We start from the raw sequence: 57,671 nt of genomic DNA, 5'->3' as shown, positions 1-57,671 counted from the left end.
TTGACCAGTTTCACCATCGATGTTGCACTTCTTGATGGTGTGGCTGTTGCCGGTGCATTGATGCAAAAGCAATATGCTCCTGCAGGCTCAATGATGTTTTTACTGTCAATTTCAGATGCTCTTGAAGACTACACAGTACAGAAAGCAAAAAGCACCTTAAAAGACAGTTTGGCTTTGAACATTGATTCTGTATGGGTAGTGGGAGATGATGGTGAGGAAAGGCAATGTCCTGCTATTGAAATAGATAAGGGAGATAAAATCAAAGTCCATATGGGAGATATAATTCCTGTTGATGGAAAGGTGATTGATGGTGAAGGAATGGTTAATGAAGCCTCAATGACAGGTGAGCCGTTGGCCGTTCATAAAAAACCAGGAAAAACAGTTCATGCAGGTACTGTCATTGAAGAGGGAAACATTGTTGTTGAAGTTTATTCAATGAATAAGGAAACAAGATTAAATAAGATTATAGATTTAATTGAAAATTCCGAAGAGCTGAAAGCCGAAACTCAAAGCAAGGCGGAAAAGCTGGCGGATTCAATTGTTCCATACAGTTTCCTTGCAACTGCTTTAACTTATCTTTTCACTGGAAATGCTTCAAAGGCATTGTCCGTATTGATGGTTGATTTCTCATGTGCAATCAAACTCACAACTCCGTTATCCATTATTTCTGCAATGCGTGAAGCATCAGATAATAGGATGATGGTTAAGGGCGGAAAATTCTTGGAAAATTATGCAAATGCTGACACAATCGTATTCGACAAGACAGGAACATTAACCAATGCGACTCCAAAGGTTGTTAAGGTTGTTCCAATGTCTAGAAGATACAAACGTGATGAAATCTTGAGAATTGCGGCCTGCATTGAAGAACACTTTGCTCATAGCATTGCTACAGCTATTGTAAAACAAGCTGAAGAAGAGGGTCTCAAACATGAAGAAGACCACAGTGAAGTTGAATATATTGTAGCTCATGGTATTGTAACTGAGTATGAGAATAAACGTGCAGTGATTGGTTCAAAACACTTCTTGTTTGATGACGAAAAAGTTAAAATAACCAAGACACAAGAGAAAAAACTCAAAAAAGAAGAAAAAGAGCACTCAGTTGTTTATTTGGCTATTGATGGAAAACTTGAAGGAATAATATGTATTGATGATCCTGTGCGTGAAGAGGCAAAGTATGTCATTGAAGAACTTAAGCAGTTAGGCATTGAACATGTCATAATGCTTACGGGGGACAGTGAAAGCGGTGCTAAATCAAGTGCAAAAGCATTGGGTATCAGTGAGTATAAATCACAGGTTCTTCCTGAAGATAAATCTAGAATCATTGAAGAGCTGAAAGAAGAAGGCAGAACTGTAATTATGGTCGGGGATGGAATAAATGATTCACCAGCTCTGGCTACTGCAGACGTGTCTGTTTCTATGAAACATTCATCGGATATTGCTCGTGAAGTAGCAGACGTTTCATTGCTATCAGATGATTTGCATGACCTTGTAACGCTTAGAAAATTAAGTGAAGCAATGTTGGATAAAATCAATAACAATTACCAAAATATCGTTGCAGTAAATGGGTCTTTACTTGTTTTAGGTGTTTTAGGTGTTATTCCACCATCAACATCTTCAATGATTCATAATTTGTCCACAATGATATTTGGTGCAATGAGTACTAAATCTGTTCTAAAAGATGAAGACTATACTGAAGCTATAGAAGTTGAAGCTATTGAGGTAGCTTAAACTTCACTTTATTTTTTTTTTAAAGTTTTTATATGATGATAACCTATTTATTAATGTATAAAAATTTTTATTAAGTGATTAAATGTTTGATAATTATAAGAATAAATTCATTCCATTAATTTTACCAATTCTGATAATCTTATTTTGGTATTTTATAACTGATGGTATAGAGTTATTTTCTTCATATATATTGCCAAGTCCTGTTGATGTGGTAAACTCAGCATTGGTGGTAATTCAAAATGGAAAGCTTCTTACAAACACAATAGATACATTATTTAAAGTATTTTCAGGTTTGATTCTAGCGTCTGTAGTCGCTATCCCTTTAGGAATTTTACTTGGATGGTATAAGACTCTGGAAGATTTATGTACTTTTGTAATCAGTGTTTTAAGACCGATTCCACCGGTTGCATGGATTCCATTTTCAATTTTATGGTTTGGAATAGGAACAGTTCCTGCGGTATTCATCATATTCATGGGATGCGTGTTCCCTATTTTGGTATATACTATTGATGGTGTGAAGAGAACCGATAAGGTTTTAGTAGAATCTGCCCAGACTTTAGGCGCTAATGATTGGAACGTCTTAAAACGTGTAGTGGTACCGTCTACATTTCCATATATAGTTTCCGGTTTAAAAGTAGGTATTGGAATTGCTTTGATGTGTACAATTTCAGCAGAGATGATCGGCTCAAGCAGCGGTTTAGGTTATATGATTTTAACTGCAACAAACCTCTTTGATACAGGTACCACAGTTGTAGGTATGCTTGTAATAGGTTTAATAGGTCTTGCTTTTGACTTTGTATTTACAAAAGCTCAAGACAGGATATTTTGGTAGGTGTGTTAAATGTCAATAGAAATTAAAAATATTAATAAATCCTTTGTAAGTAAAAAAACAGAAAAGCTATCTGTTTTGGAGGATATTAATTTAACTATTAATGATGGGGAACTGATTTGTCTTTTAGGCCCATCCGGCTGCGGTAAAACAACACTTCTACGTTTAATAGCTGGCCTGGAACATCCTACCTCCGGTGAAATAATTGCTAATGGTGAGGTTGTTAAAAAACCATCAGGAGACAGGGCAGTGATTTTCCAACAATATTCACTATTCCCTTGGTTAACTGTTTTGCAGAATGTAACTTTTGGTTTGGAAATGACAAAACAAGGATCAAAGGAAGAAAATGTTGCTGCCGCTGAGAGATATCTTACAAGTGTTGGTTTAATAGAGTTTAAGGATAGCTATCCTCATGAACTTTCAGGTGGTATGAAGCAAAGGGTTGCAATTATCAGATCCTTGTTAAACCATTCACCAATTTTGCTCATGGATGAGCCGTTTTCTGCAGTGGATATGCAAAATAGACACAAGCTTCAAGAACAGCTGATTGGAGTTTGGAAAAGATTTGAAAATACGATTGTTTTTGTAACTCACGATGTTGATGAAGCGGTCTTTTTGGCTGATAAGATTGTAATTCTTGATAGAAATCCTGGCAGAATTGCCGAAATTATTGAAGTTGGTATAGAAAGACCAAGAAAAAGGGAATCAAAAGAATTTATAGCTCTTCAGGATTCCATTGTCAGCAAATTAGATATGGGCCAATAGTTACAGTTTAGCTATTAATGTCCCATAATTTCCATTTTTTATGCTTTCATAGACATAATCAAGTGATTTTAAGATAGAATCTTCTAAAGTATTTCCCTTTGCAAGATAAGCTACAATTGCTGCAGATAAATTGCAACCGGTTCCATGTAAATTATCAGTCTTTATCAATTCTTGTTTTTTGATTTTAACATTACCCTCAATATTGATGGTATTTATTCCATCTAGGTGTCCGCCGGTAATGATATTGTTGCAGACAATTTTTTTGGATGCTTTGATTGCATCTTCAGCGGTTTTAATTTCAAAATCAGTTAATCTTTCAGCTTCTGTAATATTTGGTGTTGTTAAAATTGCTTTTGGGAGCAGATATTTATTTAAGGATTCAGCCAGATCATGTTTTGTCAAATCTCCACCGGATGTTGCCACCATAACTGGATCAACAACCGCTTTTAGATTATATTCCTTAATCTTTTTTGAAATTAGTTTAATTATTTCAGGAGAATATAACATTCCTGTTTTTATAAACTCCACTTCATAGGCATCCAAAACAGAATCTATCTGCTCGGATATGTATTCTTCATCAATAGGCAATGTTGAAAAGAATTTATAAGGATTTTGGGCAGTCAGTGCAGTAACAATTCCGGTTCCATAAACGCCAATTGCCTGGAATGTCTTTATATCGGTTAAAACGCCTGCACCTGCTGACGGGTCAACACCTGCAATGCTCATGACAATCATTTAATCAGCTCTTGTAACTTTCAGTCTTTCAGACCCTCTGAAAGGTTCAACGTTAACTTTAAGTTCCTTTAAGTATTTTCTGGTATGGGTTTTTTCACCATGTATCATTATTTCGCCCAAATCTTGAGCGGTATTAACATCCAATGCCATGAAAAATGAATCATGAACCTGCGGATTTAATTTTTTCCTTTCAGCGGCTTTTACATGCTCCTTATAGCTGAAACCTTCAAATCGGGTATGAATTGCCAAGGGCTTCATTATTATCAAATTAGTTCCGCCACCTTTTGATGGCACAATGATGAAATCCAGGCTTTTTGATGCATCAATAAGCATTTTCAAATTGGTTTTTCCAATCAAAGGAATGTCTGATGGAACAATGATGACTTTTTTTGCCTTTCCTTTGCAATATTTCATGGCCTGTTTCAATGCCTTATTCAAATTGGAATTGTCATCTTCAAGAATGGTATTCAAGTTTAGGCTTTCCGCATAGCTCAATACGTCTTCATCTCTGCTTATGATGAAAATTTTATCCACATGTTTTTTCAAAGTGTCGGTTACATCCTGAAGCATTACTTTTAATAGTTTTTCTCTTTCCTCTTCTGATAAGAATGGAGATAGACGAGTTTTTGCATTTTTAAACTTTGAAACTGGAATTATTGCATATATTTCATCCATTTAAATCACTTAGTAAGTTTTAGCTATCAGGGCAATGTATTTGGCATCTCTTCCGCTGCCTATGCATTTTCCTTCGGATACCTCTTCCTGAATACCTAGGATATCATAACCTGTTTTTTCTTCAATCTCTTTTCCGACTGCTTCGTCTCCGCACCATAGGAATTTAACCACATTTCCAGCTTCAACAAGTTCTGGAATTTCATCAAGGCTTTCTGTGAATTTGACATGTTCTTTCTGGAAGTCCCATGCGCAATCGCGGAGATTTTCTGCAGTTTTGTTTAATAGTTCAACAACATTGTCTGCAAGTGCATCATCAAGGGACAATTCTATTTTCTCTCCTTCATCTCTTCTCATAGCTATTGTAATATTGTTTTCCAAATCTCTTGGGCCAAGCTCGAGTTTAACTGGAGTTCCTTTCAATTCCCAGTCATAGAATTTCTTGCCTGGTCTGATGTCTCTATCGTCAATGTTAACTCTCAAACTTTTTGCCTCTAATTGTGATTTAATTTCATCACATTTGGCTAGAACTTCCTCTTTTCCTTTTTTAAATAGAATTGGGATGATTGTAACTTGGTTAGGGGATACTTTAGGTGGAAGGCGTAATCCTTTCTCCTCTCCATGCACGGAAATAACAGAGGCGATAACCCTGTCTGATACTCCTGCACAGGTTTGATAGACAAATTTGTGCTGACCATCTTTGTCTTCAAATTTAATGTCAAAGGTTTTTGCGAATGTTTGGCCTAAATTGTGTATTGTACCAACTTGCAGGGTTTTGCCGTTAGGCATGATTACATCAAAAGCCATGGTGTAGTCGGCACCCGGGAACTTGTCCCATTCAGGCCTTTTTGAAATTAGATAAGGGATTCCCAAATCATCAAAGAATTCCTTATAAATAGCAATAAAATCCTGAATCTGTTCATCAGATTCCTCTTTAGTTGCATGGGCAGTATGAGCTTCCTTGAATGTGGTAATTTCACGAACACGGATTAGGGGTCTGGTGTGTTTTGTTTCATATCTGAAAGTGTTTACTATCTGATAATATTTTATTGGAAGGTCGATGTGTGATCTAATCCATAAAGCATACATAGGATACATTGCGGTTTCGCTTGTTGGTCGTAATGCCAGCTGTTCATTTAATTCAGTCTGACCGCCTTTTGTAATCCAGTATACCTCATCTTCAAACCCTTTTACATGAATTCCTTCTTTTGCAAGTTCAGTTTCAGGAATAAGCATTGGAAACAATACTTCTTCATGGTCCTTATCCAATAATTTTTTTATTATTTCCATTGTGTATTTTCTTATTTGAAAACCGTATGGCATCCAAATAGCCATTCCCTTAATAGGATATCTTGAATCAGTAATGTTTGCTTCTTCTAAAATATCATGAAACCATTCGTCAAAATTTTCCACCATATCACCTAAAATAATTTTTATAATATTAAATTATCTGTTTTTAATCAGTATTAAATCTATTCGATATCTTTTTTAGCATATTATTTATATTAAAAAATTTAAATTTATTATTGGTGATAACTTGTTAGAAGAATTTTTACCTTTTGTAGGATTAATTATTTTTGGAAACATTGAAAACCTTATTTTAGCTTCACAGGGTGTTGTTCAAGGTGTGGATGCTAAAGTTTTAGGTGGATTGAGTATTATTGCAGTTATTATATGGCTATTTATTGGGACCGTTGCAACAGAGATAGCTATACAATATGCAAATTACATCACATTTATTGGCGGCCTTGCTATTGTAATATTGGGTATTATAGCTATTCGTGATGCTGTAAGACATATTAGGTCAACTAAAGGAAGTGAATAAGATGATTGATTTAAAACCGTATGTTCCATTTACAGGATTAATTATTTTTGGAAACATTGAAAACCTTATTTTAGCTTCACAGGGTGCCGTTGCACATGTAGACCCATATATTTTAGGCGGATTGAGTATTATTGCAGTTATTATATGGTTATTGATTGGTAATTTCGGAACAAAAATTGCCATTAAGTATGCGGATTATATTGAAATATTCGGTGGTGTGGCAATAATTGTTTTAGGTGTTCAATCCATGCTTGAAGCGATGGGTTTATAGTTTTTTAGATATTGGGAATAATTTCTCATTATCATCTATTTTTTTTAATAAAAATTTTTAAGAAAGTTATTTATAATTATCCCTAACATATATATTAATGTATAATTTAATTTTAGGAGATATTATGAGTAATAGGAAAATACAAATGCCGCGTGAAGTTTACATTGATCCGGGCATTATTAAGGATACTGGTGAAATCTGCAAATCTTTACATTTAGATAATAAGATTTTAATTGTTACTGGTTCTCATACATATGATGTAGGTGCAGTTCCAGCAATAGAAAGCCTTGAAAGAGATAATATTGAATATGATGTAATTAAAGTTGACAATGCATCACAAGAGTCAATTTCTGAAGTTGAAGAATTGATCACACCGGATACTACAGTTTTAGGTATTGGTGGCGGGAAAGTTATTGATGTGGCTAAATTATCTTCATTTAATCAAGGCGTATATTTTGTATCCATGCCGACTACCGCTTCTCATGACGGTATTGTATCTCCTATGGCATCAATAAAAAATCCTAATACTTCCATATCAGTTAATGCACACTCTCCGATTGCAGTCATTGCGGATTCTGAAATTCTCGCACAGTCCCCATTCAGATTGTTGGCTGCAGGTTGTGCAGATTTAATTGCCAATTTCACAGCCATTAAGGATTGGGAATTAGCACACAGATTAAAAAATGAATCATTTAGTGAGTCAGCAGCGGCATTATCAATAATGTCAGCTCATTTGATTACTGATAATATTGCCAACATTAAACCTAATCTCGAGCCTAGTGCACGCATAGTCATGAAATCCTTGTTCAGTGGAGGGATGGCTATCAGTATTGCAGGATCATCCAGACCTGCCAGCGGATCTGAACATTTATTCTCTCATGCATTGGATAAGATTCTTGAAAAGTCAGCTTTGCATGGTGAACAATGCGGTATTGGAACAATAATGATGATGTATCTCCATGGAGGAGATTGGAAAGCTATTAGAAATGCACTTAAAGCGGTTCAAGCTCCAACTACTGCAAAGGAATTGAATATTGCCGAGGAGGATATTATCGAAGCGCTGATGATGGCCCATGAAATCAGGCCTGAAAGATATACAATTCTAGGAGATAATGGAATTTCAAAAGAGGCGGCATATGAGCTTGCCCATAGGACAGAGGTGATTTAATGATTACATTAATAGGAAAGGATTTGGCTAAAAAAGGTCAGGAATTCGTTTTTTTAGGTCCTGCTGAAGATTGTGAAAGCTGCAGGTTTAAATCATCTTGTGTTGGAAACTTGGAAATAAACAGGAAATATGTCGTTGTTGATATTAAGGATAACGAACAGAAATGCCCAATCCACTCAGGAGGAGTAGTTATTCCTGTTGAAATTGACAGGGCAAAAATTGATATTTTAACCGATTCAAAAAGTATTTTTGAAGGTTCAACTTTTACATATACTCCTTTAGACTGTGATGAAAAATGCGATTTTCATGATTTCTGCTTCCCTGAGGGGCTTTTGGAAAATGATAAATGCATTGTTTTAGAGAATAATGGAAAACATAAAGAGGAATGTAAAAAAGGTTATAAGCTTAATAAACTTACTTTAGGATTTGTGATATAATGAAAAATGCCAGTAGCAATGATTCTAGTAAAAAAAATGCAGGTTATAAAGCCGCTGAATATGTAAAAGATGGAATGGTTTTAGGGCTTGGTACAGGTTCTACTACTCATTATTTCATTGAAAAAGTAGGTATGAGAATCCGTGATGAGGGAATTAATGTTTTAGGTATTCCAACTTCATTCCAGTCATTATTGATTGCAAAAAAATGGAATATTCCAATCACTACTTTGGAAGAACATGACATTGACCTGTCTGTTGATGGGGCAGATGAAGTGGACCCTCAGTTCAATTTGATTAAAGGGGGAGGAGCTGCCCACACTAAAGAAAAAATTGTCGATTACGCCGCAAAAGAGTTTATAGTAATTGTCGATGAATCAAAATGTGTTGATTCACTCGGAACATTCCCAGTGCCTGTTGAAGTTTTGCCTGATGCATCAAGAGTGGTCATTCAAGCACTAGAGGATATGGGTGCCGAGTGTGAAATAAGGATGGCTCAAAGAAAGGACGGGCCGGTCATCACTGATAACGGCAACTTTGTCATTGATGCCAAATTTGATGAAATTGAATCCCCTGCACATTTGGAAATTGATTTAAATTCAATTCCGGGCGTAGTTGAAAATGGAATATTTTCACAGATGGTTGATAGGGTCATTGTAGGAACTGAAGATGGCACTAAAGAATTGTAGGTGATAGGATGCCTATTCCAAATGGTATGTTTCCTTTTTATGACTTAAAAGATATTGGTTATAAGATAGCTATTTTATTCGGTGTTTTAATAGTTATCTATGGCGTATTGTGGTTACTTGCAGAATTGGGTGTTATTCCAGCCATATTCTTTGCAATATTTCCACAAATAGTTTTGATTTTAGTCGGTATATTCATTATTTATACCGCAGTAAGCAGAAAAAATGCTTACTAAACTTATTTTTTTTAAAAATAGAACCTGTAAAATTTTAATTATTGGATATCAAAAAAAATAAAAAAAGTTAAAGGAGAGATGAATCCCCTTTAGATTTTAACAATATTTATGCTTATATTTGATCCAGCGTATTTGCTGTTTCCACCATAGGAGCTAGCAACAGAGTGCACATCCGGACTTAAGTCTGCAGTTGAATATTTAACTTGACCTGAAGCGTCTGTTTTATAACTAACTTTTGCACCATCTACATTAAATACGACTGTAGCGCCTTTAATGGCCGCGCCGGTTGCAGCGTTTGTTAAAGTACTTACTACTTCATCGTTTTCTTTATCATAGACAGTGGAAATAATTGTTGTTGTTTTATTTACTACTGCACTTATTTTTCCAGTTGATTTGAGATATTTGCTGTTTCCACCATATGAGAATGCGGCAGTAAAGCTGTTTGGATCCACATCACCGAGTGAAAGTCTAGCTTGACCATCTTTGTCTGTTTTTACAGTAGTTTTTACACCATTTAAAGTAAATACAACATTAGCACTTTTAATGGCTGCTCCTGTTGCAGCGTTAGTTACTGTAACAACCATCTCATTGGTTTCTGTGTCATAAATTCCTGAAGCAATTGTTGTTGCTTTAGTTATAGTGACTTGTACGGTTGTGGTTGTTGCTTCATATTTGCTGTTTCCTTCGTATACGATTGTTGCTTCGTATGTGTCTGGAGTTAATCCGTTGAGGAATAGTGCTGCTTTACCTTCTTTGTCTGTTTTTACAGTTGTTTTTACATCGTTTAAGTAAATACGTACATTAGCACTTGTAATTGCTTTACCGGTTGCATTGTTGGTTAGTGTAGCAACTAATTCGCCGTCACTGTTATATTCAACAATAATGTCTTCAGCGGAAATAACTGTTGTTGCTTTTTCTATAGTGACTTGTACGGTTGTGGTTGCTGCTTTATATTTGCTGTTTCCTTCGTATACGATTGTTGCTTTGTATGTGTCTGGAGTTAATCCGTTGAGGGATAGTGCTGCTTTACCTTCTTTGTCTGTTTTTACAGTTGTTTTTGCATCATTTACATAGAAACGTAAGTTAGCACCTTTAATGGCTACGCCATTTTCTTTGTTGGTTAATGTAGCAATTAATTCGCCGGCACTGTTATATTCAACAGCAATGTCTTCAGCAGTAATTTCGGTTTTTGTTTTGATTGTTTCAACAACTGAGATAAATGCGGTTGCACTGGTTTCTCCATAATTGTCACTGCCCGCATAAGTAATTGTTGCAACGTATTCGCCTAAATCTAAGTCTAAAGGAATACTTACACTACCTTCGTCATCTGTTTTGACAACGGTGGAATTAAGAGTATCAATATCTACAGTAACTTCGGTATTTTCTAGCTTTTTACCATTTTGGTCAATTAATGTGAAGTCAAGTTGGCCGGTATGAGGTAAAGTGTCCACATCGTCAACATCGATGGTAACAAGTTCTTTATCAGAGTAAGTTCTCATTACATCATCTGCTGTTTGATACATACTTTCTGCTCTAGCGAGGTATGTTACAAATGTAGGTGGGAATGGTAAGAAGTTTAAATTGTATGAATTTTCACCAACGGTTACGTTGTAGTATCCTCCGCCCATCAATATACCGATTCTGCTTCCGGAAATTGAGTTGTTAAATATTTTTTCATTTCCAGATCCGTAAGCTGTAATTCCACTTATTTTTGAATTTAAAACAGTGTTGTTGTAGACAGTGTGTCCTTTTGAGTGCATTAAGTAGATACCTTCTTTTGCACCGGAAATGGTGTTAAATGCAATTGTAACATTTGGTCCGGTTCCGTGTCTGGTGTCAATACCGTGGTTTACGGCATCGGTAATGTTATTTTCTACAATAATTGCATTAGGAGAACCGAAGTTCATAATACCGGTTGTATATATGTCATGGACATTGTTTCTGCTAATAATGCTATTTGAAGAGTATTGTCCGAAAATACCCCAGGATGCACCAGTAACGTCACATCCGGTGATTACTAAATTTTTATTCTCGGATGCATAAATTCCAGATGTCTTATATTCGTCAGTGTTTGCGCCTACTTTTGTGGTGTCATATCCAGGATATTGAGCTTGGATGTTTAATCCGGTAACAACAGCTCCAGTAGTGTTAATGACGTATAATACTGAACGGTATGCAATTGCATAACCTCCACTTGTTGTGGATGCTCTGACTTTTTCTGGTACATTATTTAAGTCAATATTGTCAAATCCTATTAATGTTGCATTATTACCGAATATTTTAATGTTTTTATCGGTATAAATTGAAATATTGGTATAAACTGCATTTTTATAAAAGATAATGCTGTCTCCATCTTCCATTGCTTCAAGCATAGTTTGGATTTGATCATTGGTATACTCTTCAGGAACGGTAAATTGAGTTCCTGTTTTTTTCATTATTGTGTTGTAGTCGATAGAAATGTCTGCAGGTGCTTCAATTTCGGTGTATGCTATATAATTAGGACTGTTTGAGGTACTGTCACTGAAAGTACCCATTATATCTTCCGCATTTTGATAGTCGCTTTTTGCTTCAGCGACATAGTATACGAATGTAGGTGGGAATGGTAGGTTATCTAAGCTGAATTGGTTTTCTCCGATAGTAATGTTTGTGTATCCTCCACCTAATAATACTCCTATTCTTGATTTTTGCATTTTGTTGTCTCTGATATCAATATTGGATGAACCGTAACAGCTTATGGAACTGATTGTACAGTTGATTAATGTGTTATTGTATGCGCTGTGTCCTTTTGAGTGCATTAAGTAGATACCTTCTTTGGAACCGATTACTGTATTGTTGATAACTTGAACGTTAGGTCCGGTTCCGTGTCTTACATCAATACCATGGTTTGCAGCATTAATAAATGTATTTTTTTCAATAATGGTTCTAGCTGAACCAAAATTCAGCAAGCCGGTAACGGCCTGATTTTGAATGGTATTTTCTGAAATAATTCCATCATTACAATATTGTAGGTATAATCCCCAGGATGATCCGTCAAGGGTATTGTTTTCAAAGATTAAACTGTTGGATTTTGTCGCATAAACCAATGCGTTGGAGTATGTGGCTGAGCTGTTTTCTCCTCCAACAACAGTCAATCCGTGGATAACGACATTATTTGCATTCACAACATATAATGTTGCGAGGTTACCTATTGCATATCCACCGCTTGAAGTAGGATTCCAGATAATTGAAGGGGTGTTGTTTTTGGAAGGATTGTCATATCCTATTAATGTCGCACCGTTTCCGTTTATTGTAATGCTTTTGTTGACATAAATACAAATGTCTTTATATTCTCCTGTTTCGAAAGTTAATGTATCTCCATCGCTTAAACCATTGATTATTGATTGGATAGCATCACTATCTGAGCCAATAGGAACGGTTTGTTCTGAAGAGGATGTACTTTCGTTGGTTTCACTTATTGTTGCTATATCATCAGCTTCTTGTAATGAATTGGCATATGCTGTATCTTCTGCAGATACTGAGCTTACACTTAAAATTACAATAAATAGTAGTAATATAGCCATTATTAAGCCCTTTTTATTCATTTTTTTCCCTCTTTATTCATTTTTCATTGCTTTGTTAAAATGTAAAAAATAATCGATAAGCAATATAGTTTATATTGTATTTTTTATTCTATTTAAATTAAAATGTTTTAATTTCTTGATATAACATTGTTATTAATATTATAATGGAATATAAAGTAATTTGCATTGTTATTTTTTCAAAATAGTAATAAACTTTATATATAAACTATCACTAAATATAAACTTATAATCAATATGAATATATTTGGTCATATCGTTACTTTTTTAAAGGTAATTAACTCTTAATTGTTGTCGATTTTTTTATCGATAATAAAAATTTTCATATTTGATGGTACAATCAATTTGTAATTGTATTGAACTAAATTAATAAAGTATAGTCGTGGTAAATAATATGAATAAAAAAATAGCTGTTTTATTCACATGTTTAATTAGTTTATTCCTAATGTCCGCAGTAAGTGCAACAGATGCTGTGCATGAGGACAGCACAATTGCTTCGGACAATACTGTTTATCAAATCACTTCCGATTTGTCAAATGATGATATCCAGTATATGTTTGATAATGCAATGGATGGAGATACCTTTGAGTTTACAAGTAAGGATTATCAGGATATATCTTTGGTTGTTGATAAAACGCTGAATATCGTTTCAAAAAAGAATTCTGTTGTCCATGCATCCAATCAACTTTCTGATAAAGCAAAAAATTTAGGGATAACTAGCACATTCGGATTTTACTTTACTCCAAAAAGCAGTGGAAGTGTATTGTCAGGAATTACAATTATCTCTTCTGGTTGTGATTACGGCATTGTTGTTGATTCATCAGATAATACCACAATAGAAGATAATGTTATTGCCGGTGGAAAAAATTGTGTTTTAGTTAAAAATTCAAATGCAGTTAATGTTTTAGGAAATAACGTTTCAAATGCGGAGATTAATGGAATTCAACTTCAAAATGTTAAAAATTCTTTAATTTCAAATAATACTGCGTCATATAATGTAAGGTCTGGAATTGAAACTTCCAACATATATTATTGTAATATAACAAATAACACAGTTCATCACAATGCCTTTAATGGAATTTCCTTGTTTGATGTTTCCACAGGGAATATGATCAAACATAATTCAGCTTATGAAAATCCAAACGGCATCTACATTGATTCCCAATCAACTTATGATGTTATCAATGCAAATTCATTCACATATAACAGAATTGACACCAGTTATGAATTGGGCGCTTTTGAAAGTGGAAACGGATTATTGTTCGGTCCGGACTTTAAAACTTCAAAAAAGAATAGTCCTTCTAGATTGGAAGTACAATATAACGTTCTAGCTCATAATGAGGGTTATCAGGCTAAAAATAATCCGGAGCTTCCTGAATTTAAATTAGGAGATAACTGGTTTGATTCAACTGATGATGAAAATACTTTCGTATGTCCAATGCTTTTTGCCGGAATCATGAAGATGGGAACAATATCTGTTAAAAATGGTATCGGCCTTCAAATGTATGATACTAATGGCAATGAAGTTAAAGAATTTGGAACTTTCGATACAAAAGTATCAGTTAATGGAAATCAATATACCGCAAAATTCGTTAATGGTAAAGCTATTATAGATGCTAATTTGGATCCGGATACTGAATATGAGGTTGAGGTGATGGTCGGTGGAACTCCAGTTAAGTATGCCTATAAAACTGCTGCCGGAGAAAAAGATGATAACCAGGATTCCCAAACAACTGACACAACTGAAGGAGAAAACGGTGCATCAGGATCTACCAATCCGGAAATTCAAATCAATTCAACTGATGATGTATCTCAAAGTAAAGGCAATTCAAACCCTGTAAATGGAACTTCCGATAGCGCACACTTTTCCACAAATGATAATTCAAATGCATTTGGAACAAATGCATCTGGAAGTTATCAGGATTCATCCGATATGGGTGAAGATGCTCAGACAAATGGAAATGTGAATGCAGGAGATTCAAACAGTGGTGAAGTATCTGAAGAAGGAAAATCCTATGAAGTAATACCTGAATCCAAAAAGTCCAATAAGGTTACTGATACTTCAGGACTTGTCGTTTTGAGTATAGTTGCTCTATTGGGTTGTCTGATTTTTGGGTATAAACGTAGAATTAAATTCGATTAAAATTTCTCTTTTTCTTTTTTTTTATTTATACATGTTTTAACAAATATGGTATCAATGACAGTCAAATCTTATTCTTTTAAAATTGATACTAATAAAAACTTTGAAATCATTGATATAACCTCTAAAATTAATGAGCTAATTGATATTGATGAAGGGATAATCTCCATTTTTTCAAGACATTCAACTTCAGCAATTGTCGTAAATGAAAATGAGTCTGGTTTATTGAGTGATTTGGAGTTAATTCTTAATGATTTGGTTTCAGATAAATTCAGCTATCAGCATGACAGAATTGACGATAATGCAAAGTCACATCTGAAATCATTTTTACTTTCTTCAAGTGAATGTCTGCCAATAAAAAATTCAAAACTTGATTTGGGCACTTGGCAATCCATTTTTTTCATAGAATTAGATGGGCCAAGACATCAAAGAACAATAACTTTGACAATGGTTGGTGAATAATTGCAAAGATGGACAATAATTTTAATAGGAATAATAATTCTATTATTAATTCTTATATTTGTTTTTAATAATTATGGTTCTCCACCTGCAGTGGACAATTACACTCAAATTGAAATACAGATGAGAAAATTGTGGTATTGAAAAAGAATCTATTTGTTGATAAATTCAATTTCAAATGCAATAACAGGATACTCTAAAGTGAAATTAGTTATGACTTCAGGTGATACTTCACCGAAGAATCCTTTAATTGTACCCTTTTGAGCCTCACCGACAACATCAGCAACTCTTCCTTCAATGAATGTCTTGTTTTCACTGTCGGAAATTTCCATAGTGTAGCCTAAATTGCCTAAGACACTTGTTACAACAGATTTGATTTCAGTAAAGTTTGCTGTTGAATGGCAAATCAAAGCGGCTAATTTTTTAGATGACCTTGTTTTATTTTCCTTTTCATCATCTATGTATAGGATGTCCCCGATTTCAAATATCTTTTGAGGCAAGTCTTCATGCTTGTTGTCTTCTAAAAATTCCATTAAACTGTTAATCAAACTGGTTCTAATCATTGTTCTGTCGATTGTTATAGGTCTTGCAACCTGGACATGGTCTTCTTCAGGTTGGTTCATCTTTTCATAATGCGCCTCTTCATTTGTAAGCATTAGGCTCATTACCTCTTGAAAACCCATGCCGACCATCACTTCACGGATAGTACTTTCTGCCTTAAACCAGTTGTTTTCATAAGCTACAGTATTTATGTCCGGCAATTTTGCTTCAACTGAGTTGATGTGGTATTGCACTGCAATATTTTCAACGACATCAACTTCGTGTAGAATGTCAACTCTGTAAGATGGAATAATTGCTTTGACTTCATTGTCATTGATGATTTCAGCGTCAAAACGTGCTTTTAGAAGCAATTCTTTAATATCTTCTGCAGTAAGGTCTGTTCCACCAATCAATTCATTTGCAGTATCGACGTGAACACTTTGCTCTTGAGGAGTTAAGTCAGGACTTACTATTGTTTTATCCGCATATCTTACTTCCATGCTTTTGATTTGACCGCCAACTTCTGCAAAGGATGAGCATATGATATTCAATGCCTGATTGACTGCCCTTTCATCAGTTCCAGTCACATCAACGATAATGTTTTTGGTGTCCTCCTTGATTTTGGTTAACTCGCCGTTGATGATTGGCGGCATTGAAAGAACATTGTCTTCACAATCAAGGATTAAAGGATATTTGTCAAACTCTTCAATCAAATGAGCATAGGCTTTACCTTTGTCATGTTCGGTCAGGATTTCATGTGGAGTCATTGGAGTATCTTTTTCAAGTGCAACAAAGGCATTCGCATCTTTTTCGGTTGCAATGTATTTAAATGGAGCTTTAACAACATCTGCATTGTGAATACCTATAGCTACCTTTTTCCTGTCTCTTCCGATTACCCAGTGAAGGTTTTCCTGGAAATCCATGATGTACTTGAGTTTGTCTCCGGTAAAATCTACATCATCGATTTTAGCAAATCCTATGTAAGGTCTGATTTTAGCGACATCAGCGTCCACTTCAACATATTCTCCGGAATCTTCAACTTTATAATCAGGAAGACCAGTCTCTTGACCAATAAATCCTTTAAAAGATCTGGCTACGCCTTCAACAGATAAGTTGTCCGGACGGTTTGGGAAGAATTCAACTTTAATTTCTTCGTCATCAAAGTCTTCAATATCACTGGACATCATAGGTAAAGTGTCTATTAATTCGTCTTTTTCCATATCTATTCCTAAATCTTTTAAATCTTGATACTTAAATGTAATAACTGGCATTTAATAACTCCAATAAACTATTTTTAAAATCCAAATATTATAATGAAGAATAGAGATTCAACAACAAAGTGAAGCGCTCTATGTTCTAGTTCTCCCATATTTCGTATGAGTACGGTATGGGTTATATCGATTACAAAATGAATAAGGGCCGCTAGAATTCCGATAATTGGATTTAAGAACACTATTGATATGACTACAAGATGAAATCCGGCTTCCATTATTTCATGTGCCAACCAGGTCTGCCAGGTTGTTTTTGTGGTTTGCTGAATTAGCCCTCCTAAAACGACGTAAAAATTATTTAAAACTTTCCACATAAGTGTTGTGTGCAATACATCGCTGATAGCCAATACAATAGCAACATAAAACCATAATAAGTGCATTTTAAACAGTCCTTTTATTTTTTTAATTTATAATATTATTATTTATTAATTTTTGTATATAATATAATTATCTATTATTTGATTTGATTAAGTTAATATTTTTAAATAATAAAATACATATTTAATAATATTATTTTTACTTAATTATTTTAGGAGAAAATATATGTCAAACGAAGAGATTCCTAAAGACTATGATTTCAAAAAAGAAAAAGAATGGGAGAAGAAATGGGAAGATGAAAACATCTACAAATACATTGGTGATGGTTCTCGTCCTAGATATGTTATTGACACTCCCCCACCATACCCAACAGGAGCAATTCACTTAGGACATGTCCTGAATTGGGTTTATATTGATATGAATGCAAGATATAGGAGACAAAAGGGATTTGACGTTTTATTCCCTCAGGGATGGGACTGCCATGGTCTTCCAACTGAAGTAAAAGTTGAAGAAACTCACAACATCAATAAAAATGATGTTTCAAGAGCTCAATTTAGACAATATTGTATTGATTTGACCACTAAAAACATTGCAAGCATGAAAGCAGACATGAAGGCAATGGGTTATTCACAGGATTGGACACGTGAGTTTGTAACTATGAATCCCGAATACATGAAAAGAACTCAATATTCCTTTTTAAAAATGTATGAAGACGGGTTAATCTATCAAGGGATTCACCCAGTAAACTGGTGTCCTCGTTGTCAGACAGCTATTGCATTTGCAGAAGTTGAATATTCAGACAATACCACATTTTTAAATTATGTTAATTTCCCGCCTGCAGTTGAAGATTCATATGCAGACATTGCTTCATCACAAGAATCCGGTAAACAGGCTGACCCTAAGGATGAAGGTATTTTAATTGCAACCACCCGTCCGGAATTAATGTCTGCATGTGTAGCGGTTGTAATACATCCGGAAGACGAAAGGTACACTCACCTTTTAGGCAAATATGTGGAAGTGCCTTTATCTCACCAAAAAGTAAAAATTATTGCCGATGAAGAAGTAGACCCTGAATTCGGTACTGGTGCAGTAATGATTTGTACATTTGGGGATAAGACTGACGTAAGCTGGGTACAAAAATATGACCTGGAAATCATTAATGCAATCGATGAAACAGGTACATTAACCAGTGCTGCCGGAAGATATGAAGGAATGGACTTGCAAAGCTGTAAAAAACAAACAATTGAGGATTTGGATAGCGAAGGCTACTTGTTAAAGCAGGAACAAGTTGACCAAAATGTAGGTCAATGCTGGAGATGCAAAACCCCTATTGAAATTCTTGTTAAAAAACAATGGTTTGTGGCTGTAAGGGATTTAATAGAAAAAACCAAAACTGCAGCAGATGAAATGAAATGGGTGCCTGAGCATATGAAATCCCGTATGGTGAACTGGGCAGATTCCATGGAATGGGACTGGTGTATTTCAAGACAAAGAATATTTGCAACACCAATTCCGGTATGGTATTGTAAGGACTGTGGAAAAGTTATTTTGCCTGATGCAGAAGACTTGCCTATTGATCCAACTGTGGACACTCCAAAACATGCATGTGAATGCGGATGTGAAGAGTTTATTCCGGAAGAAGACGTTTTGGATACATGGATGGATTCCTCAATCTCACCATTATCCATTGCAGGATGGCCTGATGAAGATTATGTAAACCATTTCCCATCAAACATCCGTCCGCAAGGACATGACATCATCCGTACATGGGCGTTTTACACTACTTTAAGATGTTTGGCTTTAACCGGTCAAAAACCATTCGACGATATTGTAATCAACGGTATGGTATTCGGTGAAGACGGAAACAAAATGAGTAAATCAAGGCCAGAATTCGTAGTAGGGCCCGAAGAGGTCATTGAACAGTACGGCGCTGACTCCTTGAGAACATGGGCTGCCAACAGTGTTCCTGGCTCTGATGTAATATTTGACTGGAAGGATATTAAACATGGATACAGGTTCCTCAGAAAATTCTGGAATGCATTCAGATTCATTAGCATGCAAATCTTTGATGAAGAAGTTTCATATGAAGATGTTAAGGATAATTTAGGACCTCTTGATTTATGGATTTTATCCAAATTGAATAATTTGAATAAAACTGTTGATGAAGCATTTGCAGATTATAACTTTGCAGAAACCATAACATCCATTGAAAGGTTCTTCTGGCATGATTTCTGTGATGAATACATTGAAGCCGTAAAATACAGGCTATACACTGATGTAAGTGACGAGTCAAGAAGAGCTGCAAAATACACTTTAAGAACTGTAGTTGAAACTTCACTAAAATTATTGGCTCCAATTGCCCCATTCTTTACAGAAGAGGTTTACCAATACTTTGGTGATGAATCAATTCACAACACCTTATGGCCTGAAGTTTATGATGAATTGATAAGTGAAGAGATGGAAAACAAGGGTGAAACTACCGTCGAGCTGATTGATGAGGTCAGAAGATTCAAGTCCGCCTCCAAAATCCCATTAAATGCGGAGCTTGCTGAAGTGAATGTGTACACTTCTGATGATTCTCTTGTTGAAGTATTCAATGATTTTGACGATGACATTAAAGGAACATTAAAAATCAATGATTTGGCAATCAGTTCCGGAAAACCTGAAGTTCATGAGAAAATCATCGAAGTTGAACCGGACATGTCTCAAATCGGACCTAAGTTCAAAGGGGATGCAGGCAAAATCATCGGTTATCTAAAATCAACTGATATTGATGAAATCGGTGCGGTTTTAGAAGAAAACCATGAATTGACAATTGGTGAAATTGTAGTTCCTGAAGACATGTTGAACATCAAAAAAGAGATTGTCGGAGCATCCGGTAAAAAAGTGGATATCCTACAATCTGAAAACTTAGACATGATTGTGGAAGTAATTAGATAATTACTTCTCTAAATTTCTTTTTTTTATAAATTATTAAATATCATTTTCTATTTCTTTAATTACTTTTGCTGGAACTCCGACTGCAAGAGAATTATCCGGGATATCCTTGTTTACAACTGCCCCTGCACCGATTACAACATTATTTCCAATTGTAACTCCAGGAAGAACTGTCACATTTCCCCCTAACCAGACATCATCGCCAATGTGTATTTCGCTTGCTTGAGCTAAATGGTCGCGACGTCCTTTTGGGCTTAAAGGATGGCCAACGGTTGTTATTAAAGTATTTGGGCCAATCATTACATTGTCCCCAATATAGACTTCTTTAATATCCAGAATAGTTAAATTAAAGTTTCCAGTAAAATTATTCCCAATGAAAATGTTTTTACCGTTATCAAAACAGAACCGTTTGGCAATCCAAACCTTTTCACCCACAGAACCCAATATATCGGTTAAAACTTCATGTTGTTTTTCTAAATCGTCTTCATCAAGTGAATTGAATATATTGGCATTTTCGATTGCCTTTAATTTCATTAAGGATATTTCTTCATCATCGTAGCAGTATTCAAGTCCGGCCTTCATCTTTTCAATTTCTTTCATAGTTAAATATATTATTAATTTTAGTTAAAAATAATAGTGATAAAATGATTCTTAAGGTTAAAAATATTTCAGAAATAGGTGGAGTTGTTAAAGCGCCGCCTTCCAAAAGTTATTCTCACAGAGCAATAATTTTGGCTTCTTTAGCTAAGGGCACTTCAAAGCTATATGACATGTTATACTCTGAAGATACTTTGGCTTCAATAAGGGTTTGTAAGGCTTTGGGAGCGCAAATAAATAAAACTGATGAATATTTGGAGGTTGTTGGTACTGGAGGAAAATTGCATAATTCTCAAAATGCTCCAATTGATCTTGCCAATTCTGGAACTACCTTAAGGTTAATGACATCAGTTTCGGCCATAAGCGATAATGAGGTTATTTTAACCGGTGATGAATCGTTAAAAACAAGGCCTATGGGATTGTTGATGGCTGCATTACATTCTTTAGGGGTTACAACAGAATCCTTAAATGACAATGAAAAAGCACCAATATTGATTAAACCGGGTTATCTTGGTGGTGAAACTAACATTTATGGTAATGTTAGCTCACAATTCATTTCATCAATTTTAATATCTTCACCATTATCTAAACATGGTGTTACATTGTACGTATTGCCTGAATTTAAATCAAGGCCATATGTCAACATGACATTGGATATAATGAGAAAATTTGGTGTTAAAACGTTAAAAGGATATTATTTAAAGCATGATAATTGTGATAAGCAACATCAAAGCTGCAGAATTGATGAGTTTAAAGTTATGAAACAGGAGTATATTTCATGTGATTATACTGTTGAAGGAGATTACTCATCCGCATCTTATTTGCTTGCGTTAATAGCCATCAATGGTGGAAAAGCTAAAATAAAAAATCTATTCAGAAATTCTAAGCAAGGGGATAAGGCAATTTTGGATATTCTACAACAAATGGGTGCCAAAATTATCCGTGGCGAAGATTATGTCGAAATAGGTTCCAATGGTCAGCTTAAAGCTATTGATGTTGATTTGTCTAATGCTCCGGATTTATTGATTACCGTGGCAGTGCTTGCAGCGATTGCTGAAGGAACTACAAACATTACAGGTGTTGCTCATGCAAGAGTTAAGGAAACCGATAGAATTGATACTACTTGCAGAGAACTCGAAAAGTTAGGATGTAAATTGGTTGAAAGAGAAGATGGAATGAGCATAACTGGCGGCGTAACATCAGGTGTTGTAGATTCCCATGGAGATCACCGATTGGCCATGGCATTTTCACTAATTGGTTTAAAACATGACATCACAATTACAAATGGAGAAGTATTTGACGTGTCTTTTCCAAATTTCATTGAATCAATGGCAGAACTTGGATTTGAATTGGAGTTGGTATAATGAATAAAGAAGAAAGAGTGATTGAACTTGTCAATCAACTGGATAATACTTTTGAGATAAGAACATTTTTAGACCAAGACCCTTATCGGGTGCTGGTTAGAACAATTTTGTCCCAAAGAACAAGGGATGAAAATACTGATCAGGCTACTGAAAACCTATTTTCTAAATATAAAGACATTTATGAAGTTGTTGATGCTCCGATTGATGATGTAAAGGAACTAATTAAACCTGCCGGCTTTTATAATGTTAAAGCTGCAAGAATTCAGGAAGTTTCACAGATTCTAATTGATGAGTATGGTGGGGAAGTTCCGGATACCTTGGATGAACTCGTTAAACTTCCGGGCGTTGGCCGTAAAACCGCAAATTGTGTTTTGGTATTTGCGTTTGACCTGCCTGCAATTCCGGTTGATACTCATGTTCACAGAATTTCCAATCGTTTAGGTCTGGTTGATACTAAAGAGCCTGAAGAAACTGAAGTTGAACTTTCAAAAATAGCTCCAAAAGATTTGTGGGTAAAATTAAATGATTTGATGGTTCAGTTTGGTCAAAATATTTGCAAACCAATAGGGCCTAAGTGTGAAATTTGTCCCTGTACTGAAATTTGTGATTATTTTGATGAAAATATTTAATTTTTTCACATTAAAAATTTAGTTTTTCCAAAACATTTATAAACTAAAACATTGTTATATAACAATAGTTATTATAACAAATGTTATATTAACTAAAGATAACCCTTTAAATATGCCTTTAAAAACAATTAATATATAGGAGAAATAAATTATGGCAAATATTCCAAAATTAAAAAGAGGAGTTTTAGATAGCATAACTGATGCTATTGGAAACACTCCAATCGTAAGACTAAACAATTTAACAAAAGATTTAGAAGCGGAAGTTGATGTAAAAATAGAATCATTCAACCCGACAGGTAGTGTCAAGGACCGTGTTGCAGTTGCAATGATTGAAGATGCAGAGGAAAAAGGTTTACTCAAAACAGGTTCAACTATCATCGAACCTACAAGTGGAAACACTGGTATTGGACTTGCATTTGCGGCGGCAGCTAAAGGTTATAAATTAATTTTAACAATGCCTGACACAATGTCCATTGAAAGAAGAAAATTCTTAAGCGTTCTTGGAGCTGAACTTGTTTTAACTCCTGGAGCTGATGGAATGGGTGGAGCAATCGCAAAAGCTAATGAATTACAAGATGAAACTCCTGACTCAATTATTTTAGGTCAATTTGACAATCCTGCTAATGTAAAAATTCATGCTGAAACTACTGCTCAGGAAATTTTAAGAGATACTGAAGGAAAAGTTGATATTGTAATTGGCGGTGTAGGTACCGGAGGAACAATTACCGGAATAGGTAAAGTTCTTAAAAAGGAAGTTCCTGATGTAAAAATTGTTGCCGTTGAGCCAAAAGACTCACAAACATTGGGCAAAGGTGAAAAGGGACCTCACAAAATCCAAGGTATTGGAGCAGGCTTTGTTCCTTCCATCTATGACGCTGATGTGATTGATGAAATTATTCCGGTTGCAAATGAGGATGCTGGAAACACTTTACTTGCTTTAGCTAAAAAAGAAGGTATATTTTCAGGTATTTCCTCTGGAGCCGCAACTTGGGCTGCTTTAGATTTAGCTAAAAAAGAAGAAAATAAAGGTAAAAGAATAATAGCCATCTTACCAGATAATGGTGAAAGATATCTCTCTGTAGATTGGTTATTTGAATAAGAATAACTATATATACCATATGTTATATAATTTTAGTATATCAATCTTTGAGGTTTACTAATGTTCGATAATTTAAGGGATGAAATTAAAGCTATTAAAGAAAAAGATCCTGCAGCAAGATCTACATTAGAGATTTTTCTATGTTATCCAGGATTTTATGCTTTGTTATTCCATAGGGTCAGTCATTGGCTATGGAATCATTCTTTAAAGCTATTGGCTCGTATAAATTCTAATATAGCAAGATTTATTACAGGAATTGAAATTCATCCCGGTGCAACATTTGGTAAACGAGTTTTCATTGATCATGGAATGGGTGTTGTTGTTGGTGAAACAGCAATTGTTGGTGATGATGTATTGTTATATCAAGGTGTTATCCTTGGAGGAACCAGTACAGAAAAAACCAAAAGACATCCAACTCTTGAACGTGGAGTTATTGTTGGTGCAGGCGCTAAAGTAATGGGAAATATTACAATAGGTGAGTATTCCAAAATTGGTACTGGTGCTGTTGTGCTTAAGGATGTTCCTCCAGATTCAACTTGTGTTGGGGTTCCGGGACGTATCGTAAAACGTAAAGGTGTTCCTCACAAAGAAGTTGACCTTGACCATGATAAACTCCCAGACCCTGTTGCTGATGCAATCAGAACTCTTGAACAACACCTCAAGGAAAATGATGAACGCTTTAGAATATTATTCGATAAACATGAAATTTGTTTAGCAGATGATATTCGGGACGAACAAGAAGATTTAGAGGATTTGTTTAAAAAATAGAAGGGATTTTATGAAACCACCTTGTGAAGTAGTTGTATGGTATGTAATACCGGCTATTAGGTCAGAATTAGCCAAAGAACTTTTAAATTTGGGTATGAGACAAAAAGATGTTTCTGAACTTATGGACATCACACAACCTGCTGTATCTCAGTATATAACTGATAAAAGGGGTAGCGGTATTAAACTTGATGAGAATGTCAGAAAAATGGTTAAGGATTTTGCTCAAGAGTTGGCGGATGGAACAGCTACAAAAGCTCAATTGATTGGAAGAACTTGTGCTATATGTAGGCATGTAGAAACTGCAGATGTTTTAGAACAACTCAACATTGATAAGTCCGAACTTGGGGAAGACTGCCAATCTTGTTTAGGTTCTGAAACAAATAATTGCTAAAATATTGGATTTTATAGTAAAGTATTTAAACTATTAATAACCAATATTTTATTATACTTTAATTTTAGTGGCAAGTTTACCGAGTGGCTTAGGTGTGTGGCTGCAGACCATAATACGGGGGTTCAAGTCCCTCACTTGCCTTTCTTTTAATTAATAAATTATTTTTTTTGCGGAGATATTTTTATGGATGTTTATTCAACATTAACTCGTAGTAAACAGACTTTTGAAACAATAAATAAAAACAGAGTTAACTTGTTTGTTTGTGGCCCTACTGTTTACGACGATGCTCACATAGGTCATGGAAGGACTTACATATCTTTTGATACAATTAAAAGATATTTGGAATATAAAGGATATGCAGTATTTTATATTCAAAACATTACTGATATTGATGATAAGATTATTAACAGGTCAAAAGAAAGCGGAATTCCTGCTAATGAATTGGCCCGCAAGTTCGAAAAAAGATACATTGAAGACATGAATAAATTAAATGTCAATGGTGTCAATTTATTTGCAAGAGCAACTGATCACGTTGATGAAATATTGGACCAAATTCAAAGATTAATTGATAAGGGTTACGCTTATGAAACTGAAGACGGGGTTTACTTTGAAATAGATAAATTCCCTGAATTTGGTAAGTTATCCAATAGGAATATTGAAGAGTTGGAGTCTCACAGAGACATTGCCGAAACCACAAAGAAAAATCCACAGGACTTTGCACTCTGGAAAAAACGTGTTGGAGTTGATGAGCCTACCTGGCCATCCCCATGGGGTGATGGAAGACCTGGATGGCATATTGAAGATACTGCCATTACTGAATACTACTTTGGACCTCAATATGATGCTCATGGTGGAGGCCTGGATTTGATTTTCCCTCACCACGAAGCGGAAATCACACAAATGGAAGCGGTTTCAGGCAAAGCTCCAATGGTTAAATTCTGGTTACACACAGGATTTTTAAATGTAAATGGAGAAAAAATGTCAAAATCACTAAATAACTTCATTACTATTCGTGATTTGTTAAAAGACTATGAAGCTGAAACCTTCAGATTCTTTGTGTTATCTACTCACTACAGAAGTCCGATTGACTTTTCAAAGGATTCACTTCATCAATCTGAAAGAAGCTTAGAGAGAATCAGAAAATACTATGAACTTTTGGATGTTGAGGTTACAGAAGAGTTTAATTCTGATTATGATGTGTTGGATAAATGGTCAGCCGAATTCTTTAACAGTATGGATGATGACTTTAACACTCCAAAAGCTATTGCAGCTATTTTTGGATTAATCAATGATTCCAAAAATGAATTGGATAACTTAAGTGTTGAAGATAAAGTAGCTATCAAGGCATTTTTGGATGATGCAAGCCATATATTCGGCGTTAGCTTTGAAACTGAGGAGGTCAGTGCGGCTTCAGACGATTTGCTTGATGTAATTTCTGAAGTGAGATCTGAGCTAAGAGCTAACAAGCAATATGATTTATCAGATAAGATTAGAAATGATTTACAATCTTTAGGTTATGAGATTAATGACTAGGAGATTTTTCTCCTTCCACTATTTTTTTATAATTTTTATCAATAATTATTTAATCAGTAATTTTCTAAATATTAATTGATGAATGAAAAATGGAATAACTATTATGAATTTGCCTTATCCATATGGATATTACTTGACTTAATCTTTTTAACTAGTTCATTAGTTATTACTTTATCTACTAAATCATATTATAATTTAATTATTTTTGATACATGCTTATGTGCGGTATTGCTTATTGAATTCTTCTTTAGATTCTCTAAAGCCAAAAATAAAAAAAAGTTCTTCAAATCTAATTTCACGGAATTTATTGCAGGAATGCCATTTGATTTGTTGCTGTTTCCATTTCTACCATATGCAGGTGTACTATCCGTGCTGAAAGTTTTAAAGTTCATCAGAATCCTGATTTTGTTTGTACAATTATTTGAAGTCATAAACGTATTTCTAAAAGATACCTATTTGGATGAAATTTTTGGTATCTTTTTAATTATTATCATTTCATTCACTCTTGGTTTGTATTTGTTTGACCCAAGCATGAATAGTCTTTTTGACTCTTTATGGTTTGTTTTATCTACATTAACAACGGTAGGCTATGGCGATGTTTTGCCGAATTCAATGATTGGAAAGGTAATCAGTTTAATTCTTCTTATTGGTGGTGTGTTAATATTCAGTGCAGTCACAGGATCCATGGCATCATATTTCAATAAAAAATTATTAAATGAAGGTAGTGAGGAACTCAAATCGATTAACGAAAAATTAGATGCAACTCAAAAAGAGCTAAAGGAATTAAAAGAAGAAATAGCTAATTTGAATAAAAAATTAGAAGAAAAATAATTTTTTTGATAAAATATAACAACCTTTATATACTAAAAATAACAGATGTTATATTTGTATAACATTGTTTTATTTTTTACTTTGCTAATGTTTTTTAGGTATGCGAAACATTTATATATAAAAAATAACTATTGTTATATAATAATATAACGCGTGATATATTATTGATCAAATTAAATTATTAAGGTGATTATTAATGGCAAATAAAAATTATGGATTAGCAACATTAGGTGTACGTGCAGGACAACAACCAGACCCCGCGACAGGGGCTCAGGCGGTTCCGATTTATCAAACTACTTCATATGTATTTAAAGATTCAGATGAAGCTGCAAGGAGATTCGCCCTTCAAGAGTTTGGACAAATTTATTCCAGACTTACAAACCCAACTAGTGATGTATTTGAAGCAAGAATTGCTGCTATAGAAGGTGGTAACTCCGGTCTTTCAACATCAAGTGGTCTTGCAGCAATTTCATATGCAATCTTGAATGTAACTGAACCTGGAGACAATATCGTTTCTGCAGATAACCTCTATGGTGGAACATATCAGTTATTCAATTATACTTTCAAGGACTTGGCACGTGATGTTAAGTTTGTCAACTCTCAAGATTTACAGGCTTTTGAAGATGCAATCGATGAAAAAACCAAAGCAATTTATGTTGAATCAATTGGAAACCCGAAATTGGATGTCCCAGATTTTGAGGCACTTGCAGAAATTGCACATTCTCATGATATTCCATTGATTGTGGACAATACTGTAGGTGTTGGATTAGTCAGGCCATTGGAGCATGGAGCTGATGTAATTGCGGCATCCGCAACTAAATATGTTGGAGGTCATGGAACTGCAGTTGGAGGATACATTGTAGATTCAGGTAAATTCAACTGGGGTAATGGTAAGTTTGCAAACTTCACTAATCCTGATCCAAGCTATCACGGACTGGTATTTTGGGATGCATTCGGAGATGTTCCTGAGTTAGGAAACATTGCATTTACTGTAAGGGCTAGAGCAAGACTTTTAAGAGATTTGGGAGCAACCCAAGCACCTGTTCACAGTTTCATTTTCTTACAAGGGCTTGAAAGTTTAGATGTGCGTGTAAAAAGACATTCTGAAAATGCTTTAAAAGTAGCTAAATTTTTAGAATCCCATCCTAAAGTTAAATGGGTAAACTATCCTGGTTTGGAATCTCACCCTACCTATGAAGTCAACAAAAAATACTTGAAAGATAACTTCGCAGGTATTTTAGGTTTCGGTGTTGAAGGTGGAGAGGAAGCCGGAAGAAAAGTAATTGAAAAATTAGAGTTATTCTCAATTCTTGCAAATATTGGTGATGCAAAAAGCCTTGCAATTCACCCAGCAAGTACAACACATCAGCAATTGACTCCTGAAGAACAGGAAGCTACTGGTGTAACACCGGACTTCATAAGACTTTCAATAGGTTTAGAGGATGTGGATGATTTAATAGAAGACTTAAGTCAAGCATTAGATAGTATTTAAATAACTATCTAATCACTTAAAATATTTGAGGGTGCTTTAAAATTAATTAAAAATTGAAAATTTGGAGATTAAGGATGTATTTGGATAACTCAGCAACTACACAAGTTAGCAAAGAAGTTTTTGAAGAAATGAAACCATATTTTACTGAAGAGTTTGGAAACCCTTCAACTCTTTATAAAATTGGTCGTGAATCTAAAAAAGCATTAGATCAGGCTCGCCAAAGGGTGGCTGATGCAATTAATGCAAAACCTGAAGAAATCATATTCACAAGCGGGGGATCAGAATCTGATAATTTGGCCATCAAAGGAATAGCCTTTAAATTGGCTAAAAAAGGTAAACATATCATTACAACCAATATTGAGCACCCTGCTGTAAAAAACACTTTGGGATTTTTAGAATCTCTTGATTTCAAAGTTACCTACTTGCCAGTAAATGAGAATGGTATTATCAGTATTGAAGATTTAAAAGAAGCGATAACTCCTGAAACCATTTTAATAACTGTAATGCATGCAAATAACGAACTTGGTACAATTCAACCTATTGAAGAAATTGGTGAAATTGCCCGTGAAAAAGGAATTAAGTTCCACACAGACGCTGTGCAGAGTTTTGGTAAGATTGAAGTGGATGTTGAGAAATTAAATGTCGATTTGCTATCCTTATCCTCACATAAAATCAATGGTCCAAAAGGTGTTGGTGCATTATATATCAAAAAAGGAACTAGAGTTGTTCCTCTTATCCATGGGGGAGGTCAGGAAAGAGGCATCAGGTCAGGAACTGAGAATGTTCCGGGAATTGTTGGATTTGGAAAAGCTTGCGAGTTAGCTAGCCAACAATTGGATGAGCATTATGAAAAATTATCTTCAATTAGGGATGAAATCATTGATAAGGTGGTTACTACTATTCCTGAGGCATATTTAAATGGGGATAAAGAAAATAGATTACCTAACCTTGTCAACTTCAGATTTAAAGCTATTGAAGGTGAATCATTAATTCTTCTATTGGATGCTAAAGGTTATCAGGCTTCTACTGGTTCAGCATGCTCTTCCAATACTTTGGAAGCTTCCCCAGTATTGACTGCTTTAGGTCTTGACCCAGTGGATGTTCATGGATCTTTAAGAATATCATTAGCTCCTGAAAGCGAAAATTTTGATGTAGATGAATTTGTTAATGTTATTGCAGAATCCGTTTCCAGATTAAGGGAGATGTCACCTCTTTGGAATCAGGAACTGGATTATGATGGAGTAATGTGTAAAAAACATGGTGATGACTGTAGGATGTGTTAATTATGGATTATTCAGAAAAAGTTATGGATCATTTTGCTAACCCAAGAAACTGTAGAAAAATGGAAGATGCCAACGGTGTCGGAACTGTAGGAAACCCGACCTGTGGAGATTTAATGACAATTTACATTAAAGTCAATGATGATGAAGTCATTGAAGACATATCTTTCCAAACATTCGGTTGCGGAGCAGCAATTGCAACAAGCAGTATGATTACTGAAATTGCTGTTGGAAAAACATTGGATGAAGCTTTAAAAATATCTAGAAATGATGTTGCAGATGAATTGGATGGTCTTCCTCCAATTAAAATGCATTGTTCAAATCTAGCGGCAGATGGGCTTCAGGCAGCAATTGAGAATTATTATGAAAATAATCAATAATAATAAATACTTTAAGATATAAAATACTCTTTAATTAAATACGGAGATGTTTTATATGGCAAAAATATTAAAATGTGAAGAATGTGGAAGTATCATTCAAGTTTTAGCAATCGGTGATGAAAATACCTGCAATGACCATATGCTTGAAATTCCAGTACAAACTGAAGGAGAAAAATCTCCTAAACACAAACCGGTTGTAGAAATTGATGGTGACAAAGTGACCGTTAAAGTCGGTGAAGCTGCTCACCCAATGGATGATGACCATTACATCCAATTCTTAATTGTAGAAGCTGGTGATGAACAATTTGCAAAATGCTTCAAACCGGGTGATGTTGCAGAAGCAACTTTCACTGTTTCATCAACTGATGATGTAAAAGCATGTGCATTCTGTAATTTACATGGCCTTTGGTCCAGTGAATAAGTTTAAAATTCAATTTTAAACTTCTTTTTTTATTTTTTCATTAATATAAAAAATTTTAAATAACTTATTTTATATATTTTATATCGTGTCAAGCTATACTAAAGTAATAATTTTTATTTTCATTTTAGTTCTTATTTCAATAGCCATTGTCTTTATTGATAGTTCCATTGATAATATGAATAAATTAATGCCTGAAATCAGTGACGGCATTGTTAATGGGGACAATGATTATAATGAAGCTGTTAATTTAGTTAATGATAAAAATTATGGAGAATCAATGAACAAGGCTATTTCAGCCGGAAATAATTATAATGAAAGTCTATCTAAGTTGTATATTATAAGAGACAACTTCACTTCTGATGTTAATAGTGTTCATAAGGAGTATATTGATGATGCGATTTCAGAATTGGAACTGAAATTATTGGCTGTTGATAACTTGAAAGAAGCAATTAATTCTTTCAAAACACATTATAATTATACTGGCACAAGTTATGGTAATGAGGCTAATAGCTATATGGATCAAGCTATTCTTTATCGGGATGCAAGAGATGCATTGTTAAGCGATAATCCGGATTTATTTAAACAAAATTTTATTATTTAATTGAGGTTATAAAGTGAAAACTAAATGTCCGAAATGTAACGGTTTAGGTTCAGTTGTTGTGGATTATAGAGAATGCGATGCCTGTGGGGGAACAGGCTATGAAGATGATGCTTTTGATGTTGGAAATCATTTCAAAGGAGTTAATAGTAAAGCAAAAGCTAAATTTGACTTAGGTTCAGACCAAGATATCCCCTGTGAAGCATGCAATGGAAAAGGCCAAGTGGAAGTTTATGATGATTGTCCGCATTGTAAGGGAACCGGTCAGGTAAATGTCTGCCGCGACTGCGGAACATTGCTTGATGAAAAATATGATGTATGTGAAGAGTGTAAAGAAAAAAGAAAGGTTGAAAAAATGAAGCATGACGAATATGTGGCTCGGGAAAATGAAGTAAGGAAGGTTTATGTTTTAGATTCCCTATGTAAAATGGGTGATTTGGATCAGGATAAATTATACAGAGGAAAAATTACTAGAATTGAACATTATGGTGCTTTTGTATCTTTAAATAATAACGTTTGGGGATTAATGAGAGGTGATGTTTCCGAATATAAGGTCGGTGAGGAAATCATCGTATTCATCACAGCTATTAAATCAAGAGAAGGAAAAATTGATTTGGCTCCGGCTTATGTAAGCAAATATAAACTTGTTCGACTAACAAAATCTTTCCCAAGAACATTAATCGGAAAATTGGAAGAAAAAATGGGAAAGATGGTCCGTATTGATGGAGAGGTTCAACAGATTCAACAGACTTCAGGACCTACAATTTTCACCATTAATGATGAAAGTGGCGTTACATGGGTTGCTGCATTTGATAAGGCCGGTGAAAGGGCTTATCCAGAGATTGAAGTCGGGGATGCTATTCAAGTTGTAGGTGATGTCAATGAGCATGGCGGAAAAACTCAAATTGAGTCACAGTCAATCATTAAGTTAAGTCCTGAACAATCAGCAAAATTACATGATTTAATCGATGAGGCATTAGACAAAAGAGCCGAGCCTAATGATGTCGATTTCTTAGTCAAGAGTGATGTATTAAACAGACTTAAACCTAAGATGAGGGAAGCAGCTCATAAAATCAGAAGGGCTATTCTTGATGGAAGAACAATTCTGCTTAGGCATCATAATGATGCAGATGGTATCTGTGCAGGCGTTGCAATGGAAAAGGCATTAATTCCATTAATTGAATATGCAAATCCAAGTAATGATGCCCAATATTATTATTTCAAAAGGTCTCCAAGCAAGGCTCCATTTTATGAATTGGAAGATGTTGTTAAAGATTTATCATTTGCATTAGAAGACCAGGAAAGGCATGGTCAAAAATTGCCTTTAATCGTCTTATTGGATAATGGATCCACCGAAGAGGACATTGTAGCTTTAATGCAAGCAAAAATCTATGATATTGAAGTTGTTGTAATAGACCACCACTCCCCAGGTGAATTATTAACTACAGAGATAAGAGATGGTGAAATTGTTGGAGCGACAGTTGCTGTAGATGAATATGTGGATACTCATGTTAACCCTTATTTGGTTGGTGGAGATTCACAATTGACCGCCGGTGCTCTGGCCTGTGAAGTTGCACACATCATTAATCCTGCTGTAAAGGATTTGATAATGCATCTTCCGGCTGTTGCGGCGTTAGGTGACCATGCTGAGTCAGGTGAAGTTTATCAATACTTAGAATTGGCGGCTCAAAAAGGATTTACTAAAGAACATTTGGCACAAATTGCAGAATGTGTTGATTTTGAAGCTTACTTTTTAAGATTTATGAATGGTAGAGGAATAATGGACACAATTTTAGCTGTTGATAATTTGGACAAGCATGACAAAATGATCGATGCTTTATATAAGGAATATCTAAAAAGGGTCGATACACAACTTAAAGCAGCGATGCCTAATATTCAAAAAACCCAATTTGAAAATGGAATTTACTTCAATGTTATTGATGTTGAAAAATACGCACATAAATTCACATTCCCTGCTCCGGGCAAGACCTGTGGTTTTGTCCATGATAGGATAATTAAGGAATTGGGAGAGGATAAGCCAATTGTTACATTAGGTCATGGGCCTGATTTCGGAGTATTTAGAGCAACTGATGCAGTAAATGAAGAATATGGATTTAATGTAAATGACATAGTTTCTGTACTTGCTCAAAAAGTCCCTTCAGCAGGTATTGATGGCGGAGGACATGAATGTGCAGGATCAATCAAATATATTGAAGGGTTAAGCGAAGAGGTTTTATCTGAATTACTTAAGGAAATTCAGGCAATGTCTAAAAACTAATTGATGAGTATGGTTTTGGAGAATTATTGTCGTAAATGTGGTTGCAGGATACTGCCGAATGAACCTTTCTGTTCAAATTGCGGATTGAAAACAGGTCGCAGGGCATCTGATGATTTACATATTTTGACTCCTCCAATTCATAATATCGGTTTTTTTAATTTTGATATAGACTTTTCCCCATACATCTTAAGCAAAAGAAAAGACTTTAAATATGAAATTTGCACCTGCGGATATTTGAATGAAATTGATAATGAGTATTGTTATATGTGTGGAGCTAAACGCTCAGAAAGCAGGTTAGCCAGAATATTAAAAAACAAGTCCAAACCCCAATTTACAATTGGAAATATATTGTGTGAATGCGGGACAGTAAACTCTGAAGAAAATATATACTGCGAGATGTGTGGAAAGCAATTGAGGGTTGATTCAAAAAATAATTTTGATAATTACAGTAATTTTAATTTGGAATTCGAAGATTCGGTATTCTGTTTTTGTGGTGAAGAAAATGAAAGATTTGCATTATTCTGCAAAAATTGTGGTCTTCCATTAAAAAATTATGGAATATCTTCTGATATTTCACTTCTGTGCACTTGTTCCACTTTAAATGAAATTACTTCAGACTATTGTACTGAATGCGGGTCTAATTTAAAAAGGGAAAATTCAATCTTAATCTGTGTTTGCGGACATAAAAATAAAAGGGGATCTAAGTTTTGTGAAATATGCGAAAGACCTTTAAATCCTGTAAGAGTTATAAAATCAAAAATCGTTTGCAGCTGTGGTGAAATTCTTGATTGGAATTCTGATTTTTGCCCAAATTGCGGAAAAAATATAAAAAGAACAATTCTTCGTAAAAAATCAATAAATGGTACAGTTAAAAATATCAAAAGTATTTTGAGGTAATAATATGAGAAATTGCGATGTCTGTGGAACTTTAAACCTTAAGGAAAATAATTATTGCACTCATTGTGGCAATAAATTCATTACAGAACACATCTGTCCGTTTTGTGGTGAGATTAATCCAGACATTGCTGATTATTGTGTTAAATGTAAAAAACAGATTAATCCAATAACAATTGATGACTTTGACACTTTATTCACGGAATATAATGATAACCTATTAAAAAATGCCCATTTTAGTGATGAAGAATATAATGGAATTTTAGCAAATATTTTTGCAAGAGCAAAATATAGCAATATTTATGGAAATACTCCAAAGGATAGGATTTTGAGGCTGGCAAGTATTTTCACTGACTGTAAACCTAAATCAAGGGGATATGAAAGAGGATATATTTTTATTGATAATTGCATATATTATGATGATCGATTAGATGATTCGGTTCAAATTGCAACTATAATTCATGAATTGACTCATTATTTATTGTTTAGCATTATTGAAGATTTGTTATGCAATATCTTTAAGGTTAACACTTCAACAACTTTACAAAGCTTTGTCTGGTTTTATCTAACATTTCCTGAGTTTAAGATTATGAATGAATATTGCGCCCATACTGTTGAAGGAAGATTTATCCCTTATGGATATCAGAATTACGGGTCTTTTAATAGCTTGGTAAATGAGATGGGTTTTGATAGGGATTCCATAAACGATATGGTTGTTTTTGGAAATACATTTGCTAATGAAATCATTGTTTATTTGGAAAAGTACATCGATGCTGATTTAAGGGAAGATATTAAATTACAATATAAAAAGGATTTAAAAGCTCCGTCTAATGACTCCATTACCATTGAAACAAATGAATGTTTTTCACTTGGTATAAAAAATAGTGTTTTATTAAAATCATTATATGATATCTTAAAAATAGCTTCAAGAGAAGATGCCCGCAAAGAATTAGAAAATATTAAAAATGGTGTGGAGATATTCTAATCTTGTGTTTTCTCTTCTCTTTCTTTAATAGTATCTAAAACTTCTTTTCCGGTATCGGTTAGTCTGTATAATCTGCCTTTACGAGCTTCTTCATTTATACATTCAACAATCTCTTTACTTTTTAATTCACTTAAAACCTTTGAGATATGATTTGTCCTAATGCCACTGTCTTTTGCGATAGTAGTAGGAATTTTTACATCATCTCCAATTGATTTTAGTGTTTTTTCACGGTATTTAGAAATTTGAACATAGGAAGTTAACTTCAATAGTTCATCATTTTCTTTTGACATAATAAAGTATATAGTCTTTTATGTATAAAAGTTTTTATAACATGTTATTAGTTTGATATAACTATTTTAAACACCTTTTAAGTAGGTATGGATAATTTTTTTCATTATATAAACTTGATTGTATAATGGTTAGTTTAATATATATCTTGTGTTAAAAATTAATTTAAGAAAAGTTTTTTTTGTTGATAAAAATGAAATGTCCAAGTTGTGGTTGTGAAAATAGGGATGATGCAAAATTTTGTACCAAATGTGGAAAATCATTAGTTCAAAAGGCCGCTTCAAATCCCGTTGAAGAAAAGTCCAATACTTCGAAATATATTATTGTAGCCCTGGTAATTGTTATTGCACTTCTTGTAGCTACCATAGGATATTTTGCATTAAATATGCATTCTACTTCAGGAAATAGTGCTAATGTAGAAAATGCTTCTTCAAGTCAATCACAGGAAGTGTCCTCTTCTCAAAGTTCTTCCGCAACAACTCAAGAAACCAGTTCAAAATCATGGCAAGTAATTGGCAGTTATTCAGGTTCGGGTTCCGGTTCAAAAACTATCAATGTTCCTCCAGGCCAGATAAGAGTTGAATTATCAGCATATCCTATAAAAAATCATGCTACAAATCATCTATATGTAACAGGCTCTAGTGCAAGCGGTGGCGTTGATTGGGGTTCACATAGTGATGTGGAAACTAGATCAGATTCCTTTGAGTATACTTCATCTTCCTCGCAAACATTTACTATTGATTACTATGAAACCGTAAGTTGGGAAGTAACTTTTTACAAGTACCAATAATTTCGAAAAATTATTAATATTTTAAATAATAAACTATCTAGTATGTTTTTTGATTTAAACATTAAAGGCAGTAGTTTTGAAAATAATATTATTCTAGCTAGGGAAGCTTCAAAATATGGATGGTCCCATATTAATTTTTCATATAATCAAAATGATTATTCGGATGCCTTAAATTTTAAAAATGAATTGATTAACGAATTGGCTAGTGATATAGATATTGATTACACTTTGGAAATTAAATCAAATAACATAAACGAAATAAGGAACATTGTAAATAAATTTAGAAATAATTCTTCATGCATTTCTGTTATCGGTGGCGATTTGAAAGTCAATAGGGCTACTTTGGAAAACATCAAAATCGATGTATTATCAAGACCATATTTAAGACGTTATGATGCAGGTATTAATCATGTGCTTGCTAAAGAGGCTGTAAAAAATAATGTGGCTATTGAATTATGTTTTAAGGATGTTTTAAGAACTTACCTGTCTCATAGGTCTAAGGTAATCTCTAATTTTAATGATATCTTTACATTATATAGAAAATATGATTTTCCATTGATTCTGTCATCAAGAGCAGAGTCTGTTTTTGATATTAAAACCCCTTATGATTTCATTGCATTTTTCAAACAGGCAGGTTTGTCAGATGAAGAAATTGAAAAATCTTTTGAATCATCTGCAAATATTATAAAATTTAACAATAATCGGGATAAACTGATTTTCAAAGGTGTTAGGAGGGTTGATGATGGCTCTTAAGGTTTTGCCGCCTACACTTAGGAAAAACAATAGGTATCTGACTGTTGAAATCAAGAGCATGTCTCCAATTGTAAAGGATGATTTGGTTTCAATTGTTTGGGATGCGTGCGTAAGATTTCAAGGAGAACTTAATACGTCCAATTTTAACTTATGGGTAATGAGATTTTATGAATTAGGGAAACTGGATGAATATTATAATTACAAAGCAATCATCCGCTGTCAGAGGGGTTATGAAGATGAGGTGAGGTCTTCTCTTGCTTTGGTGAATAAATTCAAATCCGAGAGGATTTCATTAACGACTATCGGTTTGTCCGGAACAATTAAGGCATCACAAAAATATATTTAATTACTTTTTGTTAGTTTAAAATAGAAAACTTTATAAATAATATATATTATATATAACAATTGAATTTATGGAAAAATGTGTTAAAAAGTATTTTAATAAACTACTTGGTAGTGATTAAAAGTAAAAATTGCCATTCATGGAGATTGGTTTTATTTTTTATGTTGTTGAATTTAAAAGTTAATTTTTATTAAAATATTTTAGAAATAAGAGGTATTAATATGCAACCTTTACAAAATGCTGGATATGACAGGGCTATTACTGTATTTAGCCCAGATGGAAGACTTTTCCAAGTAGAATATGCAAGAGAAGCTGTAAAAAGAGGAACTACATCAATCGGTGTTAAAAGTTCTGAAGGAATTGTTTTAGCTGTTGATAAAAGGACTACTTCTAGTTTAGTTGAAGCATCATCTATTGAAAAAATATTCAAAATAGATGAACATATCGGAGCAGCTACTTCAGGCCTTGTGGCAGATGCAAGGGCTTTAGTCGAAAGAGCAAGAGTGGAAGCTCAAATTAACAAAATCACATATAGTGAACCTATCAGAGTAGAAAGTTTATCTAAAAAATTATGTGATATGTTACAGCTGTATACCCAAAATGGTGGTGTAAGGCCTTTCGGTTCCGCATTAATCATTGGTGGAGTATATGAAGATAAATGCAAATTATTTGAAACCGATCCTAGTGGAGCATTAATTCAATATAAAGCAACTGCTATTGGTTCTGGTAGATCCGCAGCTATGGACATCTTTGAAGAACAATATAGTGATGATATCACATTAGAAGGTGCAATTGCTTTGGCGATTACTGCCATTAATGAAGCTACTGACCATGATACCACTTCAAATAATGTGGAAATTGCAGTTATCAAAAAAGACACTGGCAAATATGAAAAACTTTCCCAAGATGTAGTACAAGGATACATTGATGAAATCCTAGTTGAAGAAGAGGAAGTTGAAGAAGAAGTAGAAACTGAAGAGTCTGAAGAAGACTTGCAGGATGATGAAGAATAAATTTTATAACTGTTAGTTAGGGGATATTTCAATGGTAAATGTTGATGAAGCTATAATTGCTAAATATGAATACTGCGGTGAACATTTTGAGATTTTAGTTGACCCTGATTTAGCAGCTGAATATAGAAATCCAGATGGCCAAGATGTTGCTATTGAAGATCTTTTAGCTGTTGAAGAAATTTTTAAAGACTCCAAAAAAGGAGACAAGGCTTCTGATGAAGCTATGAATAAAATTTTCGAAACTACAGATCCTATTGAAGTTTCTAAAATCATACTTGAAAAGGGAACTGTTCAGTTAACCGCTGACCAAAAAAGAAAGATGCAGGAGGATAAACGTAAACTAGTTATTAATAAAATAGCTAAAGAAGCAGTTAATCCTCAAAATGGTTTACCTCATCCGGTTCAAAGAATTGAAAATGCATGTGATGAGGCAAAAGTTAAATTTGATCCATTCACATCCGTTGACCAGCAAGTGCAATCAGCCCTAAAAGCCATCAAGCCACTTATTCCAATCAGATTTGAAAAAGCCAAAGTAGCAGTAAGGCTTCCTGGGTCTGCTGCTGGAAGTGCTTATTCTGTTATTCATGGATTTGGAGAGATAATAAATGAGGAATGGCAACAGGATGGCTCTTGGATTGGTATTGTTGAAATGCCTGGTGGTCTTCAAAATTCTTTTGCTGCAAAAATGGCTGAAATTTCAGGTGGAGAAGCAGAAACTAAGACAATTAAATAAAATTAATCTTATGGGATTATTATGATATATGTGGAAAATAAAGATTTGGTTATTCCTGGACAGGTATTAGCTGATGATGAATACTATTCAGGAAGAGGTACCTTTAAAGAGAATGGTAAAGTTTGTTCTTCTTTAATGGGACTTGTTTCTTTAAGGAATAAAAAAATTAGAGTTATTCCTCTTAAAAGTAAATATGTTCCTAAAAAAGGAGACGTCGTAATAGGTAAAATTAATGATGTGCGATTCTCAATGTGGGATGTAGATATTAATTCACCTTATTCCGGAATTTTACCCGCTTTTGAAGTGTTTGGTCGTGAGAAAAAGGAACTCAACAAAGTATATGATGTAGGGGATGTGCTATTTTTAAGAGTTGTCGATGTTGATGAAATCAAAAAGGCAAAACTCGGTTTGAAAGGAAGAGGAATGGGTAAATTTAAAGGAGGAATAATTGTAGATATTGCTCCTACTAAAGTTCCAAGATTGATTGGTAAAAAAGGTTCTATGATCAACATGATTAAGGACAAAACCAACTGTAAAATTGTTGTTGGTCAAAATGGTCTTGTCTGGGTAAAAGGTGACGAAGACATGGAACAACTTACCAAAGATGTTATTCATTTAATTGAAGCTGAAGCTCATACTTCTGGTTTAACTAATAAAATCAAAAACAAATTATATTTAGCTATTGATGGTGAAATACCACCTGAGGAAGTTCCTGAAGAGGAAGAAGAATTTGTTTTAGAAAAACCTAAACTTCAAAATTTTAAAGAAGAATTAGAACAAGAAGAAAGAGAAGCTGAAGAAAATAAAAATGAAAAAGAAGAAAAGCCTAATATAGCTGAAGTTATTGAAGAATTGAAAAGAAAAACCAAAAAGGATAACCCTTTATCATATGGTGATAACTCAAATAATTCTTTTATTTTGAATAATAAATGATGGTTATTAGTTCTTCGAATATTAAATGAGGTTGATATAATGTCAGAAATGATAAGACAAGATGGTAGGAAGTTTAATGAATTACGTCCTATTAAAATTGAAGCGGGAGTTCTTGAACGTGCAGACGGTTCCGCTTATTTGGAAGTTGGAGGAAATAAAATTTTAGTTGCTGTTTATGGGCCAAGAGAATCATATATTAGAAGATTGCTTGAACCTAATACAGGTGTAATTAGAGTTAGATATAATATGGCACCATTCTCAGTAGATGATAGGAAAAGACCAGGACCAGATAGAAGGTCATCAGAAATTTCTAAAATTACTGCTGATGCATTAAGGCCAGCATTAATGTTAGAAAATTATCCTCGTTCAATGATTGATATTTATATAGAAGTAATCGAAGCTGAAGGTGGAACCCGTTGTGCAGGAATTACAGCAGCTTCCGTTGCTTTAGTTGATGCAGGAGTGCCTATGAAAGATATTGTTGTAGGTTGTGCTGCTGGTAAAGTAAATGATGAAGTTGTATTGGATTTATCTGAATATGAAGATAAAGAAGGTCAAGCTGATGTTCCAATAGCTATGATGCCAAGAACTGGTGAAATTACCTTATTACAAAGTGATGGTAATTTAACTGAAGAAGAATTTGCAAAAGCAATTGATTTAGCTATGGAAGGATGTCTTGAAGTAAGCAAGCTCCAAAAAGAAGCTTTAATGAAAAAATATTCTACAGAATAGTGGGTGGATAATATGGATATAGTACCAGAAATTACAAGACAAAGTATTACCAACCTTGTCAGAAATGAAAAAAGAGAAGATGGCAGGGAATTAAACGAATATAGGGATATCTCTATTGAAACTAATGTTATTTCAAAAGCTGAAGGTTCTGCTCGTGTAAAAATTGGTGGAACTCAAGTCATTGTAGGTATTAAACCACAACTTGGAAGCCCATTTCCAGATACTCCAGAATTAGGAGTTTTAATGACTAATTGTGAAATGTTGCCAATGGCTGATCCTACTTTTGAACCAGGACCACCTAGCGATGATTCAATTGAACTTGCACGTGTAGTTGACAGAGGTATTCGTGAAAGTGAATTAGTCGAATTGGACAAATTGTGTGTTGAAGAAGGAAAACACGTTTGGATGCTCTTTATTGATTTGCACATAATTGATAACTGCGGAAACCTTTTCGATGCTTGTGAATTAGCAGTTATGGCTGCACTCAAATCTACTAAATTGCCTGTTGCATCCATAGTTGATGATGAAGTAGTCCTTAGTGAAGATGAAACCTTTGATTTACCAATCAACAACGAACTAGCTTTATGCACTTTCGTTAAAATTGGCGATAAAATGGTTTTAGATCCAACATTAGATGAAGAAAGAGTAGCTAGCGCTCGTTTAAATGTTGGTGTTACCAAAGATGGCAGAATCTGTTCTATGCAAAAAGGCGGTTCTCAACCATTAACTAAAGATGAAATTCTTTATGCTGTCAATATGGCAGTTTCAAAAACAAAAGAATTAATAGAACATCTCTAAATGTCTGATGGACGATTTAGATTTCTAAATTCTTTTTTTAATATTTTTTTATTATCAATTAAAACAAATTTTGTTTCTATTTTTTTTATCAGTCCCTTAATGTGAAGGGTATCTTTTGAAATCAAATCTTCAATTTCGGGAACTATGCTTTTACTGTAAATTGAATGTAGCGGTTCTGAAGTTTTAAGCTTGTTTTCACTGTCATGATATGGAACAATAGCCTGGTAATCCTCATTTATTTCATTAAAAATAGTGTTGATATAATTTTTTGTAACATAAGGGCTATCGCAAGGCAGCACCAATGAGTACTGGCCGGTGATATTTTCAAGGCCGGTCATTAATCCTGGAAGGGGTCCTTTATTTTTTATCTCATCTTCAACAAAATTTATTTTGTAGGTGTAATCATTGGGGTCGATGAATTGCATATATTTGGCAATTCTTTTTTTATCATTTAAAACAATAATAGCTTCATTTATTTCATTGTTTAAAGTGGAGAGTATGTGTTTAATCATAGGTTTGTCTTGGATAATCATTGATCCCTTATCCTGACCCATTCTTCTGCTCTGCCCTCCACATAAGATAATGCAAGATTTAATATTTTCATTTTTTTTATTTTCATTACTCATATTAAATCTCCCTGGAATCTATTTTACATACACTTCAGCATCATCATCAAATGGGTTGGTACGTATAATCAATGCAATCATATACGGGTAATGCTTATTGAGGTATCTTAAATAATAAACCCATTCATAAACTAGTTTATTATACACTCTGTGCATATCTCCATTTAAATGTGCGAAATCAGCATCAGTTACCAAACTTAAATCCTTTCTGTGCTCTAGTTCTTCATCCAAGTGAAGAATAGCATTAATTAATCCTGTAAACTCTTCCTTTTCAAGTAAATTTGGATTGTTTATTAAGTTAATGATAAATTCTCTTTTGCTTACCAATAGATTTCTTAAATTTTCTAAAAATTCCTCTCTATTTTCAAGTGCAATATCTGCTTGAAAATCAATTGTAGTATTTTTAAGTTCATCCAACTTGTTTTTGTAGTCTTTATCTTCCCAATTTTTGATTGATTTTAGATTTTCAGTACTGGCTTTGTATTTGTTTGCAGCACTAAGCTGGCTGATCAGTTCATTTCCAACTTCAGAAAAGAATGTGCTCATCAGCATATCCAATTTTTCAAGCATTGCTTCCTTTTCTTTTTTCTCAATGATTTCATCTAGTAAAAAGGCAACTACTAAAATATCAACTGGGATAAATCCTAAATGTGTCCAAATATATGATATGATATGCTCAGGATCTCCTAATACAAGATAGTTTGAGCCATATATTATAATTATTAGGATAACCATTATTATGGAAAATTTTATTTTCCATCTTTTATGTGAATCCATTTTTTAATCTCCAAAATTTCATTATCTTTTTTTAGCAGTTATTATCGCTATTGGGTTTTCACTTATCATCATGACCCCTCGATCAAGGACTCTTCCATTTGAAATGTTCACTTCCATGATTTTCGGATTATAATTGAGTTCTTTAAGCTTATTAACAGCTTCAATTTTTGTGTCAACTAAAATAGCGGTGATAATAATTCTGCCATTCGAGTTTAGCTTTGAATTAATGATTTCCAAGATATTTTCAAGTTCTCTGCCACTACCTCCCACAATGGCAATATCAATGTTTTCAATATCTTTTAGAGCATTGGCTCCGTTGTCATTAATTAAAGTGACATTATCTCCAAGTCCAAATTTTTTAAGATTTTTCCCGGTTATTTCAATCGCTTCAGGGTTGGTGTCAATTGAAATTACCTCACCTGCTCTTTGAGCAAATTCACAAGTAATTCCTCCGGTTCCACATCCGCAGTCAACAACCTTGTCAGTTTGTGAAACTTCGGATTTATATAATATTATTGCCCGTATGGCTTCTTTTGTTGGGCCTGGAACATCACAAGATTTGATAAAATCCATATCTTCTAACATTTATTCCCACCTTTTAAATAAATTATTTTCAATTTTCAAGGCATCTAGAATCTTTCCAACAATAAAGTTGATTTGGTCATCAACGCTGTCATGTGTTGAATAAAATCCCGGCATTGCAGGTAAAATTATAGCGCCTTCCTGTGATAATGTCAGCATATTTTTTAAATGAATAGTTCTGAGTGGAGTTTCACGCGGAACAATTACTGTTGGCCTTCTCTCCTTTAAACTTACATCGGCAACTCTTGTAATTGTATTATCTCCATATCCATTGGCTATTGATGATAAAGTTTTCATTGAACATGGAACGATTGCCAGAGCATCTGCTTTAAATGATCCGCTGTTGATTGAAGCTGTCAAGTCATTGAATTCATAATAGCTATCGGATATTTTTATGATTTCCTCTATGGCATAATCGGTTTCAGATTCGATAACTGTTTTTGCGGCATCACTAATTACTAAACTATTTTCGATTTTCAGTTCTTTTAAAACTTCAAGTAACCTTATTCCATAAATTACTCCACTTGCGCCGGTAATTGCAACGACTATCATATTATCTCCTAAAATAGTTTAATTTGGTCATAATGAATACCGTGGAATTTTTCTTTATCAATTTCAGGCAAATCCAGGTATTGCTCTAATTTGAATTTGTCAAATTTCGGCTTTTCCTCTTCAGGAACATAAACGCTAATGTCAGGTATATTGAATCTAGCTTTGCTCAATGCAGAAATAATATTTGATATTTCAGTTAATGGATATAATTTCCCATCCAAATCAACTTGTGTTTTCATCTCATCAAAACGAGGATATTCGGCAATGTTGATAAATACATAATCCTTATCTATTTTATAATCTTCAGCTATTTCTGATTCAGCTTTCCTTAATTCTTCTGGCTTGATTTTGTACATTTTTTCAGGAACTTTGAAATTGTCAAGTCTAATGGTTTTCACTCTCTTGAGAAGGTTCCTATTGTCCAGTCTAGACATTATTTCATTAACGTATTTATCATCAGAGTTTCTGAATATTGAAACGATGTCTGTATCATCATATTTGTATATGTCTTTTTCATCGATGACTCCTGCATCGATTATTTTTTTAAGACTTCTTCTAAACATTGAATTTACAATACGGGTTGTGTGGTGTTGATAAACGCTAGGATACATAAAATATCTTGACACCAATGCTCCTTCAGCAGCTTGAACCCCTTTGATGTTTAGTATTAAACCGTCCTCTAATTTTAAATTAGATATGATTCTTTCATAATCAATAATTCCATAGGCCACCCCTGTATTATGTGAATCCCTTAAAAGGTAGTCCATACGGTCAACATCAAGTTCTCCAGATACAATAGGGCCAAGATATCCTTTACCATTAACGATGTCGACGATTTCATTAACATCAAATTTTTCCTCAAGCAAATCTCGCATTGATGTTTTGGTAATTACATGTTTTGTTAGCTCTTCGTGAGGTAGTGACAATACGCCTTCTGAAACATGGGAAAACGGGCCGTGTCCAACATCATGCAGAAGGGCGGAAGCTCTGATTAACTCAATTTCATCATCATTCAATTCTAATTCAGTTGCTAATTTTGATCCTAAATTCATGGTTCCAACTGAATGTTCAAACCTTGTATGGTTGGCCCCAGGATAAATTAAACTGATTAATCCCAGCTGTTTTATTCTCCTTAAACGTTGAAACTGAGGCATATTCATGATTTGCATTTCAAAGGAACTTAAGCTTATGTCTCCGTATACACTGTCTCGGATAAATTTTTTCTTTTCGGTCATTTTACAATACCTCAAATGTTTGTTGAATTAGGGTTAGTATCATTATTATAATTAATAGTGTTATTTGTTGTATTTGTAGTATTGACAGGTTCAACATATGTTGGCACCTCTTCAATCTGATTTGGCTCAAATGAATTGTTTTCAATTGGAATTAATTTATATGACTCAGTGTCTTCCTGGATGGTCAATCCTGCAAATGCAGTACTAATACCAAAAGCAATAATCGCAATTATAAAAAATATTATTAAATTAGCTTTTATTGAGTCTTTCATAATAACACTCTTTTTCTTTATTCGATTTATCAGTTATTAATTTGTTAAACTATATTATTATTATTTATTTTTCTATGTAATATTTAATACTTGTTAAAAAGCTTTATTTTTTTATTTTCTAAAATTTTTTTGAATAGTTTATATATTTATTTAATTTTTTAATAATTTTGTTCATTCAATTTGATTTTTGACTTTTCTTTATAGGATTTTCCATAACATTTATATACTATGATGATTAATTACTATATATCGGAATAATACTTCCGGCATATATCTTCCGACATTGTTGAAGATATGAAATTATAATTTATTAATTCAAATTTATGAGATAAGATAAAATGGTCGTTTTTAGTGCAGGTGACACAGCATGGATTCTTATTTGTAGTCTTTTAGTTTTATTAATGAGTATTCCTGCTGTAGCATTTTTTTATGGAGGATTAAGTAAACGTAAAAATGTTTTAAATACAATTTTCTTAAGTTTCATTGCATTTTCTATAGTAAGTGTAATATGGGTAAGTTTCGGATATCAATTTGCATTTGGTAGTGATATCAGCGGTATTATTGGATCTCCAACTAATTTCTTCTTACAGGGCATCGGCTTAAGCGATTTAAATGGAACAATTCCAACATTATTGTTTGTAATGTTTCAATGTGCTTTTGCCGGTTTGACAGTTGCCCTTATTTCCGGAGCATTAGTTGGAAGAATGAAAACAAGAGCATGGATAATTTTTGTTGTTGCATGGGCTTGTCTAGTCTATATCCCGGTTGCTCACTGGGTATGGGGCGGAGGATGGTTAATGCAAATGGGTGCTCTTGACTTCGCAGGAGGAGCAGTAGTTCATATGAACTCAGGAGCAGCTGCATTGGCTGTCGCATTAGTGTTAGGTAAAAGAAAAGACGCTTCATTAATTCCACATAATCTTGGATATGCTGTGTTAGGAGCAGCTTTACTCTGGTTTGGATGGATGGGATTCAATGGAGGATCAGGCCTTGCAGCAGATGGTCTTGCAGCAAACGCAATCATAGTATCAAATGTTTCTGCAGCTGTAGGTTTAATCGTATGGACTTCATTAGATACTTATGTAGTTGGAAAACCAACAATTTTAGGCGCTATATCCGGTGCAGTAGCAGGACTTGTAGCTATTACTCCGGCTGCAGGTTTCGTCGATGTTTTAGGTGCAATTGTCATTGGTGCTGTTGCTCCATTTGTTTCATACTTTGCAATTTACTACTTAAAACCAAAACTCGGATATGATGATGCTTTGGATGTATGGGGTATTCATGGTATGTCCGGTGTATGGGGAGCAATCGCAACTGGAATCTTTGCAGTGCCTGCCGTAGGAGGTGTTGCAGGATTGGTTGCAGGTAACCTTAATCAGGTCGTAATTCAGATTATAAGTGTTGTTGCTACTTTAGCATACTCATTTACAATAAGCTTTATATTAGCTAAAATATTAGACAAATCTATGAATGGTATTAGAGTTGAAGATTATGAAGAAATCGGCGGACTTGACACAAACCTTCATGAAGAATCAGCATATAATTTTAACTAGGTGAAATTTATGAAAAGTGTTGTTGCGATAATCAGACAAGAGAAATATACGGATGTTAAAAATGCCCTTATAGCTGTCGGATGCGAAGGGATGAATGTATCTGAGGTAAAAGGAAGAGGAAACCAAAGGGGAATTAAAGAATCTTACAGAGGATCAAGCTACTGTATTGATTTAATTCCAAAAACACGTATTGAAATTGTTGTAAAAGATGAAAGTGTTGACGATATTGTTGAAGCAATCAAAAAAGGCGCTCACACCGGAAACATCGGGGATGGAAAAATATTTATTCATCCGATAGATAATGTTATAAGAATCAGAACCGGTGAAGAAGGGGTTGATGCTTTGTAGATTGCCATTATTTTCAACATATGATGTAGGAGATAATGCTCTATGCATTATTTCCTTAAATATATTTTAGTAAGAAATTGCCACACCATTAATATCAGAAAGGTCAACCCAAGTAGTCACGCCTTTTGTTTCGTATAATATTCCATTTTTATATGTGTAGCTAACGTTTTTGTTATCGCTTATCAAATAAATTTCATTGCCTTTAATATCTCCAACTCTTTTGATAATTCCGTCATATTCATCGGAATTGGCTACAACAATATCTCCAACATGAATATTTTTTGATTTATTTATAAGCACGCTTTGCCCATCCTGCAGAGTTGGGAGCATGGACTTTCCTTCAACAAAAACAATGACTGGTATTTGGTCTTTTCCAATGCTTGAATCAATATTTATTTTAGGGTTTTTCAAACCATATTTGCTACAGATTTCTTCGATTCCATTTTTTAAAGTTGTAATGTTGGAATTGGTATCATTCATTATATTTACGGTATATTCGCAGATATCCCTATTTAAATTTTCAGTATTCACGGTTGGATTCAATGTTATTGTTTGCACGGAAACATTTTCACCGTCAATAAACAAGTTCACAGAATTGTTCACCGTGAAATTTATACAAAAAGCAGACAATATAAAAATAATAATTACAGCTAAAATAATCTTTTTAGCCATTCAAATCACTAATCCATTATATTTAAATCCATATTTAGCAGGGCTTTCATTGTTTCAATATCAATCTGACCAGGTGCTGTCACGTCTGTTCCGGCGGCAAAGGTAATCGGAGAGTCAAATTTCGATGCCATAACTCGGGTATAACTTCCCAAATCTCCCATCGAGATGGCTATTGTATCTTTACAATGTGAAAGAACTGCAAGTATGGTTAATGTATCTTCTAAATCCTGAGGCATAAATGCAACTTTTGCAATGTCTCCAAGCTCCAGCTCTTTTTCGACAATGTAGGTAATTTCATCTAATCCTGGAGTTTTTTCAAAGTCATGATAGGAAACAATAGTTTTTACGCCGGTATCATGGATTTTTTTAATATACTCATCATTACTTTGAAGTTCAATATCCACATATTCGACTAAAGGTGCACATTCATATAAAATATTAATCCTTTCTTCTTCTGAACCTTTAAAGGATCCTCCTTCAGTGTCTATTCTATTGGTAGCTATCATTGGAAAATCAATTTCTTCAATCGTATTTTTTATTTCATCAATGTCAGGATTTTTCAGTGCATCAATTCTAAACTCTAATACATCGGCCCCTTTATTGATACAATCTTGAGCTACTTCAATAACGCTTTTGCAATTTTTTTGAAAAATGGGAATTGCAATCTTAGTTTGTGAATACATTATTAATTATTATGAGAATTGTTATTTATTAAATTTTCTTAGAAAAAACTCCTAATATTTATATAAATCAAAATACAAAATATATACCAATAAAATATTTATATTTTATTTATTTAATTAATCAATTATAAAAGGTGTTAATTTGAAAATTACAGCTATAGGTGCAGATATTTCAAAAAATGATGTATCTTGCAGTACTAAGCTAGTAGAAAGTATCGAAAATAACCTTTATAGAGTTAAAGAATTAGGTGCAAGAGATGTTGCACTGACAAATGTCACAGGGGATGACGTTGTTATTAGTGCATTTGTAGAAGATGAATTGCTTGAGCCTATAAATGAAGGCATTGTTGATATTTTAAAAATGAGTGCAGAAAATTTTGGAGATTTATCAGGAATTTCCCAAACTCCTGAAGAAGCGGGGGAAGGAATTTCATATGCTGAAGCTAACATTAGGCCAGATAGGTATCCTGATGCAATTGTTTTAGGTTTTGATACATACGGAGGAGAGCCATTTGTAGCCAATGTTGCAAATTCCGCGATTGATGCTGCTAAAGGTATGGAAAATTTGACTGATGTATCTGATTATATCGAGCCAAAAATAAAGAAAATACCTGGTGTCGGTTATGTTTCACCTGAAACTGATGATCCGGTTGTTGTTGCAACAGTTGAACAAATCGAATCTGTGGGCGTAATTGCTGGTGCAATGATTGGAGCTGCACTTGGAAATAAGAATACTTATTTAGTTAAAAGAGGAACAACATGTAATGTATTGCCAGGTAGTGTAATATTTTCAGCTACCGCATTTATGAATGGAAATGTAATCGATTTGGCTGTTCCTTTTGAAAATAAAACAAGAATTTTGAGATAGGGGTAAATTATGATATTATTAAACGAAGATACAAAATGTTTAGTTCAGGGAATTACTGGAAAACAAGGTTCATTTCATACAGAACAAATGTTGAAGTATAATACTAATATTGTTGCAGGAATTACTCCCGGCAAAGGAGGTCAAAAATTCTTAGACCAGGTTCCGATTTTCAATTCTATTGAAGAAGCAAAAGATGAAGTTGACATTAATTCTTCAATAATTTTTGTTCCTGCAAAATTTGCAAAAGATGCGGCATTTGAAGCAATAAGACATTTAGATTTAGTCGTTATTATTTCTGAACATATCCCGGTACATGACAGTATGAAGATAATGGCATATGCTAAACAGATGGGAACAACCATAATCGGTCCAAATACTCCTGGAATTATTTCTCCGGGAATTGGTAAATTAGGTATTATGCCGACCCATATCTTTTCAGAAGGTAATGTGGGCGTTATTTCAAGAAGCGGTACTTTAACTTATGAAATTGCAAGCGAACTTACTAATGCTGGCATCGGTCAAAGTACTGCCGTAGGTATTGGTGGAGACCCTGTTACCGGTGATAATTATGTTGATATTTTAAAAAGATTTGAAAAAGATGACCAAACCGATGCTGTAGTATTGATTGGTGAAATCGGAGGAACTGCAGAAGAAAGGGCAGGTAAATACATTGCCGAAGACATGTCAAAACCTGTTGTTTCTTACATTGCAGGAAGAACCGCACCTCCTGGTAAAAGAATGGGGCATGCTGGAGCTATTATCCAAGGTAGTTCCGGTACTGTTGCAAGTAAAACCAAGGCTTTAAATGAAGCAGGTGTGGAAGTAGCTAAAAAACCATCTGAAATTGTAGAATTGCTTAAAAAGGTTATGTAATGTCAAATCAAGAAATTATTGATAAATTATTAAATGGTGAAATTAAACTTTATCAGGTTGACAAGCAGGTTAGTGCCAAACAGGCAACTGATATTAGAAGAGAATTTTTAGAGCAGAAATATGGAATAAACTTAGAGAACATTTCCAATTATACTCTTGATATGGAAAGGGCGTCAGCAAGGAATATTGAAAACTCAATTGGAGTTTTACAGCTTCCAATGGGAATTGCAGGTCCTTTAAAGATTAATGGAGAGTACTGTCAAAGAGAAGTTTTTGTTCCGCTTGCAACTTCTGAGGGAGCACTTGTTGCATCAATTAACAGGGGAGCATCAACTATTACTGCATCAGGCGGTGCGAATGCAAGAGTTATTTCGGATATCATGACACGTGCACCTGCCATTAGATGTGAAGGTGTTGCGGATGCTTTAAAAATAAAACAATGGTTTGTCGATAATTTCGCTGAGTTAAAAGAAATAGCTGAAAGTACAACTTCTCATGGTAAACTAATTAAAATTGACCCTATTTTAATCGTTGGAAGTTATGTTTATCCGCGTTTTGTTTTCTCAACCGGTGACAGTATGGGAATGAATATGGTAACAATAGCTTCCGAAAAGATATTAGACAAATTGGCGCAGGATACCACAGCAACCCATTTGGCGTTAAGCGGCAATGTCTGTGTTGATAAAAAACCAGCTGCTATAAATATTGTTGAAGGAAGAGGAAAAAGCGTTATAGCAGACATTTTAATTCCAAAGGAAATTGTTGCAAAAAAACTTAAAACCACAACAGATATGATCGTTGAAGTAAACACTGCTAAAAACCTAATAGGTTCGGCTGCAAGCGGAAGCATGGCGTTCAATGCACATTATGCAAATATGGTTGCGGCCATATTTTTAGCAACAGGCCAGGATGCCGCTCATGTTGTTGAAGGATCTTTAGGGATAACTACAGCTGAAAACAGAAATGGAGATTTATATTTCTCAGTTAACTTGCCGGATTTGCCAGTAGCTACCGTTGGTGGAGGAACTAGTTTGGAAGCTGCTCATGAAGGATTAGAAATCTTGGGAGTTGCTGGTTCAGGTAAGGCTCGTGAATTTGCTGAAATCGTTGCAAGTACTGTGCTGGCAGGGGAATTGTCTCTTGTTGGAGCTATAGCTGCAGGACACCTTGCAAGGGCTCATCAGCAACATGGAAGAGGATAATATGGATGATTTTTTAGATGAGTTATATCCAGAATTGACTCTTGAAACTGATGACATAATAATGACAATTTCAGTAAAAAAAGATTATTCTCAGATTAAGGATTTTGATAAAAGAAAAGAAGAATTCATCAATGATTTAAAAGATTTTATAAATGAGTTTTGCCAAACTCCCGAATCAGATGATTTCATGAGATATTATGACGATTAGTTTTTGGAATCAATTTTTTCAAAAACTTTCTTAACATTCACTTTTGTTTCAAAGCAACCTGTTTTTTCAAGAAGAACGCCTTGTGGGCAAAAATCGGAAAGCAGCATCATCATTTGATTTAGGTCTTCATGACAGGCAACGCCAATCACTGCCTTAAACTTATTTTCCATAACTATTTTTTTAACAAAACTTGATCCCGGAACGATATATAATTTGTAGCCAAGGGGTTCTGATTTCTTTTTAATAACTCCAATGGAACATAATCCGCATTCCGTACAGTTCAGTCCTTCTTTTTGAAGTGTTGCTGGACAATCCTTGTGCCTTAAACAATGAGGTAAAAATATCAATGTTTTTTCGGCAGGGATTTCCTTAAATTTTTCCTTATTGATTTCATCCCTGACTTTTATGGCAATATCATCTATCAGGTGTTCATCTAATTTCAATACGTGAGCAATTGTTTTAAATGGGGAATATAATAGGTCTACTACAAATAAAACAAATCTAGGAAATTTAATTTTGTTTTTTCTAGCTATTAACAATCCTAAAATAAGAACTACAATAAACAATATTACAATTAAAATGGCTAAAAAAACTACCAATTGGCCTAAAAACATATAAAAGGAATCAATAAACATCGTTCGCCCTAAAATTTTTCAATAGTGTAATCATCAAATCTTTTGTTTAACCTTACTCCTGTTTTGGTTTTTACTATTTCAAGTCCAGATAAGCTATCACAGGAACACAATACGTCTTGTTCGGGATGTGTTCCGGGAGTAATGTTACAATTCAAGTTTACTTTTTCACCAATTGATAAAACGGTTTCCAGTCTTTTAGTTGATGGATGGTCTTTATTTAAAATCACAAGGGGGGAAGATTCTTCCCTGCTCAGATATGCCTGTGATCTTATGGCTCTTTTGTCTTTTTTAAAGTTAGAAACAGCAATTATGTCATCAGATTCTAAAAATTGGACTATTTCCTCATTGTCCTGAGTAGCAATAAATAACATTTTGTTTTCATAAGCTACTTTAACTACTCCAACCATCCCAGTTTCACCTTCAAGAAATAGAATTTCATCATTTTTAAAATCAATGTTCATATAAATCAGTTAAAAAATAAAAAATAGAGTAAATTTTTTACTCTGCAAGTTCAACGTTGTCACTTTGGCAAGAAGGACAAACTACTTTTTTTCCAAGACCTTTAAAGGAATTTCCACAGTCTTTACAATGGTATTTTTTTGTTTTTAATTTTTTCAAATCAATATCGGCCATTGGCCCTCCACTAGAACACATTTTAAATCACCTGTTATATTATATATTATATATATTATTAATAGTTTATTTTTTCTTTTAAAAAATTGATTTTTTCAATTATCTTTTCATCTTTTGTTATTTCATATAATAATTTGTAGTAATAACCCGCTTGATTGTAAAGTAAATTTTTTTCATATTCACTGCCTAATTTCTCTAAAGTCTCTAAAACGAAAGGATTAACGCCAAGTTGTATGTTTTTGTTTTTAATTATTTCTTCACATTCCCTGGAAGTTAATTTCAAATCGGGATTTTTAGATTGGATGTAGTTAATTTCTACATAAGCAAGAGGACTCATTTCATAGTTCATACTGTATTTAAATAATGCTAATGCGGTTTCCATTTGATTTTCTTCAATATAATAATAGCCTAAATTCCTATAACATCTAGCTATATCATTAGGGTAATATGCATATTTTAAAGCATCTGAAGTAAAAATAAAAAGCTTATTTAAAGTGTAGGTATGAATTTTATAAATTTCGCTCAGTTCCAATATTATTCTTGCAGACACAGGATTAATCCTTAAAGCTTTTTTTAGGTATTTTTCAGATTTATCTAATTGATTATATTCTAAAAGCAAAAACCCATAAATATAATATAAATCAAGCAAAGGCTGATTGTCAGGTATATATCTTATACTTTTTTCAGCTCCAATATACTCGTTAAATAATATTTCTTCAAGTGTGTTGGTAAAGTAATGATATTCGCTTACTGTATCATCTTCAAACATCGGAGGGTAATTTTCAATGAAGCTATCAAGTTTTTCTAAAGCGGTTTCATATTTGCCGCTTTCAATGTCTGGTGATATCTCATTTAAGATATCCATCAAATGATTTTCTTTTTCAGTTATTTCCCTGAACTCTTCTTTTTCGTCTTGTGAAAGACAATCCCATATCATTCGAGAGATTTCTCTAGTAATCTCTATATTATATGGGTGATCACGGTATACATCAAGCTGGGCTGTCAAATATCTTCTGTTTAATTCGTTGTTTTCACCCAAATTTGATTTAATTTCTTTAATTATCTCTTCGTACATTAACACACCTAAAGTTAGTTTAATGGGTAATCTTTTTATATAACCTCAAACCTATGTTATATATGTATAAAAACTTAGTTTTATATTATTTTATTCAAAAAATTTTAAGGTGATTATGAAATGGCAAATCAACCAATATTCATTCTTCCTGAAGGGACTGAAAGATATTCAAAAAGAGATGCTTTAAGAATGAATATCACAGCAGCTAAAGTATTGTCAAATATTGTAAGAACTACTTTAGGTCCTAAAGGAATGGATAAAATGTTAGTTAATTCATTAGGTGATGTTACTATCACTAATGATGGCGCAACTATCATGAGAGAGATGGAAATTAATCAACCTGCAGCTAGAATGCTTGTTGAAACTGCTAAAAAACAAGAAGATATTGTTGGAGATGGAACTACTTCTGTTGTTGTTATTGCAGGTGAATTATTAAGTAAAGCTGAAGAATTATTAGACGAAGGCATTGCAACATCTATTGTTGTAAAAGGTTTTAGAAATGCAACTGCAAAAGCAATCGAAATTTTAAATGAAATTGCTATCGATGCAGATGATAAAGAAACCCTTAAAAAAGTGGCTGTTACTGCAATGAGTGGTAAAGGTTCAGATTATGCAAAAGAACATTTGGCTGAGTTAGTTGTAGATGCTGCTTTAAGAATTAAAGAAGATGGAAAATCTGAAATTGATAATATTAATATTCAAAGAGTTTCCGGAGATTCTGTAGAAGATTCATTTTTGTCTGAAGGTATTGTAATTGATAAAGCTCCTTTATCTAAAAACATGCCTAAAGAAGTTAAAGATGCTAAAATTGCAATTGTAAAATATCCTATTGAATTAAAAGATATTAATACTGATGCCAAAATTGATATAACTAGTCCTGACCAATTTGAAGCATTCTTGGCTCAAGAAGAACAAATGATTAAAGATTTGGTAAATAAAGTATTGGACTCCGGAGCTAATGTACTATTCTGTCAAAAGGGTATTGATGATATGGCAGAGCACTACTTGAAAAAGGCCGGAATCATGGCTTATAAGAGAGTTAAAAAATCTGACATTGAAAGAATTTCCAAAGCAACTGGCGCTAAACTAGTCACTGATATTGAAGATTTAACAGAAGACAAATTAGGTTTTGCTGGACGCGTATATTTAGACAAACTCTTTGATCATGAATTAACTTTCGTTGATGAATGTGAAAATCCGAAAGCTTCCTCTATTGTATTAAGAGGCAGTACCCGTTATGTGACTGAACAAATCTCAAGGGCATTGGATGATGCTTTAGGAGTAGTTGCAGCTACTATTGAAGAAGGTAAAGTTCTCATTGGTGGAGGAGCTTGCGAAATTGATTTAATAAAAGGATTAAGAGATTATGGCGAATCTGTAAGTGGTAGGGAACAATTAGCTATTTTAAAATATGCTGAAGCTTTAGAAGTTATTCCAAGAACCTTAATTGAAAATGCAGGTTTGGATACCATAAATCTAATTGCTGATTTAAAAGCTGCTCATGAAGATTCTCCTTTCATTGGAATAAATGTATTCAGTGGTGAAGTAGTGGATATGAAAGAAGATGGTGTTATTGAACCTTTAAGGGTAAAGATTCAAGCACTTCAATCTGCTGGTGAAGCTTCTGAAATGATTTTACGTATTGATGACATGATTGCAGCAAGAAATGCATTGTCTTCAACCGGACCTGATGAATCTGGAAATGATGATAGTGGTATGCCTCCAATGCCGCCAGGTGGTATGGGTGGAATGCCTCCAATGATGTAGAATAATTTCAATATTTTACATTTTTTATTTTTTTTATTTTTTGTACTTATTTTTCTATTTATATTATTAAATGTGTTCTTTTTTATTCTAAATTGACTTAAATTAATGTTTTTTAATTATAGGGGTTCTAATTATATGTTATTTTATATAATATACTTTTCAACCACTATTTAGATTTTTATATATTCAAATTTGTTGAAATAATGTTTCATATGTTTTCATCTTTTTATAGGTTAATTTAAGTATAATTTTGTTTAATTTCAAATTTTCATAAATTTTTAGACTTATTTTTAAAAATTAAACTCATTTAATTTGATTTAGGAAATAAAAAGCTTTATATAAGATATTTATAATAAATACTCTTGAAATGAGATTTGATGCTCATTGTTTTGTTTAAATAAATAGTGATGGAGGTAAATTATTTTGAACAAACAATTATTACTCACTTTGTGTTTAGTGCTTTCAGTTTTGTTTTCTGTTAGTGCTGTTTGTGCAAGTGAGATAAGTGTTACAGATTCGTATGCTACTAGCTTAGTAGATGATACATCAGATGTATCTGTCTATAGTTATGCTGCTAGTTCAGATATTTCTGTAT

The 57,671-nt window shown here is 33.8% G+C and carries 62 protein-coding genes and 1 tRNA gene (1 of these 63 running past the window's edge); 43 read left to right on the top strand and 20 right to left on the bottom strand.

What is annotated here, in order from left to right; all coding sequences use genetic code 11:
* The 3 genes from IJI93_RS02585 to IJI93_RS02575 form a co-directional block, all read left to right on the top strand.
* Positions 1–1,728, top strand: partial view of a heavy metal translocating P-type ATPase gene (locus IJI93_RS02585; RefSeq protein ID WP_292819474.1) — the 3' portion only. It extends 411 nt beyond the left edge of the window; the window shows 1,728 of its 2,139 coding nt (coding positions 412–2,139); the start codon falls outside the window, past its left edge; its stop codon occupies positions 1,726–1,728.
* An 82-nt stretch (positions 1,729–1,810) separates the two neighbouring features.
* The gene (locus IJI93_RS02580) at positions 1,811–2,560 is read left to right on the top strand and encodes an ABC transporter permease (RefSeq protein WP_292819471.1); all 750 of its coding nucleotides are present in this window, start codon (positions 1,811–1,813) and stop codon (positions 2,558–2,560) included.
* Between the two features lie 9 nt (positions 2,561–2,569).
* Positions 2,570–3,322 (top strand): ABC transporter ATP-binding protein, encoded by a 753-nt coding sequence (locus IJI93_RS02575; protein WP_292819468.1) that lies wholly within the window; start codon positions 2,570–2,572, stop codon positions 3,320–3,322.
* Here the strand turns inward: IJI93_RS02575 and thiD are convergent, their stop codons facing one another.
* From thiD to proS, 3 genes are read right to left on the bottom strand one after another with little or no spacing between them, the layout of a single operon-like run.
* Positions 3,323–4,057: a bifunctional hydroxymethylpyrimidine kinase/phosphomethylpyrimidine kinase gene (thiD, locus tag IJI93_RS02570; RefSeq protein ID WP_292819465.1), complete on the bottom strand. Its 735-nt coding sequence runs from the start codon at positions 4,055–4,057 to the stop codon at positions 3,323–3,325. It lies immediately after the preceding gene.
* Complete coding sequence (gene cofC, locus IJI93_RS02565) at positions 4,058–4,732, bottom strand: 2-phospho-L-lactate guanylyltransferase (RefSeq protein ID WP_292819462.1); 675 nt, start codon at positions 4,730–4,732, stop codon at positions 4,058–4,060.
* Between the two features lie 9 nt (positions 4,733–4,741).
* The gene (proS, locus tag IJI93_RS02560) at positions 4,742–6,145 is read right to left on the bottom strand and encodes a proline--tRNA ligase (protein WP_292819459.1); all 1,404 of its coding nucleotides are present in this window, start codon (positions 6,143–6,145) and stop codon (positions 4,742–4,744) included.
* 121 nt (positions 6,146–6,266) lie between these two features.
* On the opposite strand from proS, the gene IJI93_RS02555 reads away from it, so the two are divergent.
* The 6 genes from IJI93_RS02555 to IJI93_RS02530 all read left to right on the top strand — a co-directional run bounded on the left by IJI93_RS02555 (position 6,267) and on the right by IJI93_RS02530 (position 9,349).
* Positions 6,267–6,554: a hypothetical protein gene (locus IJI93_RS02555; RefSeq protein WP_292819456.1), complete on the top strand. Its 288-nt coding sequence runs from the start codon at positions 6,267–6,269 to the stop codon at positions 6,552–6,554.
* A 1-nt stretch (position 6,555) separates the two neighbouring features.
* On the top strand, positions 6,556–6,825 hold the full coding sequence (locus tag IJI93_RS02550; protein ID WP_292819453.1) for a hypothetical protein: 270 nt from the start codon (positions 6,556–6,558) through the stop codon (positions 6,823–6,825).
* A gap of 124 nt (positions 6,826–6,949) precedes the next feature.
* Positions 6,950–7,993 carry an NAD(P)-dependent glycerol-1-phosphate dehydrogenase gene (locus IJI93_RS02545; RefSeq protein WP_292819450.1) on the top strand — a complete coding sequence of 348 codons (1,044 nt, stop codon included), beginning with the start codon at positions 6,950–6,952 and terminating at the stop codon, positions 7,991–7,993.
* A complete protein-coding gene (locus IJI93_RS02540) occupies positions 7,993–8,430 on the top strand; it encodes a UPF0179 family protein (protein WP_292819447.1) in 438 nt (145 codons plus the stop codon). Before IJI93_RS02545 ends, IJI93_RS02540 begins: the two co-directional genes overlap by 1 nt.
* On the top strand, positions 8,430–9,116 hold the full coding sequence (rpiA, locus tag IJI93_RS02535; RefSeq protein ID WP_292819444.1) for a ribose-5-phosphate isomerase RpiA: 687 nt from the start codon (positions 8,430–8,432) through the stop codon (positions 9,114–9,116). Before IJI93_RS02540 ends, rpiA begins: the two co-directional genes overlap by 1 nt.
* Before the next feature lie 8 nt (positions 9,117–9,124).
* Positions 9,125–9,349: a hypothetical protein gene (locus IJI93_RS02530; RefSeq protein WP_292819441.1), complete on the top strand. Its 225-nt coding sequence runs from the start codon at positions 9,125–9,127 to the stop codon at positions 9,347–9,349.
* Positions 9,350–9,438: 89 nt separating this feature from the next.
* Here the strand turns inward: IJI93_RS02530 and IJI93_RS02525 are convergent, their stop codons facing one another.
* The gene (locus IJI93_RS02525) at positions 9,439–12,909 is read right to left on the bottom strand and encodes a right-handed parallel beta-helix repeat-containing protein (protein WP_292819438.1); all 3,471 of its coding nucleotides are present in this window, start codon (positions 12,907–12,909) and stop codon (positions 9,439–9,441) included.
* A gap of 412 nt (positions 12,910–13,321) precedes the next feature.
* Between IJI93_RS02525 and IJI93_RS02520 the strand changes: the two genes are divergently transcribed.
* Positions 13,322–15,070 carry a nitrous oxide reductase family maturation protein NosD gene (locus IJI93_RS02520; protein WP_292819434.1) on the top strand — a complete coding sequence of 583 codons (1,749 nt, stop codon included), beginning with the start codon at positions 13,322–13,324 and terminating at the stop codon, positions 15,068–15,070.
* Positions 15,071–15,124: 54 nt separating this feature from the next.
* Positions 15,125–15,529 carry a secondary thiamine-phosphate synthase enzyme YjbQ gene (locus IJI93_RS02515; protein ID WP_292819555.1) on the top strand — a complete coding sequence of 135 codons (405 nt, stop codon included), beginning with the start codon at positions 15,125–15,127 and terminating at the stop codon, positions 15,527–15,529.
* A gap of 149 nt (positions 15,530–15,678) precedes the next feature.
* Here IJI93_RS02515 and pheT read toward each other — a convergent pair whose 3' ends face one another.
* Together pheT and IJI93_RS02505 are read right to left on the bottom strand one after the other, a co-directional pair.
* Entirely contained in the window at positions 15,679–17,337 is a 1,659-nt protein-coding gene (gene pheT / locus IJI93_RS02510) for a phenylalanine--tRNA ligase subunit beta (protein ID WP_292819432.1), read from the bottom strand.
* A 23-nt stretch (positions 17,338–17,360) separates the two neighbouring features.
* Entirely contained in the window at positions 17,361–17,717 is a 357-nt protein-coding gene (locus IJI93_RS02505; protein WP_292819430.1) for a hypothetical protein, read from the bottom strand.
* 163 nt (positions 17,718–17,880) lie between these two features.
* Between IJI93_RS02505 and IJI93_RS02500 the strand changes: the two genes are divergently transcribed.
* Entirely contained in the window at positions 17,881–20,595 is a 2,715-nt protein-coding gene (locus tag IJI93_RS02500) for a valine--tRNA ligase (RefSeq protein WP_292819428.1), read from the top strand.
* A 33-nt stretch (positions 20,596–20,628) separates the two neighbouring features.
* Here the strand turns inward: IJI93_RS02500 and IJI93_RS02495 are convergent, their stop codons facing one another.
* Complete coding sequence (locus tag IJI93_RS02495; protein WP_292819425.1) at positions 20,629–21,192, bottom strand: sugar O-acetyltransferase; 564 nt, start codon at positions 21,190–21,192, stop codon at positions 20,629–20,631.
* Positions 21,193–21,236: 44 nt separating this feature from the next.
* Here IJI93_RS02495 and aroA point away from each other — a divergent pair, with 44 nt between their 5' ends.
* The 16 genes from aroA to IJI93_RS02415 all read left to right on the top strand — a co-directional run bounded on the left by aroA (position 21,237) and on the right by IJI93_RS02415 (position 36,132).
* Positions 21,237–22,553: a 3-phosphoshikimate 1-carboxyvinyltransferase gene (gene aroA / locus IJI93_RS02490; RefSeq protein WP_292819422.1), complete on the top strand. Its 1,317-nt coding sequence runs from the start codon at positions 21,237–21,239 to the stop codon at positions 22,551–22,553.
* Positions 22,553–23,182 carry an endonuclease III gene (gene nth / locus IJI93_RS02485; protein WP_292819419.1) on the top strand — a complete coding sequence of 210 codons (630 nt, stop codon included), beginning with the start codon at positions 22,553–22,555 and terminating at the stop codon, positions 23,180–23,182. The genes aroA and nth overlap by 1 nt, the downstream gene beginning before the upstream one ends.
* Before the next feature lie 151 nt (positions 23,183–23,333).
* Positions 23,334–24,281, top strand: a complete 948-nt coding sequence (cysK, locus tag IJI93_RS02480; RefSeq protein ID WP_292819416.1) for a cysteine synthase A — start codon at positions 23,334–23,336, stop codon at positions 24,279–24,281.
* A 60-nt stretch (positions 24,282–24,341) separates the two neighbouring features.
* Positions 24,342–25,049 (top strand): serine O-acetyltransferase, encoded by a 708-nt coding sequence (gene cysE / locus IJI93_RS02475; protein ID WP_292819413.1) that lies wholly within the window; start codon positions 24,342–24,344, stop codon positions 25,047–25,049.
* Between the two features lie 10 nt (positions 25,050–25,059).
* Positions 25,060–25,440: a transcriptional regulator gene (locus tag IJI93_RS02470; protein WP_292819410.1), complete on the top strand. Its 381-nt coding sequence runs from the start codon at positions 25,060–25,062 to the stop codon at positions 25,438–25,440.
* A 69-nt stretch (positions 25,441–25,509) separates the two neighbouring features.
* A tRNA-Cys gene (locus IJI93_RS02465) sits at positions 25,510–25,581 on the top strand.
* Between the two features lie 42 nt (positions 25,582–25,623).
* Positions 25,624–26,973, top strand: coding sequence for a cysteine--tRNA ligase (gene cysS, locus IJI93_RS02460; RefSeq protein WP_292819407.1), 1,350 nt, complete (start codon positions 25,624–25,626; stop codon positions 26,971–26,973).
* Between the two features lie 78 nt (positions 26,974–27,051).
* A complete protein-coding gene (locus IJI93_RS02455) occupies positions 27,052–27,804 on the top strand; it encodes an ion transporter (RefSeq protein WP_292819404.1) in 753 nt (250 codons plus the stop codon).
* Positions 27,805–28,000: 196 nt separating this feature from the next.
* Positions 28,001–29,296, top strand: coding sequence for an O-acetylhomoserine aminocarboxypropyltransferase/cysteine synthase family protein (locus tag IJI93_RS02450; RefSeq protein ID WP_292819401.1), 1,296 nt, complete (start codon positions 28,001–28,003; stop codon positions 29,294–29,296).
* Positions 29,297–29,370: 74 nt separating this feature from the next.
* Entirely contained in the window at positions 29,371–30,579 is a 1,209-nt protein-coding gene (nifS, locus tag IJI93_RS02445) for a cysteine desulfurase NifS (protein ID WP_292819398.1), read from the top strand.
* Positions 30,580–30,581: 2 nt separating this feature from the next.
* Positions 30,582–30,956 carry a Fe-S cluster assembly scaffold protein NifU gene (nifU, locus tag IJI93_RS02440; protein ID WP_292785537.1) on the top strand — a complete coding sequence of 125 codons (375 nt, stop codon included), beginning with the start codon at positions 30,582–30,584 and terminating at the stop codon, positions 30,954–30,956.
* A gap of 55 nt (positions 30,957–31,011) precedes the next feature.
* On the top strand, positions 31,012–31,377 hold the full coding sequence (locus tag IJI93_RS02435) for a desulfoferrodoxin family protein (protein WP_292819395.1): 366 nt from the start codon (positions 31,012–31,014) through the stop codon (positions 31,375–31,377).
* 85 nt (positions 31,378–31,462) lie between these two features.
* Complete coding sequence (locus tag IJI93_RS02430; protein ID WP_292819392.1) at positions 31,463–31,978, top strand: hypothetical protein; 516 nt, start codon at positions 31,463–31,465, stop codon at positions 31,976–31,978.
* A gap of 13 nt (positions 31,979–31,991) precedes the next feature.
* Positions 31,992–34,253, top strand: coding sequence for a DHH family phosphoesterase (locus IJI93_RS02425; RefSeq protein WP_292819389.1), 2,262 nt, complete (start codon positions 31,992–31,994; stop codon positions 34,251–34,253).
* 3 nt (positions 34,254–34,256) lie between these two features.
* Positions 34,257–35,150, top strand: a complete 894-nt coding sequence (locus IJI93_RS02420) for a zinc ribbon domain-containing protein (RefSeq protein ID WP_292819386.1) — start codon at positions 34,257–34,259, stop codon at positions 35,148–35,150.
* A gap of 4 nt (positions 35,151–35,154) precedes the next feature.
* Complete coding sequence (locus tag IJI93_RS02415) at positions 35,155–36,132, top strand: zinc ribbon domain-containing protein (protein ID WP_292819383.1); 978 nt, start codon at positions 35,155–35,157, stop codon at positions 36,130–36,132.
* Here IJI93_RS02415 and IJI93_RS02410 read toward each other — a convergent pair.
* A complete protein-coding gene (locus IJI93_RS02410) occupies positions 36,129–36,422 on the bottom strand; it encodes a winged helix-turn-helix domain-containing protein (protein ID WP_292819378.1) in 294 nt (97 codons plus the stop codon). The two genes, IJI93_RS02415 and IJI93_RS02410, sit on opposite strands and share 4 nt — an antisense overlap.
* Positions 36,423–36,613: 191 nt before the next feature.
* Here IJI93_RS02410 and IJI93_RS02405 point away from each other — a divergent pair, with 191 nt between their 5' ends.
* The 8 genes from IJI93_RS02405 (at position 36,614) to rrp42 (ending at position 42,515) form a co-directional block, all read left to right on the top strand.
* Positions 36,614–37,210 (top strand): zinc-ribbon domain-containing protein, encoded by a 597-nt coding sequence (locus IJI93_RS02405; RefSeq protein WP_292819369.1) that lies wholly within the window; start codon positions 36,614–36,616, stop codon positions 37,208–37,210.
* 42 nt (positions 37,211–37,252) lie between these two features.
* The gene (rnp3, locus tag IJI93_RS02400; protein ID WP_292819366.1) at positions 37,253–37,963 is read left to right on the top strand and encodes a ribonuclease P protein component 3; all 711 of its coding nucleotides are present in this window, start codon (positions 37,253–37,255) and stop codon (positions 37,961–37,963) included.
* On the top strand, positions 37,953–38,309 hold the full coding sequence (locus tag IJI93_RS02395; protein ID WP_292819552.1) for an Rpp14/Pop5 family protein: 357 nt from the start codon (positions 37,953–37,955) through the stop codon (positions 38,307–38,309). Before rnp3 ends, IJI93_RS02395 begins: the two co-directional genes overlap by 11 nt.
* Positions 38,310–38,527: 218 nt before the next feature.
* A complete protein-coding gene (gene psmA, locus IJI93_RS02390) occupies positions 38,528–39,319 on the top strand; it encodes an archaeal proteasome endopeptidase complex subunit alpha (protein ID WP_292819363.1) in 792 nt (263 codons plus the stop codon).
* Positions 39,320–39,350: 31 nt separating this feature from the next.
* Positions 39,351–40,052, top strand: coding sequence for a ribosome assembly factor SBDS (locus tag IJI93_RS02385; protein WP_292819360.1), 702 nt, complete (start codon positions 39,351–39,353; stop codon positions 40,050–40,052).
* 21 nt (positions 40,053–40,073) lie between these two features.
* On the top strand, positions 40,074–40,985 hold the full coding sequence (gene rrp4, locus IJI93_RS02380; protein ID WP_292819357.1) for an exosome complex RNA-binding protein Rrp4: 912 nt from the start codon (positions 40,074–40,076) through the stop codon (positions 40,983–40,985).
* A 36-nt stretch (positions 40,986–41,021) separates the two neighbouring features.
* Entirely contained in the window at positions 41,022–41,717 is a 696-nt protein-coding gene (gene rrp41 / locus IJI93_RS02375; RefSeq protein WP_292819549.1) for an exosome complex exonuclease Rrp41, read from the top strand.
* 12 nt (positions 41,718–41,729) lie between these two features.
* Positions 41,730–42,515, top strand: coding sequence for an exosome complex protein Rrp42 (gene rrp42, locus IJI93_RS02370; protein ID WP_292819354.1), 786 nt, complete (start codon positions 41,730–41,732; stop codon positions 42,513–42,515).
* On the opposite strand, the gene IJI93_RS02365 is transcribed toward rrp42, so the two are convergent.
* From IJI93_RS02365 to IJI93_RS02340, 6 genes are read right to left on the bottom strand one after another with little or no spacing between them, the layout of a single operon-like run.
* Complete coding sequence (locus tag IJI93_RS02365; RefSeq protein ID WP_292819351.1) at positions 42,512–43,141, bottom strand: molybdenum cofactor guanylyltransferase; 630 nt, start codon at positions 43,139–43,141, stop codon at positions 42,512–42,514. The two genes, rrp42 and IJI93_RS02365, sit on opposite strands and share 4 nt — an antisense overlap.
* Before the next feature lie 18 nt (positions 43,142–43,159).
* Entirely contained in the window at positions 43,160–43,918 is a 759-nt protein-coding gene (locus IJI93_RS02360) for a hypothetical protein (protein ID WP_292819348.1), read from the bottom strand.
* Between the two features lie 21 nt (positions 43,919–43,939).
* Positions 43,940–44,503 carry a precorrin-6Y C5,15-methyltransferase (decarboxylating) subunit CbiT gene (gene cbiT / locus IJI93_RS02355; protein ID WP_292819345.1) on the bottom strand — a complete coding sequence of 188 codons (564 nt, stop codon included), beginning with the start codon at positions 44,501–44,503 and terminating at the stop codon, positions 43,940–43,942.
* Complete coding sequence (locus IJI93_RS02350) at positions 44,504–45,052, bottom strand: UbiX family flavin prenyltransferase (RefSeq protein ID WP_292819342.1); 549 nt, start codon at positions 45,050–45,052, stop codon at positions 44,504–44,506.
* An 8-nt stretch (positions 45,053–45,060) separates the two neighbouring features.
* The gene (locus tag IJI93_RS02345; RefSeq protein WP_292819339.1) at positions 45,061–46,287 is read right to left on the bottom strand and encodes an HD domain-containing protein; all 1,227 of its coding nucleotides are present in this window, start codon (positions 46,285–46,287) and stop codon (positions 45,061–45,063) included.
* 11 nt (positions 46,288–46,298) lie between these two features.
* Complete coding sequence (locus IJI93_RS02340; protein WP_292819336.1) at positions 46,299–46,559, bottom strand: hypothetical protein; 261 nt, start codon at positions 46,557–46,559, stop codon at positions 46,299–46,301.
* Positions 46,560–46,897: 338 nt separating this feature from the next.
* Here IJI93_RS02340 and IJI93_RS02335 point away from each other — a divergent pair, with 338 nt between their 5' ends.
* Together IJI93_RS02335 and IJI93_RS02330 are read left to right on the top strand one after the other, a co-directional pair.
* Positions 46,898–48,112 (top strand): ammonium transporter, encoded by a 1,215-nt coding sequence (locus tag IJI93_RS02335; protein ID WP_292819333.1) that lies wholly within the window; start codon positions 46,898–46,900, stop codon positions 48,110–48,112.
* Positions 48,113–48,121: 9 nt separating this feature from the next.
* Positions 48,122–48,460, top strand: a complete 339-nt coding sequence (locus tag IJI93_RS02330; RefSeq protein ID WP_292819330.1) for a P-II family nitrogen regulator — start codon at positions 48,122–48,124, stop codon at positions 48,458–48,460.
* 66 nt (positions 48,461–48,526) lie between these two features.
* On the opposite strand, the gene IJI93_RS02325 is transcribed toward IJI93_RS02330, so the two are convergent.
* Positions 48,527–49,132 (bottom strand): S24/S26 family peptidase, encoded by a 606-nt coding sequence (locus IJI93_RS02325; protein WP_292819327.1) that lies wholly within the window; start codon positions 49,130–49,132, stop codon positions 48,527–48,529.
* A gap of 8 nt (positions 49,133–49,140) precedes the next feature.
* Positions 49,141–49,815: a type I 3-dehydroquinate dehydratase gene (gene aroD, locus IJI93_RS02320; protein ID WP_292819324.1), complete on the bottom strand. Its 675-nt coding sequence runs from the start codon at positions 49,813–49,815 to the stop codon at positions 49,141–49,143.
* A 142-nt stretch (positions 49,816–49,957) separates the two neighbouring features.
* On the opposite strand from aroD, the gene IJI93_RS02315 reads away from it, so the two are divergent.
* Genes IJI93_RS02315 through IJI93_RS02300 form a run of 4 tightly spaced genes read left to right on the top strand, consistent with a single transcriptional unit; the run spans position 49,958 to position 52,966 of the window.
* Complete coding sequence (locus tag IJI93_RS02315; protein ID WP_292819321.1) at positions 49,958–50,683, top strand: hypothetical protein; 726 nt, start codon at positions 49,958–49,960, stop codon at positions 50,681–50,683.
* 9 nt (positions 50,684–50,692) lie between these two features.
* Positions 50,693–51,556: a succinate--CoA ligase subunit alpha gene (gene sucD / locus IJI93_RS02310; RefSeq protein WP_292819318.1), complete on the top strand. Its 864-nt coding sequence runs from the start codon at positions 50,693–50,695 to the stop codon at positions 51,554–51,556.
* On the top strand, positions 51,556–52,758 hold the full coding sequence (gene hmgA / locus IJI93_RS02305) for a hydroxymethylglutaryl-CoA reductase (NADPH) (RefSeq protein WP_292819315.1): 1,203 nt from the start codon (positions 51,556–51,558) through the stop codon (positions 52,756–52,758). The genes sucD and hmgA overlap by 1 nt, the downstream gene beginning before the upstream one ends.
* A 1-nt stretch (position 52,759) precedes the next feature.
* The gene (locus IJI93_RS02300; protein WP_292819312.1) at positions 52,760–52,966 is read left to right on the top strand and encodes a hypothetical protein; all 207 of its coding nucleotides are present in this window, start codon (positions 52,760–52,762) and stop codon (positions 52,964–52,966) included.
* Here the strand turns inward: IJI93_RS02300 and IJI93_RS02295 are convergent.
* Genes IJI93_RS02295 through IJI93_RS02280 form a run of 4 tightly spaced genes read right to left on the bottom strand, consistent with a single transcriptional unit; the run spans position 52,963 to position 55,309 of the window.
* Positions 52,963–53,601, bottom strand: coding sequence for a DUF116 domain-containing protein (locus tag IJI93_RS02295; protein ID WP_292819309.1), 639 nt, complete (start codon positions 53,599–53,601; stop codon positions 52,963–52,965). The two genes, IJI93_RS02300 and IJI93_RS02295, sit on opposite strands and share 4 nt — an antisense overlap.
* Positions 53,602–53,609: 8 nt before the next feature.
* Positions 53,610–54,062, bottom strand: coding sequence for a hypothetical protein (locus IJI93_RS02290; protein WP_292819306.1), 453 nt, complete (start codon positions 54,060–54,062; stop codon positions 53,610–53,612).
* A 37-nt stretch (positions 54,063–54,099) separates the two neighbouring features.
* On the bottom strand, positions 54,100–54,255 hold the full coding sequence (locus IJI93_RS02285; RefSeq protein ID WP_165814026.1) for a hypothetical protein: 156 nt from the start codon (positions 54,253–54,255) through the stop codon (positions 54,100–54,102).
* A 37-nt stretch (positions 54,256–54,292) separates the two neighbouring features.
* On the bottom strand, positions 54,293–55,309 hold the full coding sequence (locus tag IJI93_RS02280; protein ID WP_292819303.1) for a hypothetical protein: 1,017 nt from the start codon (positions 55,307–55,309) through the stop codon (positions 54,293–54,295).
* Between the two features lie 120 nt (positions 55,310–55,429).
* On the opposite strand from IJI93_RS02280, the gene thsA reads away from it, so the two are divergent.
* A complete protein-coding gene (gene thsA / locus IJI93_RS02275; protein ID WP_292819298.1) occupies positions 55,430–57,076 on the top strand; it encodes a thermosome subunit alpha in 1,647 nt (548 codons plus the stop codon).
* The last annotated feature ends 595 nt before the right edge of the window (positions 57,077–57,671 follow it).

Source organism: Methanobrevibacter sp. (genome assembly GCF_017431965.1).
Lineage (GTDB): Archaea > Methanobacteriota > Methanobacteria > Methanobacteriales > Methanobacteriaceae > Methanocatella.
Note: the sequence above shows the minus strand (reverse complement) of the source record. Positions and strands in the feature narration are given on the sequence as shown.

Coding starts and splice junctions, on each gene's coding strand:
- IJI93_RS02580 (WP_292819471.1), top strand. CDS start 1,811: ATGTTTGATAATTATAAGAATAAATTCATTCCATTAATTTTACCAATT.
- IJI93_RS02575 (WP_292819468.1), top strand. CDS start 2,570: ATGTCAATAGAAATTAAAAATATTAATAAATCCTTTGTAAGTAAAAAA.
- thiD (WP_292819465.1), bottom strand. CDS start 4,057: ATGATTGTCATGAGCATTGCAGGTGTTGACCCGTCAGCAGGTGCAGGC.
- cofC (WP_292819462.1), bottom strand. CDS start 4,732: ATGGATGAAATATATGCAATAATTCCAGTTTCAAAGTTTAAAAATGCA.
- proS (WP_292819459.1), bottom strand. CDS start 6,145: ATGGTGGAAAATTTTGACGAATGGTTTCATGATATTTTAGAAGAAGCA.
- IJI93_RS02550 (WP_292819453.1), top strand. CDS start 6,556: ATGATTGATTTAAAACCGTATGTTCCATTTACAGGATTAATTATTTTT.
- IJI93_RS02545 (WP_292819450.1), top strand. CDS start 6,950: ATGAGTAATAGGAAAATACAAATGCCGCGTGAAGTTTACATTGATCCG.
- IJI93_RS02540 (WP_292819447.1), top strand. CDS start 7,993: ATGATTACATTAATAGGAAAGGATTTGGCTAAAAAAGGTCAGGAATTC.
- rpiA (WP_292819444.1), top strand. CDS start 8,430: ATGAAAAATGCCAGTAGCAATGATTCTAGTAAAAAAAATGCAGGTTAT.
- IJI93_RS02530 (WP_292819441.1), top strand. CDS start 9,125: ATGCCTATTCCAAATGGTATGTTTCCTTTTTATGACTTAAAAGATATT.
- IJI93_RS02525 (WP_292819438.1), bottom strand. CDS start 12,909: ATGGCTATATTACTACTATTTATTGTAATTTTAAGTGTAAGCTCAGTA.
- IJI93_RS02520 (WP_292819434.1), top strand. CDS start 13,322: ATGAATAAAAAAATAGCTGTTTTATTCACATGTTTAATTAGTTTATTC.
- IJI93_RS02515 (WP_292819555.1), top strand. CDS start 15,125: ATGACAGTCAAATCTTATTCTTTTAAAATTGATACTAATAAAAACTTT.
- pheT (WP_292819432.1), bottom strand. CDS start 17,337: ATGCCAGTTATTACATTTAAGTATCAAGATTTAAAAGATTTAGGAATA.
- IJI93_RS02505 (WP_292819430.1), bottom strand. CDS start 17,717: ATGCACTTATTATGGTTTTATGTTGCTATTGTATTGGCTATCAGCGAT.
- IJI93_RS02500 (WP_292819428.1), top strand. CDS start 17,881: ATGTCAAACGAAGAGATTCCTAAAGACTATGATTTCAAAAAAGAAAAA.
- IJI93_RS02495 (WP_292819425.1), bottom strand. CDS start 21,192: ATGAAAGAAATTGAAAAGATGAAGGCCGGACTTGAATACTGCTACGAT.
- aroA (WP_292819422.1), top strand. CDS start 21,237: ATGATTCTTAAGGTTAAAAATATTTCAGAAATAGGTGGAGTTGTTAAA.
- nth (WP_292819419.1), top strand. CDS start 22,553: ATGAATAAAGAAGAAAGAGTGATTGAACTTGTCAATCAACTGGATAAT.
- cysK (WP_292819416.1), top strand. CDS start 23,334: ATGGCAAATATTCCAAAATTAAAAAGAGGAGTTTTAGATAGCATAACT.
- cysE (WP_292819413.1), top strand. CDS start 24,342: ATGTTCGATAATTTAAGGGATGAAATTAAAGCTATTAAAGAAAAAGAT.
- IJI93_RS02470 (WP_292819410.1), top strand. CDS start 25,060: ATGAAACCACCTTGTGAAGTAGTTGTATGGTATGTAATACCGGCTATT.
- cysS (WP_292819407.1), top strand. CDS start 25,624: ATGGATGTTTATTCAACATTAACTCGTAGTAAACAGACTTTTGAAACA.
- IJI93_RS02455 (WP_292819404.1), top strand. CDS start 27,052: ATGAATGAAAAATGGAATAACTATTATGAATTTGCCTTATCCATATGG.
- IJI93_RS02450 (WP_292819401.1), top strand. CDS start 28,001: ATGGCAAATAAAAATTATGGATTAGCAACATTAGGTGTACGTGCAGGA.
- nifS (WP_292819398.1), top strand. CDS start 29,371: ATGTATTTGGATAACTCAGCAACTACACAAGTTAGCAAAGAAGTTTTT.
- nifU (WP_292785537.1), top strand. CDS start 30,582: ATGGATTATTCAGAAAAAGTTATGGATCATTTTGCTAACCCAAGAAAC.
- IJI93_RS02435 (WP_292819395.1), top strand. CDS start 31,012: ATGGCAAAAATATTAAAATGTGAAGAATGTGGAAGTATCATTCAAGTT.
- IJI93_RS02420 (WP_292819386.1), top strand. CDS start 34,257: ATGAGTATGGTTTTGGAGAATTATTGTCGTAAATGTGGTTGCAGGATA.
- IJI93_RS02415 (WP_292819383.1), top strand. CDS start 35,155: ATGAGAAATTGCGATGTCTGTGGAACTTTAAACCTTAAGGAAAATAAT.
- IJI93_RS02410 (WP_292819378.1), bottom strand. CDS start 36,422: ATGTCAAAAGAAAATGATGAACTATTGAAGTTAACTTCCTATGTTCAA.
- IJI93_RS02405 (WP_292819369.1), top strand. CDS start 36,614: ATGAAATGTCCAAGTTGTGGTTGTGAAAATAGGGATGATGCAAAATTT.
- rnp3 (WP_292819366.1), top strand. CDS start 37,253: ATGTTTTTTGATTTAAACATTAAAGGCAGTAGTTTTGAAAATAATATT.
- IJI93_RS02395 (WP_292819552.1), top strand. CDS start 37,953: ATGGCTCTTAAGGTTTTGCCGCCTACACTTAGGAAAAACAATAGGTAT.
- psmA (WP_292819363.1), top strand. CDS start 38,528: ATGCAACCTTTACAAAATGCTGGATATGACAGGGCTATTACTGTATTT.
- IJI93_RS02385 (WP_292819360.1), top strand. CDS start 39,351: ATGGTAAATGTTGATGAAGCTATAATTGCTAAATATGAATACTGCGGT.
- rrp4 (WP_292819357.1), top strand. CDS start 40,074: ATGATATATGTGGAAAATAAAGATTTGGTTATTCCTGGACAGGTATTA.
- rrp42 (WP_292819354.1), top strand. CDS start 41,730: ATGGATATAGTACCAGAAATTACAAGACAAAGTATTACCAACCTTGTC.
- IJI93_RS02365 (WP_292819351.1), bottom strand. CDS start 43,141: ATGAGTAATGAAAATAAAAAAAATGAAAATATTAAATCTTGCATTATC.
- IJI93_RS02360 (WP_292819348.1), bottom strand. CDS start 43,918: ATGGATTCACATAAAAGATGGAAAATAAAATTTTCCATAATAATGGTT.
- cbiT (WP_292819345.1), bottom strand. CDS start 44,503: ATGTTAGAAGATATGGATTTTATCAAATCTTGTGATGTTCCAGGCCCA.
- IJI93_RS02350 (WP_292819342.1), bottom strand. CDS start 45,052: ATGATAGTCGTTGCAATTACCGGCGCAAGTGGAGTAATTTATGGAATA.
- IJI93_RS02345 (WP_292819339.1), bottom strand. CDS start 46,287: ATGACCGAAAAGAAAAAATTTATCCGAGACAGTGTATACGGAGACATA.
- IJI93_RS02340 (WP_292819336.1), bottom strand. CDS start 46,559: ATGAAAGACTCAATAAAAGCTAATTTAATAATATTTTTTATAATTGCG.
- IJI93_RS02335 (WP_292819333.1), top strand. CDS start 46,898: ATGGTCGTTTTTAGTGCAGGTGACACAGCATGGATTCTTATTTGTAGT.
- IJI93_RS02330 (WP_292819330.1), top strand. CDS start 48,122: ATGAAAAGTGTTGTTGCGATAATCAGACAAGAGAAATATACGGATGTT.
- IJI93_RS02325 (WP_292819327.1), bottom strand. CDS start 49,132: ATGGCTAAAAAGATTATTTTAGCTGTAATTATTATTTTTATATTGTCT.
- aroD (WP_292819324.1), bottom strand. CDS start 49,815: ATGTATTCACAAACTAAGATTGCAATTCCCATTTTTCAAAAAAATTGC.
- sucD (WP_292819318.1), top strand. CDS start 50,693: ATGATATTATTAAACGAAGATACAAAATGTTTAGTTCAGGGAATTACT.
- hmgA (WP_292819315.1), top strand. CDS start 51,556: ATGTCAAATCAAGAAATTATTGATAAATTATTAAATGGTGAAATTAAA.
- IJI93_RS02300 (WP_292819312.1), top strand. CDS start 52,760: ATGGATGATTTTTTAGATGAGTTATATCCAGAATTGACTCTTGAAACT.
- IJI93_RS02295 (WP_292819309.1), bottom strand. CDS start 53,601: ATGTTTATTGATTCCTTTTATATGTTTTTAGGCCAATTGGTAGTTTTT.
- IJI93_RS02290 (WP_292819306.1), bottom strand. CDS start 54,062: ATGAACATTGATTTTAAAAATGATGAAATTCTATTTCTTGAAGGTGAA.
- IJI93_RS02285 (WP_165814026.1), bottom strand. CDS start 54,255: ATGTGTTCTAGTGGAGGGCCAATGGCCGATATTGATTTGAAAAAATTA.
- IJI93_RS02280 (WP_292819303.1), bottom strand. CDS start 55,309: ATGTACGAAGAGATAATTAAAGAAATTAAATCAAATTTGGGTGAAAAC.
- thsA (WP_292819298.1), top strand. CDS start 55,430: ATGGCAAATCAACCAATATTCATTCTTCCTGAAGGGACTGAAAGATAT.